We start from the raw sequence: 56673 nt of genomic DNA, 5'->3' as shown, positions 1-56673 counted from the left end.
GCGTCGATGTCCCCGTCGGTGCAGCAGAGCGGCGGGGCATAGCCGAGGACGCCGTTCGCGAAGGCCCGGATCACCAAGCCGTTGTCCCACGCCCGGTCGAAGATCCGGTGCGACGGATCGGCGGCGGCGGGCAGAGGGGTCTTGCGCTCCTTGTCCACCACCAGTTCGATGGCCGCCAGCATGCCGCGCCCACGCACGTCGCCGACCAGCGGATGGTCGCGCAACGCCCGCAGCCCGGCCATCAGCCGCGCCCCGGCCTTCACGCCGTTGGCAAGCAGTCCATTCTCGTACAGGCGGAGTGCCTCCAATCCCACCGCGGCACTGACGGGGTGGGCGGAATAGGTGTAGCCATGACCGACGGCGGACGTGCCGGCGGCGTCGGCGATGGTGGCATAAACCGCGTCGGACAGGAAGACCGCACCCATCGGCACATAGCCGGAGGTCAGGCCCTTGGCCGTGGTCATCAGGTCGGGGACCACGCCATCCTCGGTGCAGGCGAACAGCGGCCCGGTACGGCCGAAGCCGGTGATCACCTCGTCGGCGACGAACAGGATGCCAAGGCCGCGGCAGCGGTCGGCCATCGCCCTCATCCAGCCGTCCGGCGGCACCAGGACGCCGCCCGAGCCCTGGATCGGCTCGGCATAGAAGGCGGCGACCCGCTCCGGCCCGCCGATCTCGGCGATTTTGGCGTCGAGGGCCGCCAGTGAGGCGGCGATGATCGCGTCGGGATCGTCGCCCACCGGGTTGCGGTAGGCATGGTGTGACGGAATCTTGTGCTGCCAGTCATAAGGGATGCCGAAGCCGGCATGGAAGGCGGGCAGGGCGGTCAATCCGGCCCCAACGGTCGAGGAGCCGTGATAGCCCTGCTCCACCGAGATGAACTGGTCGCGCTGCGGCTGGCCCTTGGCTTGCCAGTAGTAGCGGATGAAGCGGATGGTGCTGTCCACCGCGTCCGATCCGCCCAGCGTGAAATAGACATGGTTGAGGTCGCCGGGGGCGCGTTCCGCCAGGGCGGCGGCCAGCCGGATCGCCGGTTCGCTGCCCAGCCCGAAATAGCCGGTGGCGTAGGGCAACTGCTGCAACTGACGGGTGGCGGCGTCGACGAGGCTCTGCTGCCCGTAGCCGGCATTGACGCACCACAGGCCGGCGAAGCCATCCACCAATTGGCGTCCGGTGGCGTCGGTGACCGTCGCCCCGGATCCGGAGGCGATCACCCGGACGCCGGCCTTCTCGTGCCCGCGGTAGGAGGCGACGGGATGGACCAGATGGGCGCGGTCGAGTTCGATCAGGGAATTGCTGAGCATGGTCCTCTCCGGATCAGCCGAGTGCCTGGCTGGCGAGCGCATAGGTGGAAACGGCGGTCGCCGCCGTGGCGGACGCCGTCGGGGCGGGACGGCGCATGGCGATGCCGCCGCCGACATGGCGCAGGCCGCAATCGGCCAGCCAGGGCCCCAGCCCGGTGTCGGCGGTGGTGTCCACCCGCAGGAATTCGCCGGGATGCGCGGCGATGACCCGGCCGATCAGCGCCTTGGCGCCGTCGGGATCGGGGGCCACCACCGGGCCGATGACCTGCCCGCGCCCGAAGTCGCGCAGGGCGGCGAACCCGGCGGGCGCGCCGTTCCGCCGCAGCAGGGTGACGCTTCCGACCTCGGCCAGCCGCTCCAGCAGCAGCCCGCGCCCGGCGCCGAAGGCCTGATGGTCGAGCGCTGCGATGGCGGCGCGGTCGTCCGGGTCGGCGGCGGCGATGTCCTCGGTAGCCGCCAGCGGCATCGGGGCGGCTTCGCCCTGGTGCTGGAGCACGGTGCCCGCCTCGCGGAAGCCCAGCTTCTCGTAGAGCGGCAATCCTTCGCGGGTGGCGACGAGGCGCAGCGGGCGGCTTCCGGCCAGGGCCATCGCTTCGTCCATCAGGAGGCGGCCGAGACCCTGCCCGCGGCAGCTTTCATCGACGATGACCATGTTGATGGTGGCCGCGTCGTCGCCATAGGGGGTCATCAGCACGGTGCCGACCACACGCGGCCCGTCCGCTCCATCCTCCATGGCGACCAGCCCCTGGCTGAGCGAGAGGGTCAGCGCCCAGTCCTCCAGCCGGTGCGGCCATTGCGCCTGCCGCGACAGAGCGACCGCGTCCTTGAGATGCTCGGGCTCGAAAGCCAGACACTGAAGCTTGTTCTTGTTCATCGGCAGTCCTTTCACCCTCTGTCTCCAAGAGTGGGCGCAGCGCCCCCGGACGTTCCTCTGAAGGCGGCGTTCGCCGCGACATCTTTCACCTTTGCTTCGGCGGCCCGCCGCATCTTATGCCGTGACGCCGGCCGCCATCCCCGCGCGAGGGGGGCTTTCCGCCCGTTCGCGTTGGTCCGGCGCGGTTTCCGTCCCAAGCAAATGCTGAGTGCCGAGACGGAAACGGAACTTTGTGCTTTCGCGCCGGGCAATTCGGTCAGGCCGGGCCGCGCGGCGGGGCTAGGATCGTGGGGCGGGCGCCGATCGGCCCCCCTTCCACAGCGCTCCCCCCTCTTCAGGCTCCCCCATCTCAAAGGACCCAGCAATGAGCCAGTTCCGGCCGAAATACGTCACCTTCGATTGCCACGGCACGCTGATCAACTTTCAGATGGCCGAAGCCGCGCGCGATCTGTACGGGTCGATCCTCGACGCCGCGCGGATGACGGAGTTCATCAGGAATTTCGCCGCCTACCGGTTGGACGAGATCATGGGCGACTGGAAGCCCTATGCCGAGGTCGTGCACAATTCGCTGGAGCGCACCTGCAAGCGCAACAACGTCGCCTTCCGCGAGGAGGACGCACGCATGGTCTACGAGCGGGTGCCGACCTGGGGGCCGCATGCCGACGTGCCGGCCGGGCTGGCCAAGGTCGCCAAGGAAATCCCGCTGGTCATCCTGTCCAACGCCATGAACGACCAGATCCCGTCGAACGTTGCCAAGCTGGGCGCGCCCTTCCACGCCGTCTACACCGCCGAGCAGGCCCAGGCCTACAAGCCGCGCTTCAAGGCGTTCGAATACATGTTCGACATGCTCGGCTGCGGGCCGGAGGATATCCTGCACTGCTCCTCCTCCTTCCGCTACGACCTGATGTCGGCCCATGACCTCGGCATCCGCAACAAGGTGTGGGTCAACCGTGGCCACGAGCCGGCCAACCCCTATTACGGCTATGTCGAGATCGCCGACATTTCCGGCCTGCCGGGCGTGGTGGGTCTGTAAGGGATTTCTTCGGTTCAGGCTGCGATTGGGAAGGACCCAGGTCATGAAATTCGTCTCCTACTGGCACGATACGGCCCCCGCCTTCACCGGGGGGGCCGAGGGGCCTGTCGAGGGCCATTACGATGTCGCCATCGTCGGAGGGGGCTTCACCGGCCTGGGGGCCGCCCGCCAGCTCGCCAAGGGCGGCGCGCGGGTGATCGTGCTGGAGGCGGGACGCATCGGCGGCGGGGCGTCCGGGCGCAACGGCGGGCATCTCAACAACGGCCTCGCCCACAGCTTCCTCGCCGCCAAGACCGAACTGGGCACGGAGCGCGCGATCGCCCTCTACCGGGCCTTCGACCAGTCGATCGACACGCTGGAGGCGCTGATCGCCGAGGAGGGGATCGATTGCGCCTTCCGCCGGGCCGGGAAATTGAAGCTGGCGTCCAAGCCTGCGCATTTCGACAGCATAACCCGCAATTTCGAGGCGGTGCACCGGGAGGTTGATTCCGATACGGCTCTGCTGAGCGCCGCGGAGTTGACGGGGGAGGTCGGCTCTCCCTTCCATGGCGCCATGCTGTCGCGCAAGAGCGCCATGATGCATATGGGCCGCTTCGCCACCGGTCTGGCGGACGCGGCCAAACGGCATGGCGCGCTGCTGGTGGAGAACGCGTCGGTCGGCGCCATCGTCAAATCCGGTGACCGGCATACGCTGACCACCGCGCGCGGCACGATCACCGCCAAGGAGGTGCTGATCGCCACCGGTGCCTACACCACGCCGAATTTCGGCTATTTCCGCCGCCGCATCATCTCGGTCGGCAGCTTCATCATCGCCACCCGTCCCTTGAGCGACGGGGAGATCGCGTCGGTGGCGCCCGGCAACCGCACCTATGTGACGTCGATGAACATCGGCAACTACTTCCGCCTGGCGCCGGACCGGCGGCTGATCTTCGGCGGCCGGGCGCGCTTCTCGGCCACCTCCGACCAGCGGTCCGACGCCAAGAGCGGGGCGATCCTGCGGGCGAGCCTCGCGAAGATCTTTCCGCAGCTCGCCAGCATCGACATCGAGTATTGCTGGGGCGGGCTGGTCGACATGACCAGCGACCGCTATCCGCGCGCCGGCCGTCAGGACGGGCTGTGGTACGCCATGGGCTATTCCGGCCATGGGGCGCAACTGTCGACCCATCTCGGCATGACCATGGCCGACGCGATCCTGGGGTGTGAGGATCGCAATCCGCTGAAGGGCCTGTCCTGGCCCGCCGTGCCCGGTCATTTCGGCAAGCCCTGGTTCCTGCCGCTGGTCGGGTTGTATTACAAGGCGCTCGACCGGATTCAGTGACAGTCTGGAACAGCAAAGCCCGGCGGGAGTGCTTCGCTCCCGCCGGGCTTTTTTCGTTCCCGTGTCTCAGCCCAACCCGCCGATGTGGAAGGTCTTCATTTCCAGATACTCCTCGATGCCAACCTGGGCCCCTTCGCGGCCCAGGCCGGACTGCTTGACGCCGCCGAACGGGGCGACCTCGGTGGAGATCAGGCCGGTGTTCAGACCGACCATGCCGGCCTCCAGCGCTTCGCCGACCCGCCAGGAGCGCGCCAGGTTCCGCGTGTAGAAATAGGCGGCAAGACCGAAGGGCGTGGCGTTGGCCAGTGCGATCGCCTCCTCCTCCGTCTCGAAGCGGAACAGCGGCGCCACCGGGCCGAAGGTTTCCTCGTGGGCGAGCAGCATGTCGGTGGTGGCGCCGGTCAGCACCACCGGGGCGACGAATTGCGGACCCGGCGCGGCGTCGGCGGCGGACGCGACGCTCGCACCCTTGGCGACCGCGTCGGCGACATGGCGCTTGATCTTGGTGATGGCGGCCTCGTTGATCATCGGGCCGATGGCGACGCCCGGTTCCAGCCCGGAGCCGACCCGCATGGCGTTGACGCGGGCGACCAGACGGTCGCGGAACGCCTCGTAGACGCTCGCCTGCACCAGGATGCGGTTGGCGCAGACGCAGGTCTGGCCGCCGTTGCGGAACTTGGACAGGATGACGCCCTCCACCGCCTGATCAAGATCGGCGTCGTCGAAGACGATGAAGGGGGCGTTGCCGCCAAGCTCCAGGCTCAGCCGCTTGATGCCGGCGGCGGCGCCGCGCATCAGCAGCGATCCGACGCGGGTGGAGCCGGTGAAGGAGATCTTGCGGACAACATCGTTCGCCAGAAGCTCCTCGCCGATGGCCTCGGGCCGGCCGGTCAGGATGTTGATCACGCCGGCCGGAATGCCGGCCCGTTCGGCCAGCACGCCGAGCGCCAGCGCCGAATAGGGGGTGAAGTCCGACGGCTTGATTACCACGGTGCAGCCGGCGGCCAGCGCCGGGGCCACCTTGCGGGTGATCATGGCGTTGGGGAAGTTCCACGGCGTGATGATGCCGCAGACGCCGACCGGCTCCTTCAGCACGATGATGCGGCGGTCGGGGGTGGGGGAGGGGATGGTCGTGCCGCCGATGCGCCGCGCTTCCTCGGCGAACCATTTGACGAAGGAGGCGCCATAGCGGATCTCGCCGCGCGCCTCGTCCAGCGGCTTGCCCTGCTCCAGCGTCAGCAGCCGGGCCAGATCCTCCAGATGCTCGATCATCAGCGCGTGCCAGCGCTCCAGCAGCGCGGCGCGGTCGGCATGGGTGCGCCGCTTCCAGGCGGGGAAGGCGGCGGCGGCGGCGGCGATGGCGCGGCGCGCATCCTCGCCATCCATGTCGGGAACGCTTCCGAGGGCGTGGCCGGTCGCCGGATTCAGGACGTCGATGGTCCGCCCGGCGGCGCCGTCGCACCAGCGTCCGTCTATCAGCCCCTGGACGCGGAACAGGGTGGAATCCGTCAGGTGATGGGTCATGATGGTGTCTTTTTCCGCTGCGTAGGGATTCGGGGCCGGGAACATCAGGAGAGCGCCGACAGCACGGCGGCGGTGATCGCGTCCGTCCGGTCCTTGCCGGGGACGGTGCCGATGCCGCGCGCGGTGGTGTCGCCCAGCGCCGCCATGAGGCGGTCGGCGGCGGCCTTCTCCCCCAGATGTTCCAGCATCATGGCGCCGGACCAGATGGCGGCGATCGGATTGGCGATGCCGAGATGGGCGATGTCGGGGGCCGAGCCGTGCACCGGCTCGAACATCGACGGCGCCTTGCGCTCGGGATTGAGGTTTGCCGAGGCGGCGAAGCCCAGCCCGCCCTGGATCGCGGCGCCCAGATCGGTCAGGATGTCGCCGAACAGGTTGGAGGCGACGACGACGTCCAGGCTTTCCGGCGCCGTCACCATGCGCGCGGCCATGGCGTCGACATGATAGCTGGTCACCTCGACATCCGGATGCTCGGCGGCGAGCTGGCGGGTGATCTCGTCCCAGAACACCATCGAATGCTTCTGCGCGTTCGATTTGGTGACGGAGGCCAGCTTGCCGCGCCGGGCGCGGGCCTGGGCGAAGGCGAAGCGCAGGATGCGCTCCACCCCCATGCGGGTGAAGATTCCGGTCTCCACCGCCACCTCATGCGGCGTTCCCTGATGGATGCGCCCGCCGGCCCCGGCATATTCGCCCTCGGTGTTCTCACGGATGCACAGGATGTCGAAGCCGCCGCGGCGCAGCGGCCCCTCCACCCCCGGCAACAGCCGGTGCGGCCGGACGTTGGCATACTGGTCGAAGGCCTTGCGGATCGGCAGCAGCAGCCCATGCAGCGACACCGCGTCCGGCACCTGCGCCGGCCAGCCGACGGCGCCCAGCAGGATGGCGTCGAAGCGGCGCAGCGTGTCGATGCCGTCGGCCGGCATCATCGTGCCGGTTTCCTGGTAATGGGCGCAGGACCAGGGCAGCTCGGTGCCCTCCAGCGCGAAGCCGGATTGCTTCGCCACCGCCCGCAGAACCTCCCAGGCGGCGTCGATCACGGGATGCCCGATGCCGTCGCCCTTGATGATCGCGATTGAGTGGATCTTCATCGAACGTCCCCTAAAGGCCGATCAGCACGCTCTTGCTGCGGCGGTTGGCGAGATAGGCCTCGCGGCCCAGATCCTTGCCGATGCCGGAACGCTTGTAGCCGCCGGTCGGCAGGATATGGTCGCGCGAGCGGCCATAGCGGTTGACCCACACCGTCCCGGCCTGGAGCCGCCGGGTCAGGCGCAGGGCGCGCGACAGGTCGCGGGTGTAGAGGCCGGCGGCCAGCCCGTAGGTGGGATGGTCGGCCAGCGCCATCGCCTCTTCCTCGCCGTCGAAGCTCTGCACGGTCAGCACCGGGCCGAAGATCTCCTCCATCACGGCGGGGGAGATCTGGTCGACCCCGGCGATCAGGGTCGGCGCGTAGAAATAGCCCTCGCCCTCCATCGGCGCGCCGCCGGTCAGGCATTCCGCCGCCCCGGTGAGCGAGGCCGACACGATGGAATGGATGCGGGCGCGCTGCCGTTCGGAGATGATCGGGGAATAGCGCGTCTCCTCCTTCCAGGTCGGGCCGGGGCGGACGGCGCGCATGTGGTTCAGAATCCGCTCGACCAGCGGTTCGGCCACCGCTCTTTCGACCAGCAGGCGCGATCCGGCGACGCAGGCCTGGCCGGCGTTGGAGAGCACGCTGGTGGCGATGGCCGCCGCCGCCTTGTCGAGGTCGGCGTCGGCGAAGACGATCTGCGGGCTCTTGCCGCCCAGTTCCAGCGTCATTGGCTTGACGCCGCTGCGGGCGATGTCGGCCATGATCGCCGAGCCGGCCGCCGTCGATCCGGTGAAGCTGACCTTGGCGATGCCGGGATGGCGGGTGATGGCCGTGCCGGTGGTCGGGCCGTCGCCCAGCACGATGTTGATCAGCCCGGCGGGCAGCCCGGCCTTAACCGCCAGTTGGGCCAGCAGGACGGTGGAGAAGGGCGTCATCTCCGACGGCTTCAGCACCACCGCGTTGCCGGCGGCCAGCGCCGGGCCGAGCTTCCAGCCCGCCATCGACAGCGGGAAGTTCCAGGGCGTGATGGCGCCGACGACGCCATAGGGCTCGGTCATCACCATGCCGAGGCTGCCGTCGTCGGTGGGGGCGAGGTCGCCGCCCTCCTTGTCGGCGAATTCGGCGAAGAAGCGGATCTGCTCGGCCGTCACCGCGACGTCACCGGCGACGAGCTGGCCGACCGGGCGCGTCGAGGACAGCGCCTCGACCTTCGCCAGGGTTTCCGCCTCCTCCTCGATCAGCGTCGCCCAGCGTTGCAGCAGGATGGTGCGCTCGCGCGGGCGCAGGTTGCCCCAGTTGCTGGTCTTCAGGGCGACCTGGGCGGTGGCGACCGCCTGGTCAACCAGATCGGCCGAGGCGACCGGGCAGTCGGCATAGGCCCGGCCGTCGGACGGGCGATGCATGGGCAGCCCGCCCTCCGTCGCGGTGGCCGCCGGGATCAGGTGGTCGCCGATGAAGTGGCCGATCGGCAGTGGCAGGCGGTCCGGATCGAAGGACAGGCTCATGGCTAGGGCCTCAGGTGATGGTGACGTAGATCTTGCGGACCGTCTCGATGGTCTTCCACACCCCGAGGAAGCCAGGCTTCATGACGAAGCTGTCGCCGGCGCGGTAGACCACCGGCTCGCCGCCGTCCGGGGTGATTTCAACGACGCCTGACAGGATGTGACAGAACTCGAAGGTGTCGCCCTTGATCGACCGGGTCTCGCCCGGCGTGGCTTCCCATACGCCGGTCAGCACGCTGTCGCCCTTCGCGGCGTCCTGGGCCCAGGTCTTGAAGGCGGGCGATCCGGCGATCAGCCGGTCCGGCAGCGGGGTGGATTCACGGGGGGCGAAGCTCGGGTTCGGGTCGATGGTCTTCAGCAGCGACATGTATGGACCTTTTCGGTGAGGGGAGCGGCGACGCCGCGGGATTGAATGCCGGCTGGTCGCGTCAGTAGCCGCGCCGCCGGTCCACCAGACCGACCGGATCCAGCCCGGCGCGGTGGCGGCGCAGGTTGGCGATCACCGCCTGGGCGGCGCTGTCCGGCTGGGTGACGCTGGCGATGTGCGGGGTCAGCAGAATCTTCGGATGCGACCAGAAGCGATGGTCGGGCGGCAGCGGCTCCGGCTCGGTCACATCGACCATGGCGCCCGACAGATGGCCGGCGTCGAGCGCGTCCAACAGCGCTTCATGGTCCAACTGCGGCCCGCGCCCGGTATGGATCAGCCCGGCCCCCCTGGGCAGCTTCGCCAGCAGGCCGGCATGCAGGAAGCCGCGGGTGTCGGGCGTCAGCGGCAAGAGGACGATCAGGATGTCGGTCCCGGCCAGCATGGTGTCGAGCCCGTCGGCGCCATGGTGGCAGGCCACGCCGCCCAGGTCACGCGGCGAGCGGCTCCAGCCCGACAGGGGAAAGCCGAAGGGCTTCAGCCGCTCCAGAACCGCCTGCCCCAGCACGCCGAGCCCGAGAACGCCGACCCGGCGCCGCGCCGCCTGCGGCTGCGGCAGCGCACGCCAGACATGCTCCGCCTGCTGGGCGCGGTAGGCCGGCATCTGGCGGTGCAGGGACAGCACGGCCAGCGTGACATATTCCTGCATCATGCGGACGATGCCGTCCTCCACCATGCGGACCACCTTCACGGGCTCGGGCAGGGCGGCCATGGTGAACTGGTCCACCCCGGCGCCGATGGAGAAGACGATCTCCAGATTGCGGTAGCGGGCGAGATTGTCGGGGATGGTCCAGGTCAGCAGATAGCGCACCGTGTCGGGGTCGACGCCGGCCGGATCCATCGAGAAGGGCAGGTCGGGCAACTCGCGGGCGAAGGCTTCGGCGAAGATGGCGCCGCGCGCGGCGTCCGAATTGAACAGGAAGGTCATGGCGGGTCTCTTTGGCGATGCGCGGCGGTCAGGCGAGGGGGGCGGATGTCAGAGGCGGCAGCGTTCGCCCAGCGCCTCGATCATCGACTGGCAGGCCCGCAACTCCCCGACGAGGATGTGTTCGTCGGGGCGGTGCGCCCGCGCGATGTCGCCGGGGCCGCAGATGATCGCGTCGATCCCGGCGGTCTGGTACAGCCCGGCCTCGGTGCCATAGCTGACGGCGGCCAGCGGCTCCTGTCCGGTCAGTTCCTCCAGCAGGCGGGCCAGGGGCGAGCGGGCGGGCAGGGACAGGGCGGGATAGGCGCCGGTCTGCGCCCAATCCACCGCGAAGCCCCTCTCCTCCAGCCGCTCCGCCGCCAGGCGCACCGGCTCCAGCAGGGTCACGGGGTCGATGCCGGCGATGGCGCGGGCCTCGAACTCGGCGGTGCAGGCGTCGGGGATGATGTTCACCGCCCGCCCGCCGTCGATGGTGCCGACCTGGAGCGAGGAATAGGGCGGCTCGAACACCGCATCCAGCGGCCCCTGGGTCAGGCGGCCGGCCTGGGTGACGGCGGCGGTCAGCGCGTCGGCCATGGCGTGGATGGCGTTCAGCCCCTGGTCGGGGCGGGAGGAATGGCCGGAGCGTCCGCGGATGGTCAGCCGGGCCGCCGCCTTGCCCTTGTGGGCGCGGATGGCGCGCAGGCCGCTCGGCTCGCCGACGATGACGCCCAGCGGCGGCGCGCACAGGCTGGGCAGATGCGGCATAAGATGCGGCGCGCCCTGGCAGCCGGCCTCCTCGTCATAGGTGAAGGCGAGATGGATCGGACGGGCGAGCGGGGCGGAGGTCAGGGCGGGCAGCGCCGCCAGCACCGCCGCGATGAAGCCCTTCATGTCCGAGGTACCGCGCCCGAAGAGCCGGTCGCCGTCGGCGCGCAGGTGGAACGGGTCGCTGGTCCATTCGGGTTCGGTGGCGGGAACCACGTCCATGTGGCCGGACAGGACATAGCCCGGAACCATCGCCGGGCCGATGGTGGCGAACAGGTTGAAGCGGTCGCCCTCCGGTCCCGGCAGGACCCGGACGCGCACCCCGGCGGCCTCCAGCACGCCGCGGATCGCATCGACGATGGCGGTGTTGGGGGTTCCGACCACGGAGGGAACGGCGATCAGATCCTTCAGGATGTCGATCACGGTCATGACGGCCTCACCTTGTCCTTCTGTGGCGTTCTTTTGTGGCGCACGGGGTTCTTGTGCGGCGCACGGGGTGCGTGGAGGATCGCTTCGGTTTTGCTGGCGCGTGGCGGAGGGCCGTGGCCCTGGCGGCGGCCACCCTCACGATGTTAGCCGGCGTCCGCCTGATTCCATGCTGAATGCATGGGCGATTTGGATGATTGTTGTGCCGACCCGTCGCTTTGCGGTGCTTTGTGCGGCCGGGGCGCCGGTAGTCTCGCAGGGCGGTCGATGCCTCGGGCCTGTCGGAGAATTGCCCGCACGGTGGAAACGCCGAGGAGGAGGGAGCGGTGAGCGACGGTGGACTGGAGGATCGGGCTGAGGACAGTGCGTTGCCGTCGTCCCTGACGGTCGACGCCTTCGACACGCGGGTCGCCGACATCGCCGACATCGATCTGGAGCGCCTGCATGCGTTGTCGATTTCTGTCGGCTGGCCCCATCGTGCCGAGGATTGGCAGTTCGTCCGCGAGGTGGGGCACGGCGTCGTCGCCCTCGACGAGATCGACCGCGTCCTGGGCTCGGCGATGTGGTTTCCCCATGGCGACGATTTCGCGACCATCGGCATGGTCATCACCTCGCCCCGGTTGCAGGCGCTCGGGGTCGGCGAATGGTTGATGAAGCGGGTGCTGTCGGCGTCGGCGGGACGGGGCTATCGGCTGAACGCCACCCGCGCCGCGCTGGCGCTCTACCGTTCGTTGGGCTTCGTCGGCCACCGGACCGTGTTCCAGTGCCAGGGCGAGGCGCGTCGCGGCGACGAACCGCCGACGGCGGAGCCGGTGCGCCGCCTGACGGCCGGGGACCTGGAGGCGGTGACGGCGCTGGACGCCCGTGCCTTCGGAACCTCGCGGGCCGGATTGATCGCGCGGCTGTTCGAGCAGTCGGTCGGTTATGGCCTGGAGCGTGACGGCGCGCTGGTGGCCTTCGCCCTGTGCCGGCCCTTCGGCCGCGGCCATGTCGTCGGCCCCCTGGTCGCCGGGCTGGACGAGGACGCGGTGGCCGTGCTGCGGCCGCATGTGGACGAGCATGACGGCCGTTTCCTGCGTCTCGACACCCATCTGGACGAGGGGATCTTCCCCCTGTTCCTCGCCCGGTCGGGCCTGCGGGTTCGCGACACGGTCCTGACCATGTCGCTGGGCGCCCCCCCGATCGATCCGGCGACGCGGGCGCCCGACCGCCCCGTCACCTATGCGCTCGCCACCCAGGCCCTGGGTTGAGCCGCCAGCGGCCCCACGGATAAGGATGTGCCGATCATGCCGGGACAGATGCCGGAAACCTGCGCCGGCCCCCAGCGCAAGGTGTCTTGCAAAGTGTCTTCCAAGCCGTCTTCCGGAGTTTCCTCCACTCCGGTCCAGTCCCGAAGCCGCAGCGGCGTGATGCTTCGGGTGATCTCCGCCGGGCTGTTCGTGGTGATGTCGCTGTTCGTCCGGCTGGCCTCCGCCGAGGCGCCGGTCGGCCAGATCGTCTTCTACCGCAGCGCCTTCGCGCTGCCGCCGATCATCGCCTATCTGATGTGGCGCCGGCAGTTCCCGTCCGCCTTGAGGACTCGCCAGCCGGTCGGGCATCTGAAGCGCAATCTGTATGGCGGTGCCGCGATGGTGCTGTCCTTCATTTCACTGGCCTATCTGCCGTTGGCGCTGGCGACCGCTCTGGGGTTCCTGGCCCCGCTGCTCGCGGTGCCGGCCGCCATGCTGTTCCTGCGGGAGCGGCCGGGCGCCGTGGCCATCGGTGCCGCGCTGACCGGCTTCGCCGGGGTGGTCCTGATGCTCGCCCCCGCCTTCGAAGGGCCGGCCCTGGATCACGACACCATCATCGGGGTGGCGGCCGGGCTGGCCATGGCCGTCGCGACCGCGGCGGGGCGGGTCGAGATCAAGGCGCTGACCGCGACCGAGGCGCCGGGAACCATCGCCTTCTACTTCGCCCTCCTGTGCGCGCTCGGCGGTCTGGCGAGCGCGCCGTTCGGTTGGGTCACGCCGGGCGGGTTGTCGCTGGTCTGGCTCGTCGGGGCCGGCATGACCGGCGGGCTGGCGCACATCACCATGACCGAGGCGATGGCCCGCGCGTCGGTCTCCACCCAGGCGCCCTTCGACTACACCGCCATGCTGTGGGCGCTGATCCTCGACGCGGCGATCTTCGGGCTGCTGCCCTCCCCGCTCAGCCTGGCGGGAGCCTGCGTGATCGCCGCCTCGGCCCTGGTGGTTCCGCTGGCCGACCGCTTCACCGGCCGGTTGGAGGCTTTGCGGGCCACGCGCTGACGGTTGGGGCGGGGGGGCGCGCGGGGCGCGCATGGTCAGGCCCCGCCGGCGGCCGGGAAGCGGTCGATGCGGAAATCCTGCAACGGCGTGTCGGTGCGGCCGGTGGCGATCAGTTCCGCCATCACATCACCGACGCCGGGGCCGAGCTGGAAGCCGTGGCCGCTGAAGCCGAAGGCGTGGTACAGGCCCGGCACCGCCGCCGACGCTCCCATCACCGGCAGCTTGTCGGCGACATAGCCTTCGCAGCCAGACCAGGTGCGGATCACCGTGACGTCGGCGAGCGCCGGCAGCAGGCGGAGCAGGGCCCGCAGCTGTCCGGGCAGCCGCGCCGGGTCGGCCTTGGCGTGGCCGGGATCGAGCGCCACCGGCACCCGTTCCGCCGCACCGCCGAAGACGATGTTGCCACGCTCCACCTGACGCAGATAGCCGTCGCCGCCCGCCCGCGACCACATGCCGACGACCGGAGAAATCCGGTGGGGCAGGGGTTCGGTGACGCCCATCTGCGGACCGTATGCGGTCATCGGAACGGTTTCCCCGAAGCCGGCGGCGACGCGGGCGCCCCAGGCGCCGGCCGCGTTCAGCAGGCAATCCGCCGTGAAACGGCCGTGTCGGGTGACGGCCTCGAATCCAAAGACGGTCGCCGCCACCGCCACCGCCCCGCACTCCTCGATGATGTCGGCGCCCAGCCGGCGGGCGGCGTCGGCGAAGGCCGGCGCGATCAGGCGCGGGTTGCCGCTGCCATCCTGGGGCGAGAAGGAGGCGGCGATGGCGCCCGGTCCCAGACCGGGGAAACGGCGACGGATCTCAGCCGGCGTCAGTTCGTCGAGCTCCAAGCCCCAGGGCCGCGCGTCGCCGATGTAACGGCGCATGTCGGTCAGACCATCCTCGTCGAACACCAGCCGCAGATGGCCGGCGGCGCGGAATTCCACATCCCGGCCCAGCATCCGCTCCGCCTCGCCCCACAGCGCGCGGGAGCGATGGGCGAGCGGCAGTTGCGGCAGATAGCGTCCGGTGCGGCGGATGTTGCCGAAGGAGGCGACCGTGGCGCCGGAACCGACGCGGTTGCGCTCCAGCAGCGTGACGCCCAAGCCGCGCCGGGCCAGGAAGAAGGCGGCGGCCGATCCCATCAACCCGCCGCCCAGCACGATAATCCTCATCGACCTCTCCCACATCCGGGCCCATCCGGGCGGATGCGGCTCCGCCCTGCCGCCAAGGCTGCCGATGCCGTGCCGGCCGGTCAAAGACGGGTTGCGCGGAAGCCCATAAGGCCGGGCTATGGGGCGGATGCATAAGTCCGGCTTATGTGTTCGCTTCCATTGGGTCTTAGACCCCCGGCCCGCCGCCTGTCAGCCTTCCGTCCGGATCAGACGCAAGCCGATTTGCGGAAGGGAGCGGAGATGGACGGGGGTATTGATCGCGGCGCGGCGGTTCCAGGAGCCGATTGGAAGATCGGCGTCGATATCGGTGGAACCTTCATCGATTTCTGCGCGCTGGAAACCCGGTCGGGCCGGGTGGCGTCGCTGAAGGTGCTGACCACGCCGGAGGATCCCGGCGCCGAACTGATGACCGGTCTGACCCTGCTGGCCGAGCGCGAGGGGCTGGACCCGCGCGCCGTCAGCCGTTTCGTGCATGGTACCACGGTCGGCATGAACACGGTTATCCAGCGCAAGGGCGCGCCGCTGGCGCTGCTGACCAACGCCGGGTTCGAGGATGTGATCGAACTCGCCCGGCTGCGCATGCCCGACACTTATTCGCTGTTCTGCTCGCGTCCCGACCAGCTGGTCGCCCGCGACATGGTCTTCGGCATTCCCGCCCGCCTGCGGGCCGACGGCGCGGAGCGGCAGGCCCCCGACATGGCCGCCGTCGCCGAGGCGGTGGCCGTTCTCAGGGCCAAGGGCGCTTTGGGCGTGGTGGTTTCCTTCCTGCATTCCTGGCGCGACGACGCCCACGAGACCGCGGTGAAGGAGGAGGTGGCGCGGCTGGCGCCCGAGCTGTTCGTCTTCACCTCCGCCGAGGTCTGGCCGGTGATCCGCGAGTATGAGCGGACGACGACCGCGATCCTCAACGCCTATGTCCATCCGCGGATTTCCGGCTATCTGTCGGCGCTGGAGGAGAGGCTGGCCGGGCGCGGCGTGCCCGCCCGCCCGCTGCTGACCAAGTCCAACGGCGGCGTGATGAACGCGGCGGAGGGCAAGCGGGCCTGTGTCCACATGCTGCTGTCGGGTGCGGCGTCGGGTGTGAACGGGGCGGCGTGGCTGGCCCGGCAGGCGGGGGAGCCGCGCATCCTGACGCTCGACATCGGCGGGACCTCGGCCGATTTCGCCCTGATCATCGACGGACGGGCCCGGTTCGGCGTCGGCGAGATGATCGGCGAGTTTCCGCTGCACATCCCGTCGGTGTCGGTCAGTTCCATCGGCATCGGCGGCGGGTCGATCGCCAGCGTCGATGGGCGGGGGGTGCTCCGCGTCGGCCCCGAATCCGCCGGATCGACGCCGGGTCCGGCCTGCTACGGCCGTGGCGGCGAACGGGCGACGGTGACCGACGCGATGGTGGTGTGCGGCTGGCTCGGCCATAGCCAGATGGCCTATGGCCAGTTGCGGATGGATGTCGGGCTGGCGCGCGCCGCGGTGGGGCGGCTGGCCGAGCGGCTGGGCCGTTCGCCGGAGGCCACCGCCCAGGCCATTCTCGACGTCGCGGTCTCGGAGATGTTCGCCGAGGTCGAGAAGATGGCGGCGCGGGCCGGCGTCGATGTCCGCGACTTCGCGCTGATGCCCTTCGGCGGCGGCGGGCCGATGCTGGGCGTGTTCCTGGCGCGCGAGCTGGGGATGCCGCACGTGGTGGCGCCGCGCTGGCCGGGTGTCGTCTCGGCGCTGGGCGGGCTGGTCGCCGACCTGCGCGGCGATTTCGTCCGCACCCTGTTCGCCGAGCTGTCCGCCGAACTGATGCCGGTTCTGCGCGAGGCGTTCGCCGCGATGGGTGGGGAAGGGCGGGACTGGCTCGCCGCTCAGGGGCATGCCGGCGCGGTCGAGCTGAGAATCGTCGCCGACATGCGCTATGCCGGGCAAAGCTACGAGATCGAGACGCCGTTGGCCTCCTCCTGGCTGGAAGGTGACGATCCTGGCGCCATCGCCGCCGCCTTCCATGCGGCGCATGCGCGACTTTACCATTTCGACGACCCCGATGGTCGGATCGAGATCGTCAACCTGCGCCTGTCGGCCATCGGCACCGGCCCGGTGCTGCGTTTCCCCGTGGTGGAGGATATGCCGCGCGCCGCGTTGGCGGAGCGGAGCGTACCGGTCTTCACCGGCGGCGCCGTGACCCAGGTCGGGCTGTACCGTCGCGCCGACCTGGCCGCCGGCGACCGTTTTCAGGGTCCGGCCATCGTCGCCCAGGAGGACACCACCTTCGCCATTCCGGCCGGAACCGATGCGCGTGTCGATGCGCACCTCAACCTCCACCTGACCTTCGCGGAGTGATCGCCATGTCCGATAGCCCAGTGTTCGACCGGATGAAGTTCGACCGTATGAAGCTTCAGGTCCTGGCGAACCACGCGCGCTCGGCGGCCGAGAACATGGCCCACACGCTTCAGCGCACCGCCCATTCCGCCTTCGTCAAGGAGACGGAGGATTTCACCGTCATGCTGCTGAACCGCCGGGGCGAGACCTTCGGCGTGCCGATGGAGCTGGGGGCGACCTGGTATCCAGGCCTGACCTATGGCCGGGCCATCGCCATGATCGAGGATTACCGGCCCGGCGACGTCGCCTTCACCAACGATCCCTATTCCGGCTTCGTCGCCACCCACGCCCCCGACACCCATCTGTGGAAGCCGGTCTTCTTCGAAGGCGAGATCATCGCCTGGACCGGCGGGCACATCCACAACACCGACATGGGGGGGGCGGTCCCGGCCTCGCTGTCGCGGGCGCTGACCGAAATCCATCAGGAGGGCATCCGCTTCCCGCCGATGAAGCTGGTCCGCGAGGGGGTGTTCGACGAGCAGATCCTGCGGATCATGACCGCCAACGTCCGCAAGCCCGACCTGAACATCGGCGACATCAAGGCGCTGGTCGGCGCGCTGAACACCGGCGAGCGCAAGATCCTCGCCATGGTCGGGAAGTTCGGCAAGACCACCTTCCTTGACGGCGTCGAGGCGCTGCTCGACCATGCCGAGGCGCAGGCGCGCGACATCCTGCGGGCGATGCCCGACGGGCGCTGGGAGTTCGCCGACTACGCCGACGAGGATTCGGTCACCGCCAACCCCTGCCGCCTGAAGCTGACCCTGACGATCCGGGGCGACGAGGCGATCCTCGACTTCACCGGGTCGGACCCACAACTCGCCTCCTCGCTCAACGTGCCGTCGGGCGGCGATCCCCGCCATACCATCCTTCTGGTCGGGGTCTATTACGTCCTCTACACCCTCAACCCGAAGATCCTGCTCAACACCGGCCTGACCCGGCCCTTCACCTGTATCACGCCCGAGGGGACCGTGCTGAATCCGGTGTTTCCGGCGGCGGTGGGGATGCGGTCGCTGACCTGCGCGCGGTTGCGTTCGGTGATCTTCGGCGCCTTTTCCCAGGCGGTGCCGGAGCGGCTTCCGGCGGCCCCGGCCGGCAACAACTGCATCGTCAACGTGATGACCACCGACGAACGGACGGGCGGCCGGATCATCGCCGCCGTCAACCCGGTGGTCGGCGGCGGTGGCGGCATGCCCCACCGCGACGGCACCAACGGATCGGGAGCCGACGCCGCCTACCTCCGGAACACGCCGATCGAGATCACCGAGATGGAAACCCCGGTGGAGTTCGTCCGCTATGGTCTGGCGCGGGACAGCGGCGGGGCCGGGCGCTGGCGCGGCGGGCTCGCCACCCACATGGCCTTCCGCGTCTTCGCCCCCGACACCCGCATCACGGCGCGCAACCGCGACCGCGGCTTCTTCCGCCCCTGGGGCGTGCTGGGCGGCCGGGCGGCGGGGCTGTCCGACATGGTGGTCAATCCCGGCACGCCGGGCGAAAAGCGGCTGGGCAACATCGACACCGCGGTGCTGCAACCGGGTGACGTGCTGGACATCCGTTCGGCCGGCGGCGGCGGACGGGGCGATCCGTTTACGCGCGAGGCGTGGCGCGTGGCCCAGGACGTGGCGCGCGGCTATGTCTCCGCCGAGGCGGCGGAGCGGGAGTATGGCGTCGTCATCCGCGACGGCGCGCTGGACATGGCGGCGACGGACCGGCTCCGCGCCACCCGGCCGGCACCAACCGGACATTTCCATTACGGTCCCGAGCGCGAGGGCTATGAGCGGCAATGGACGCCGGACGCCTATGAGGCGTTGACGCGGATCCTCGCCGGCCTGCCGATCCATTGGCGCTTCTTCGCCAAGACGGAGATCTTCAGCCGCATGGCCGGCCGCGCCGGGGCCGAGGGGGTGAAGGCGGCGCTGGCCGAGGTCCATGCCCGCTTCCCCGAGATGCCACGCCCGCCGGCCGCTGTTCGGGAGGCGGCGGAATGAGCGGTGACTCATCGGCCGGCGGCCGGCTGGTCCGGCTGGCCGAGACGGGACGGCCCCCGGTCCGTTTCCTGCTGGATGGGGTGGAGCGTGTGGCGCTGTCGGGCGATACGGTGCTGACGGCGATCCTGACCAATGGTCCGGCGCTGCGTCAGGCGGAATTCGGGCCGGAGCGGCGCGCCGGCTTCTGCCTGATGGGAGCCTGTCAGGATTGCTGGGTATGGCAGGAACAGGGCGCCCGCATCCGCGCCTGCACCACCCCGGTGGCCGAAGGCATGCGGCTGCTGACCGGCGATCGGGAGGATTGGCCATGACCGAGGTTGGCGGGGCGCGCGTCGTGATCGTCGGGGCCGGTCCGGCCGGCATCCGCGCGGCGGAGACGCTGGTGGCGGCCGGGCGGCGCCCGACGGTGATCGACGAGGGCGCGCGGGCCGGCGGGCAGATCTACCGCCGCCCGCCCGACGGCTTCACCCGGCCGCCGGGGCTGCTCTACGGGTCGCAGGCGGGCAAGGCGGTGGCGCTGCACGGGTTGTTCGACGGGCTGGTCGCGGCAGGCCGCGTCACCCATCTGCCGCGCCATTCGGTCGTCGCCCTGGCCGATGGCGTGCTGCATGCGCTTGGCGATGCCGGGTCCCGGCGGATCGCCTATGACCGGCTGATCCTGGCGACCGGGGCGACCGACCGTCTGGCCCCGGTGCCGGGCTGGCAGGCACCCGGCGTCTACGGCCTGGGCGCGATGCAGATCGCGCTCAAGGCCCAGGGGGGCGCGATGGGACGGCGGATCGCGCTTGCCGGATCGGGACCGCTGCTGACCTTGCTGGCGACCCAACTGCTCAAGGCGGGAGCGGGGGTCGCGGCGGTTCTCGACACCGCCGGACTTGGTGGGCAGATCGCCGCCTTCCCCGACCTCGCCGTCCGGCCGGGCTTCGCCCTGCAAGGGCTGGCGATGCGGGCGCGGCTGGGGCGGCTCTACCATGCCGGGGTCAAGCTGGAGAGGATCGAGGCGTCGGACACCGGGGTGACCGCGCTCCGCTGGACGGATGCCGGTGGACGGGCGCGGCGGACCCCGTGCGATGTGGTCGGGCTGGGCTGGCATCTGCGGGCGGAAACCCAGCTTGCCGATCTCGCCGGCTGCCGCTTCGCCTATGACCCGACCTGGGCGCAGTGGTTGCCCTGCGCCGACCGCATGGGCCGGGCCGGAAACGGCGTCTATCTGGCCGGCGACGGCCTGCGCCTGCTGGGGGCCGATGGGGCGGAGGTCGCCGGACGGCTCGCCGCCGCGGCCTGCCTGTCCGATCTGGGGTTGCCGGCGCCGGACAGCGCGCCCGATCTGAAACGGCTCGATCGGCTGGAGCGCTTCGCGCGCGGCATCGCGCGGGCCTTTCCCTGGCCTACGCAGCAGGTGCGGGCCCTGCCCGACGACACCATCCTGTGCCGCTGCGAGGGGATCACCGCCGGGGCGGTGCGCGAAACGGCGGTCTATGGCGGGGCGGAGGCCAATCGGGTGAAGTCGCTGGGGCGCGCCGGGATGGGGCGTTGCCAGGGCCGCTATTGCCAGCTTGCGGCGGCCGACCTCGCCGCCGCCGCCGGCGGGCTGGCGGACGCCGGTGCGGCCGGGCGTCTGCGGGCGCAGGCGCCGGTTCGGCCGGTGCCGGTCGGCGCGTTGGCCGGGGAGGACTGACGCGCCGACCGGCCAAGCGGCGTCGTTCGGCTCTGGGTTCCGCTCAAGGGCCGGCTTTGATCATCCCCGATCCTCGGCAGGTCGCTGGCGATGACGCGGACCGGCTCACGCGATGGCGCCGCCGCCATCCACGCGGACGGTCGATCCGGTCGCGAAGGGCGTGGTGGCCAGGAACAGCACGGCGTTGGCGATATCCTCGGGCTGGCCGACCCGGCGGGCGGGCAGGCGTTGGGCCGCTCCGGCGAACATGGCCTCGCGCTTGTCCTCGGGAAGGCCGGACCAGAGCGGTGTCTCGATCAGGCCGGGCGACACCGCGTTGACCCGGATGGGAGCGAGTTCGAGGGCCAGGCCGCGCGCCAGCGCCTCCAGCGCCGCGTTGATCGCCCCTTGCAGCACCGAGGTGGCGGAGGGCCGGACGCTGAGGAAGCCCGACACGAGGGTCAGCGAACCCGTCTGGTTGATCTTGGCGGAGCGGGCGACGTGATAGGCGCCCCAGAACTTGCTTTCCATCGCGATCCGGGCGTCGGCGATGGACAGGCCCCGGACCGGGCCGCCCGGCGTCTGCGCCGCCGAGATGACGACATGGTCCCAGGCCGGCTCTTCGGCGAAGACGCGTTCGACCATATCCGGGTCGCGGGTGTCGAGCGGGATGGCACGGGCATCACCGCCGATCCGGCCCAGCGCCGCATCCAGCTTGTCCCGTGACCGTGACGCGATGGTGACGGAGGCGCCGGCCCCGGCGGCGGCCATCGCGGTCGCCAGACCGATGCCGGAACTGCCGCCGATCACGAGCATGCGCTTGGTCTTCAAGGCTTCGGACATGATGACTTTCCTTTGTCGAGGGATCGGGAGGGCGGGCCTGTCGGTGCCGCCATCCTTAACGGAGACAACCCTATTCCTTTCATAAATCGCGCAGTATCCTTGGTATGATCGATAGACTCTCCACCAAATGGAAAGAATGTGGCCGGTATGCTGGATGACATCGACGAGCTTCGCACCTTTGTGCGCATCGTCGCCGCAGGCAGCCTGTCCGCGGCCGGGCGGGAGATGAATCTGGCGCTCAGTGTCGTCAGCAAGCGGCTTGCATCGCTCGAGCGGCGGACCGATACCCGGCTGGTCGCCCGCAGCACCCGCCGTCTCGCCTTGACGGAAGAGGGACGGCGGCTCCATGCGCATGCCCAACGCATCCTTGCCGAGATCGCCGAAGCCGAGGAGGCGCTGAGCCATGGACGTGTCGAACCTCGGGGCGTGTTGCGGGTCGGGGCGCCGGCGGCCCTGGGACGGATCCATGTCGGGCCCGTCTGCCGCGCGCTTGTCGAGGCTTATCCCGGTATCTCGGTCGATCTGTGCCTGACCGACCGCATGGTCGACCTGATCGACGAGGGGATGGACGTGGTCGTCCGGATCGGCGTGCCACGGGATTCGACGCTGGTGATGCGGCGGTTGGCCGACAATCACCGTGTCGTGGTCGGCGCCCCCGCCTATCTCGAGCGCCGCGGGCACCCCGTCGCGCCGCGGGATCTGGAACGTCACGACTGCATCCAGTATCGCGGGGCCGGCGGTCGCTGGCGCCTGCTTGGCCCTGGTGGCATGGTCGAGGTCGACACCGCCTCCAGGCTGCGGAGCGACAATGGCGATGTTGCCCAGGACTGGGCATTGGCCGGTTGCGGCCTGATCTTGAAGTCGTGGATCGACGTGCAGGACGATCTTGCCGCCGGTCGCCTGATGCGGGTGTTGCCGGACTGGCATGGCGATCCGGCGCCGGTCTGCGCGCTCTTCCCCTCCCAACGCCAGTTGCCGACGCGGGTGCGGCTGTTTCTGGACGCCATGGCGCAGCGGCTGAACCGGACGGGCGTTCCGGGTGACGCGCCCATCCGCAAGGCGATCGCTTCCCTGGCGATCTGTCCTCTGGCGACCGATACCTGAGTATGGGTTTCGGCCTGTCCCGGCCTTCGGCACTGTCGCCGTCAGGATTGGCTTGAGCAGGAGATCGGGTTATGGACTGGGCGGCTTCGGAGGTATCGCCTCCTCTCCCGGTGCCGCCGTTCCCGGCCTTCGTCGGGCGGGGGCCGGAGGGGGGCGACCGGCTTGAGGCGGCGGCCGACTGGCTGCTGCGGGTGGCGAGCGACATGCTGGCGCCGGACCGGCGGTCGGTGGAGGATTGCCTGTCGCTGGCCCTGGCCCGGCTGCAACGGGCCGATGGCGACCGGAGTGGGGTCGATCAGGCATCCGACGAGGGCGGCGGCAAGGTCACGCCGGCAAGGATCGGGCTTGCCGCGTGGCAGGTGAAGCGGGTGTCGGCCTATGTCGACGCCCATCTCGCCGGTTCCATCCGGAACCAGGATCTGGCGGCGGTGGCGAAGCTCAGCCGCGGCTATTTCTGTCAGGCATTCAAGGACAGCTTCGGATGCCCGCCGCACGCCTACATCGTACGCAGGCGGGTGGAACGGGCGAAGGAATTGCTGGAAACGACGAACACGCCGCTGTCGCAGATCGCGCTGGATTGCGGTTTCTCCGACCAGTCGCACTTCTCACGCATCTTCCGCCGCATCGCCGGGGAGGCGCCCCGTCTGTGGCGGCACAGGAACCGGATCGACGGGCATGACGGTGACGTCATCGCGTCACCAACCGGCTGATCCCGACGGTTGCGGCCATGGGCAGTGACGGACGGAAAAGCGGCGGCGGTGCTATGGCCCGCCGCCGCCGCCGGTTCAGCCATGCGCGGCGTAGGCGTCCATCACGCGGGTGGAATAGACCAGGGCCGCACCGGCGTTCAATGCGATGGCGACGCCCAGCGCCTCGGCGATCTCATCCTGGGTGGCGCCGCTCTTGATCGCCGCCTCGGTATGGACGGCGATGCAGCCGTCGCAGCGGATGGAGACGGCGACCGCCAGCGCGATCAGTTCGCGGGTCTTGGCGCCCAGCAGATCCTTCTTCTGGCCGGCGGCGCTGAGCCCGGCATAGCCACGCACGGTGTCGGGGCTGAGCTTGGCGATCTCGCCGACGCCTGTGAGCACCTGCTGACGATATTCGTTCCAATTGAGCATCATGGTCGGTTTCTCCTTCGGGTGCCGGCCGTGCGACTGTCAGGGCCGGCTGGATGACCACACGCTACGGTTTGGCGGGCGGGCGATATAGAAGGATGCGCGCGTCTTTTGGACGCCGTTCCGGGGGAGTCGGCACCCCGCCTTCACACCCCTCCGATGGCGATGGCCGTCGCCCCGCCGGAATCGCCCCGCCGGAATCGCCCTTGGCGCGGCCGCTCTCGGGAGCGGGGGTTATATTACGATCACCATCATTGCGCATTCAATGATGATCGTCATATAATTTGGCGTCCGGGAGCCAGAGGCGATCAGAGCGATCCCGGCCCGGATCGGTTACGGAAGGTGCATCATGCGGGTGAGCAAGGAGCAGGCGGCGGAGAACCGACGCCGGGTCGTCGAGGTGGCGAGCGCCCTGTTCCGTGAACGCGGTTTCAACGGCATCGGCGTCGCCGACCTGATGAAGGAGGCCGGACTGACCCATGGCGGCTTCTACGGCCAGTTCGCCTCCAAGGAGGATCTGGCCGCCGAGGCCTGTGCCCATGCCATGGAAACGATGTCGGCGCGCTGGAGCCAAGCGGCGGAAACGGCCGGCGAGGATGCGCTGCCGGCGATGCTTGACAGCTATCTGTCGCCGCGCCACCGCGACCACAGCGCCGCCGGCTGTCCCGTCGCGGCGCTGGGAACCGATGTGGCCAGACAGGGCGGTGCCGCGCGCGGCGCCTTCACCCGCGGGCTGCGTCCTTTCCTCGACAGTCTGAGCCGGCTGGTGCCGGGCCGGTCGGCCGAGGCGAAGCGCAAGGCCGCGCTCGCCACATTCTCGGGCATGGTCGGCGCGCTCATCCTTGCGCGTGCCGTCGATGACCCCGCCCTGTCGGAGGAGATCCTGGCGGCGGCACGCGCGAGCTTGGGCAAGCCTGACAGCGGTGGGGCCTTGACAGCGGTGGGGCCTGATAGCGGCGGGAATTGACCGCCGTGGCGTCGCAGTGCCGGTCAGGCGATGCGGCGCAGCAGGTCGATCCGCAGCGGTTCGCCCAGCAGCGTGTCGAACTGCGCGGCGAGGCCGGTGAAGGACGCTCCCTTGGCATGGGCATCGAGGGCGGCCTGATCCTGCCAGACCTCGTACATCACGATGGTGCCGGGATGTTCACGGCTGACATGGGCGGAATAGGCGAGGCAGCCCGGTTCCGTCAGCACTGCCGGGACGATGCCGGTGATCGCGTCGGTCAGGGCCTGTTCCTGGCCGGGCTTGGCGACGAGATAGGCGACGAGTTGGACCTGATCGCTGGGGGGAATGGTCATGGCGGCGTCTCTCCGTGACTGGGGGCGGACCGGGAACGGTCTCGATCCTTGCTCCGCAGAGTGAACTCCCGGCCGGGTGTGTGGCAACACGGCACTTCGGCCAGGAGTATGGCGTGGAAGGAGTTCGGCATGGACCTGGGCCAACGCTTTTCCGGCCATCCATGCGGGTGAAAACGGATATTCCGTGCCGGGGCTTTGGCCGGAATCGTGGTGTCTTTGACATTCATGACAACGGAGCCGCCGCCTAATCTGAGGGCTGTGGCTCGGCGTCCCGCAAGCCGGAGTTTGGGGCAGGGCGGGGCAGAGGATACGGAGAGGGGCATGCTCACCATCGGGTTCGTGGTGTTCGACGACTTCCAGGTGATGGGGATGGCCGCGCTCTCGGCCTTCGAGATGGCGAATCTCGTGCTTGGCCGGCAGGCCTACCGGGTCGAGATCCTGTCGGAACAGGGCGGCCCGGTGCGCAATTCGCTGGGCTTCTCCGTCGAGACCCGGCCGTTCGCCGACAGCGTCTTCGACACGACCATCACCATCGGATCCTTGCGGGTCAAGCCGTCCAGCCCTGGAATGCTCGCCTATCTGCGCGACGCCGCCGGGGTCTCGCGCCGGATCGCCGGCATCTGCACCGGCGCCTATGTGCTGGCGGAGGCCGGGCTGCTCGACGGACGCCGCGCCACCACCCATTGGAACCACGCCCGGACCTTGCAGCGCCTCTATCCCAAGGTGAAGGTGGAGGAGGACCGCATCTTCAGCGTCGACGGCAATGTCTGGACCTCGGCCGGGATGACGGCGGGCCTCGACCTCGCCATGGCGCTGGTCGAGGATGATTTTGGCGCGCGGGTCGCCAAGGAGGTCGCGCGCAAGCTGGTGGTCTATCTGCGCCGTCCCGGCGGCCAGTCGCAATTCTCCGCCCTGCTGGATCTGGAGCCGCGCTCCGACCGCGTGCGGCGGGCGCTGGTCCATGCCAAGGAAAATCTGACAAACGAGCTTTCGGTCGAGGAGCTGGCGGACGCCGCCAACCTCAGCCCGCGCCAGTTCAGCCGTCTGTTCCGCCAGGAGACCGGGCAGACCCCCGCCAAGGCGGTGGAGCATCTGCGGCTGGAGGCGGCGCGGGTGATGATGGAGGAGGGCCGCCATTCGATGGACGTCATCGCCCGTGAAACCGGCTTCGCCGACCGCGAGCGCATGCGCCGCGCCTTCCTGCGCGCCTATGGCCAGCCGCCCCAGGTGATCCGCAGGTCGATGGAAAGCGACCGCGTTCCGGCGCTGGACTGAAAGACAAGCCTGTCCCTGTTACTTTTGCAGGTTGCGGCCAACACCACGGTTAATACCTAGATATGGCTCCCATGATACTTCGGATGCGGTAGCCTTTTCCATCATCGCAAGCAGGAATACCACGGGGGAACGGTTCGAGTCCCTGGACGCTCCCGCTTGCCCGGTTTTCACCAGAACGGACATCCAAGCCATGCAACTCACCGGCAACACCATCTTCATCACGGGGGCCACCTCGGGCATCGGCCGCGGGTTGGCCGAAGCGTTCCACAAGCTGGGCAATCAGGTCATCATCGCCGGCCGGCGCAAGGCCTTGCTGGACGAGGTGACCGCCGCCAACCCCGGCATGCGGGCCATCGAGCTGGACATCGCCGACCCGGCCAGCATCCAGGCCGCCGCCGACCGGCTGGTCGCCGGGAACCCGGCGTTGAACGTCCTGATCAACAACGCCGGCATCATGCCGTTCGACGACGCGTCCGGTGTCATCGACGACGCGCAGGCCCAGTCGATCATCACCACCAACCTGCTCGGCCCCATCCGCATGACCTCGGCGCTGATCGAGCATCTGAAGGCGCAGCCGCGCTCGGTGATCATCAACAACACCTCGGTGCTCGCCTATACGCCGCTGGCCAACACCGCGGTCTATTCGGCCAGCAAGGCGGCCCTGCACAGCTACACGCTGTCCCAGCGCTTCATGCTGCGCAACAGCAGCGTCACCGTGCAGGAGATCGCGCCGCCCTGGGTCAACACCGACCTGATCAAGAAGGGCGACGATCCCCGCGCCATGCCGCTGGACGCCTTCATCGAGCAGACGATGGCGGCGCTCGCCACCGACGCGGAGGAGGCCATCGTCGAAAGCGCCCGCCCGATGCGCGACAATGCCGGCCCGAACGAGCATGCCCTGGTGATGGGCTTCAACAGCTACATCGCCGAGAACCCGATTCCGGTCTGACCGGAGCGGTCCGACGGGACGCGAGGAAAGGGCCGCCGGACGAAAATCCGGCGGCCCTTTCCTTATGGCTTTTTGTGGCGATGCCTCATTCCGCCGGGGCGCTGGCCAACCGCCGTTCGCGGGCCGGGGCGAATTCCAGAACGCAGGCCAGGGTCACGCACAGCGCGCCGATCCAGCCCAGCTCCCGCACGCTGGCGAGGCTCAGCACCAGCGAGCCCAGCGCCGCCCCCACCGAGAAACCGAAATAATGAAAGGAGGCGTTGACCGACAGGATGATCGGCGCGTGCTGCGGCCCGGTGATGCCGATCAGGCGGGCCTGCTGGCCGGGATAGAAGGCCCAGGCGCCGAATCCCCAGGCGATGATGCCGGCGAAGGCGGGAGCCAGCGCCAGGGCGGGCGGCAGCAGCTCCGCCGTCAGCGACAGGCTGGCCAGCGCCAGCACGATCAGCGGCAGGGTCAGCGCCACGATGCGGGCACCGCCCAGCCGGTCGGTCAGCCGTCCGCCCACCGCCAGTCCGATGAAGGCCGACAGCCCCCAGGCGAACAGGGCGAAGCCGACCGCCGCCCCTTCCAGCCCGGCCACCCGCTGGAGATAGGGGGCGAGATAGGGATAGACGGTGAAGGGACCCATCGCCCACAGCGTGGTGACGGCCAGCGGCCGGCGCACCGCCGGGTTCCGCAAGGCCGCCAGCCGCGCCCCCAGCCCGACCACCGGAACATTGGAGCCGATGGCCCGCGGCAGACCGACCAGCAGGCCGGCAACCGCGACCACCGAGAGAAGGGCGACGCCGACGAAGGTCATGCGCCAGCCCAGCGTGTCGCCGACGATGGCGCCCAGCGGCACGCCGAAGACGATGGCGAGGCTGAGGCCGCTGGTGACGATCGACAGGGCGCGTCCGCGTTCCGACGGCGGCACCAGCACCCCGGCCAGCGCGTTGGCGTTGGGAACGAACAGCCCGGCCGCCATGGCGAGCAGCACGCGGGCGGCCATCAGCCCGCCATAGCTGCCGGCGACGGCGGCCACGATGTTGGCGGCGACGAAGGCCAGCATGGTGACGATCAGCAGCAGGCGGCGGCTGACGGCACCGGTCAGGGCGGTCAGCACCGGCGAGCTGGCGGCATAGGTCAGGGCGAAGACCGACACCAGCTGGCCCGCCGCCTGTTCGCTGACCGAGAGGTCGGCGGCGATGTCCGGCAGGATCGCCGCGATCATGAAGCTCTCGGTCCCGACGGCGAAGGACCCGAGCGCCAGCCAATAGAGTGGCGCTTTTGAATGAGCATGGGGGAAAGCCATGGGGAGTTTCCTGTGCGGAGCCATTCCGGGCGGCGCAAGGCGTGGCGGCCTTTGCGCCCTGTCGGCGGACAGGCGGCGGAAAATGGCGGATGCCCGAAGTTTAGGACGAGGGGCCGGCGGCGTGAATGTCACGGAAACCACTTTTCCAGACATTCATGCCGCGCGGCATGCCGGATCGGGGGGAGACCGGATCGGGAGGATGTCCCCTCAGACCCCGATCCTGCTCTTTGCCAGCGGCAGGCTGCGGATGCGCTGCCCGGTCAGTGCGGCGACCGCGTTCACCACCGCCGGCGGGACGCCGGGCAGGCCGGGTTCGCCGACGCCGCCCATCGGGGCGCCGCTCTCGATGATCTCCACATGCACGGCGGGCATGGAGCGGCGGGACAGGATCGGGTAGTCGTCGAAATTATGCGACTGACGGACGCCGTCCTTATAGACCAGCTCCTCGAACAGGGTGGCCGACAGGCCGAGCGCCACGGCGGATTCCACCTGGGACTTCACGATGGCCGGATTGACGATGCTGCCGGGATCGAAGGCGACCCAGACGGTATGAACCCTGGTCTCGCCGCCCTCGACCGACACTTCGGCGATGGTCGCGGTTTCCGATCCGAAGGGGGAGGCCATCGAGACGCCGCGGGCGCGGCGCGCACCGTCCACCTCGTAGGGGCCGCGCTTCCAGCCGCCGGACATCGCCGCCACCGTCTCCAGAAGCTTGCGGTGGCGCGGCTTGTCCTTCAGCAGCTCCATCCGCAGGGCGAAGGGATCCTGGCCGCCGGCGAGCGCGATCTCGTCCAGGAAGCCCTCATAGAAGAAATCATTCATCGAATGGCCGACCGAGCGCCAGAAGGCGATGGTCACGGGATGGGGGAACTTCACATACTCCATTCGGCGGTTGGGGATGGCGTAGGGCTTTTCCGTCACGCCCTCCACCGCCGAGCTGTCGACCGGATCCTTGAACACCGCGCCGAACCAGCGGCCGAGCGGTCCCTCGCCCACGGTGCGCGCCTGGATGGCGGTGGGGCGGCCGTCGGCGCCGATGGCGGCGCGGAAGCGGGTGAAGCTGAGCGGGCGGACGGCGTCCATGCGGAACTCCTCCTCCCGCGACCACAGCACCTTCACCGGGCGGCCGGTGCCCTTCGCCAGTTGGATCGCCTGAAGGAAGGGGTTGGCGCTGCCATAGAGGAAATGCCGGCCGAAGAAGCCGCCCAGCATCGGCGAATGCAGGATGACCTTGTCCGGCGGCAGCCCGGCGGCCTGGGCCGCCACCGACTGGAACAGCTCCGGCATCTGGTTGGGCGCCCACAGCTCCAGGGTGCCGTCCGGGTTGAAGCGCGCCATCGAGGACGGCGGCTCCAACTGTCCATGGATCAGATAGGGGGCGTCATACTCCGCCTCGATCACCTTGGCGGCCTTGGCGAAGGCGGCGGCGGCATCGCCCGCCGTCTCCGCCGGAAGACCGGCTTCGGTCGAGGATTTCAGCGCCGCCAGCAGCCCGTCGGAGCCATAGTCGGCGGCCACGCTGTCCAGTCCGGACGAGGCGGGCGCCGTCCAGCTCACCGACAGCGCCTCAACCGCCCTGCGGGCGCGCCACCAGCTGTCGGCGGCCACCGCCACCGCGCCCGGCAGCGTGTGGACGGAATGGACGCCGGGCATCGCCGCCACCGCCGCCCGGTTGGCGATGGCCTGGACGGTCGTGCCCTGGTTGGGCGCATGCCGCACGGCGGCGTAGAGCATGCCCTCCAGCTTCTGGTCGATGGCGTAGACGGCCTTGCCGGTCGATTTGGCCCGCACATCCAGCCGCGCCACCGGCTGGCGGATGTAGCGGAAGCTGGACGGGTCGCGCAGGGCCACGTCGTCGCGTGGCGGCAGTGCCAGGGCGACGGGGGCAAGCTCGCCATAGGACAGGCGGCGGCCGCTGGCGGCATGGATGACGAAGCCGTCCTCGGTGGACAGGCTCCGCGGCTTGACCTTCAGTCTCGTGGCCGCCGCGCGGATCATCATGTCGCGGGCGGTGGCGCCGAGCCGACGCATCAGCGGATAGCTGGACCGGGTGGAAAAGCTGCCGCCGGTCATCCGCAGCCCGTTGATCACACCGTAATCGGCACCCGGCGGGGCGCATTCGACGGTGAAGCGGCCGGGATCGACGTCCAACTCCTCGCCGACGATCTGGGCGAGGCCGGTGCTGATGCCCTGTCCGCCCTCGACGAAGGGACTGAGCAGGGTGACGGCGTTGTCCTTGCCGATGACCAGGAAGGCCGGGACGCGGGTGCCCGGTTTGATGGCCGCCGCCGCGGTTGCGGTGGTCTGTGCCCGGACCGGCATGGAGGGCAGCAGGGCGCCCAGCACCAGCGCGCTGGTGCCGAAGCCGAGGAAGGCGCGGCGCGACAGGTTGGAGACGCCGTCCGGCTTCATCAGCGGAACAGCCGACTGTGCCGCGATCTGGAGTTCGAGCGGAATCCGGTAGCCGTTCGGAGACTGGGTGCGTGCCGGTGACGGGGCGGTGAGCAGGCGGTTCATGGGTCTCGCTCCTCTCAGCCGGCGGCCTGGCGGATGGCGGCGGCGACGCGGTTGTAGGTTCCGCAGCGGCACAGGTTGGTCATCGCGTCGGCGATGTCGCCGTCGGTCGGGTGCGGCGTCTGCTTCAAGAGGGCGGTCGCCGCCATCACCTGTCCGGACTGGCAATAGCCGCATTGCGGCACCTGCGTCGCCACCCAGGCCTCGACCACCTTGCGGCCGACGGGATCCTCCTCGATGGCGTCGATGGTGCGGATGTCGGCGCCGCCGACGCTGTCCACCGGCACCTGGCACGAGCGGGTGGCGGTGCCGTCGATCATCACGGTGCAGGCGCCGCATTGCGCGATGCCGCAACCATATTTGGTCCCGGTCAGCCCCAGCGTGTCGCGCAGGACCCAAAGCAGCGGCGTGTCGTCCTCGACCGCCACCTGATGGGTGCGGCCGTTGATGTGGAGAATGGTCATGACGGTCTCCCTCGGGAGTGCATGGTGGGGGAATTCTGCTGGCGTTGATTGTCGCCCGCCGACCGTCGGACTCGTATCCATCCCTAGGTATTAAGGATGCGAACCCTATGAGTGTTTATTGACTGGAAATGGCGCAAGTCCAGGAATCCGGACAAGGTTGCCGTCTTTCCAAGAATTTCCTATAGATGATCCAGGACAAGAGACCGCGATGATCCGGTGGCCTGAAGGGCGATGGGGAAGGATTTCGATCGATGGATCTTCGGCATGCCGACCTGTTCGAGATCTCTCCCATCTCGATCCTGTGCGAAGACTGGTCGGGTGTGAAACGGGCGATCGACGAGGTGATCGCCGGCGGGGTGGCGGATTTCGACCGTTTCCTCGACGACAACCCGCAATTCTTCTTCGATGTGCGGCGCTTCCACCATATTCTCGACGCCAACCGCTCGACGCTCGACCTGATGGGCTTCGCCGACAAGGAGAGCTTCCTGCGGGAGTCGCGTCTGCGGCTACCGGCCAGTCCCGCCAGCAATGCGCAGGTGTTCAGGGCGATGGTTCGTGGCGACACGGTCTGTCAGGGCGAACGCGTGCTGCACACCAAGGATGGCCGCGTCGTGCCCATCCTGTGGCGGGCGAGCCTGCCGCCGGGCCCTGCCGATCCGGAGGCCTACAGCCGCCTCTATTTCTTCGCCGTCGACGTGACGGAACTGAAGCGGGTGCAGGAGGCGCTGATGTCGGCGCAGGCCAATCTCAGCCATGCCGGGCGCCTGTCGCTGGTGGGGGAGTTGGCGGCGTCGCTGACGCACGAGGTGTCGCAGCCGCTGGTCTCCATCGCCAGCCATGCGGCGGCGGCGGCGCGCTGGCTTTCCCGCGAGCCGCCGGATTTGGCGGAGGTGGCGACCAGCCTGAACCGCATCACCGCCAGTTCCCGCCACGCCGTGCGGGTCGTCGGCAAGATGCGTTCCTTCGCGCGCCGTGGCGAACTGGTGACCGAGCCGATGAAACCGCATGACTGCATCGCCGATGCGGTGACGCTGGTGGAACATGAGGCCTATCGCCAGAAAACCCGGATCTCCGTCGACATCCCACCCAACCTGCCGGTCATCGTCGGCGACCGCACCCAGATCCAGCAGGTGATCGTCAACATCGCCTACAACGCCATCCAGGCGATGCAGGCGGCCGGGTCGCTGGACCGCCGCATTTCCATCACCGCCGCCGTCGCTGCCGCGGCGGACGGATCGGCGACGGTGACCTTTGCCGTCGCCGACACCGGTCCCGGCATTCCCGACGCGCTGCTGCCGCGGATCTTCGAGCCCTTCTTCTCGACCAAGGACGAGGGGATGGGGCTGGGCCTGTCGATCTGCAAAACCATCGTGGAGGAGCATGGCGGCCGGCTGTGGGCCGACAACCATGCCGAGGCTGGCATGCAGGGCGCCACCTTGTCCTTTTCGTTGCCGGTGGCGCCGGCGCCGGTTACGGCGACCGTCGGTGCGGCTCAGCCCGCCGTGCCGTAGCGTGTGACGGTGCGTTCGCGCACGCCCAGGATTTCCGCCATCCGCACGAGGTCGGCCAGCGACTGGGCCCGCATCTTGCGCATCAGGTTGCCGCGGTGGATCTTCACCGTTACCTCGCTGAGGTCCAGCTTGGCCGCAACCTGCTTGTTCATCAGTCCGGCGGTGACCAGCGCCATCACGTCGCGTTCGCGCGGGGTCAGTTTGGCGAACAGCGCGCGCACCGCGTCGTCCTCCCCGCGTTCGGAGCGGCGCCGTTCGTCCAGCGCCACCGCTTCGCCGACCGCTTGCAGCAGCTCGTCGTCCGCGAAGGGCTTGGTCAGGAAATCCGCGGCGCCCGCCTTCATGGCCCGCACGCTCATCGGAATGTCGCCCTGGCCGGTCATCAGCACCACCGGCACGGTGATGGAACGCTGCCGCAACGTCTGCTGCACCTCCAACCCGTCAGCGCCGTCCAGATAGACGTCCAGCATCAGGCAGGCGGCATCTGCGGCTTCGCCGCTGGCGAGGAACTCCTCGGGCGACGCGAAGGCCAGCACCCGGTAATCGGCGGAACGCAGCAGGCTTTCCACCGCGCCGCGCACCTCCGCATCATCGTCGATGATGCAGACCAGGGCGGAGCCGCCCCCCGTCATGCTGTCTTCCGGCATGGATCTCTCCACCGCGTCCCGTCGATGCGGTCCGACCACCGGGCCACGGTAGCCACGGTAGCCCGCCGGCCTGCCGGCGGCAAAGCCGGCGAGGTCGTATCCCGTGACGGGAAGGCGGCTTTGCTGAGCTTGACTGGTCATGGTTCGCGGTCCCCCTGGCGGTTTCCGACGGCATCCTCGATGAGGAGGAGCAGATTTTCCGGATCGAGCGGCTTGGTCACGAAGGCGAAGGCCCCCTGGGCCAGCGAGCGGTTGCGGGCGGCCGGCGTCGCGAAGGCGGTCATCACGATCACCGGGTGCCGGCGTCCCAGTTGCAACAGCACCATCTGCAGGCTGAAGCCATCCATCCCCTTGAGGTTCAGGTCGGTGACGAGGCAGGCGGTCTCCCCCTCATAGGCGATGAACTCTTCGGCCGAGGAGAAGGTGCGGACCCGCATGCCGACGGAGCGCAGGAAATTGTCGAGGCTTTCCCGGATGGCTTCGTCGTCGTCGACGACACAGATGGTGGGAACACTCTGCACGACATCACACTCCAGCCACGGCCCGTCTCGTCAACCACCTCTGTCGCGACGGTCCATTTCACCAACCGGAGCCGGATGCGCCATTATACCTGCGTATAGGTTGACCCCCGCGGCGGCAAATGCCGCCTTGCGGGGGGAACCGGACCGGCGTCAGGCCTTGAAGAAGGCCAGCAGGTCGGCGTTGATGGTCTCGGCCTGGGTGGTCGCCATGCCGTGCGGGAAGCCCTTGTAGATCTTCAGGCTGCCCTTCGGCAGCAGCTTGGACGACAGCAGGGCGGAATCGGCGATCGGCACGATCTGGTCGTCGTCGCCATGCATCACCAGCACCGGAATGTCGATCTTCTTCAGGTCCTCGGTGAAGTCGGTCTCGGAGAAGGCCTTGATGCAATCGTAATGTGCCTTGGCGCCGCCCATCATGCCCTGCCGCCACCAATTGTCGATGGCGCCCTGCGAAACCTTGGCGCCCTCGCGGTTGAAGCCGTAGAAGGGGCCGGAGGGGATGTCGCGGAAGAACTGGGCGCGGTTGGCGGCAAGCGCCGCGCGGAAACCGTCGAACACCTCCAGCGGCAGGCCGCCAGGGTTGGCGGCCGTCTTCAGCATGATCGGCGGCACGGCGCCCAGCAGCGCCGCCTTGCCGGCCCGCGAGGTGCCGTGGCGGCCGAGATAGCGGGCCACCTCGCCGCCGCCGGTCGAATGCCCGACATGGAAGACGTTCTTCAATTCCAGCTTGGCGACGACGGCCAGCACGTCGTCGGCGTAGGTGTTCATCTCGTTCCCGCTCGCCGTCTGGGTCGAGCGGCCATGACCGCGCCGGTCGTGGGCGACGACACGGTAGCCGTGGTTGAGGAAGAACAGCATCTGGGCGTCCCAATCATCGGCGCTCAGCGGCCAGCCATGGTGGAACATGACGGTCTGGGCTTCGCGCGGCCCCCAATCCTTGTAATAGATCGAGGCGCCGTCCTTGGCGGTGACGAACCCGTCTTCGGTCTTGCCGTTGGTCATTGTCCGTTTCCCTTCGCTTTTGTGGGCCCCAGTGTCGCCGGCCTGGCGGCGTTCGGCAGCATCGGCATCGGTGGTGACGATGACGGCGGCGGCGGCGCCTGCGGCGGCCGCGCCGACGATCAGGCTCCGGCGGGTGGTCCCTGGAGCCCCGGAATCCTGGTGGTTCTCTCCGGATGTCATCGTGATGGTCCCTGTCAGTGCGTTGACGGTCGGGTCGAGCGGGGATGATCGATTGGCGCCGTGGAGCGCCGAGGGCTCAATGGCTACCGGATTTGGGAAATATTCAAAGCTATCCCTAGGTATTAAGAGTCGCTATAAGGAAATATCCGAACGAGATCCGGGGATTCAAGGGATTGTTTATGTCTTTATTTGCGCCATACTGGAAAAACGGACATGTTCCTCTCGGCTTTCCGTCCCCGGATTCCGTGTCTGTTTGTTTAAAAAATCTAATGAACCTGATCCTTATCGGCGTCGCGGAGCCTTTTGGCGGATGGAAGGAGCATGCTCATGGCATCGTCGATCAGCGCGGGTGAGCCGCCCCCATCCTCTGCCGGCATTCTCGCGTTGTCGATCGGCAATGCGGTGGAGCTGTATGATTTCACCATCTACAGCTTCTTCTCGCTGACCATTGGCAAGCTGTTCTTCCCGGTCCAGACGGCCTATGGGCCGCTGCTGCTGGCGCTGCTGACCTTCGGGGTTGGATTCGTCGTCCGGCCGCTTGGGGGAATCATCATCGGCGCCTATGCCGACCGGGCCGGACGCAAACCGGCGCTGGTGCTGACCATCTCGCTGATGGCGCTGGGAACACTGCTGATCGGCTTGTGTCCGACCTATGCCCAGATCGGCGTGGCGGCGCCCGTCGCCATCGTCATTGGCCGCGTCCTGCAAGGCTTTTCGGCGGGCGGCGAGATCGGCGTGGCGACCACCGTGCTGATGGAGATGGGATCCCCGGCCCGGCGCGGCCTGCGCGTCAGTTGGCAGATGGTGAGCCAGGGGGCGGCGGCGCTGCTGGGCGCGCTCAGCGGTTACCTGCTGTCGACCCATCTGCCGGCCGAGGCCTTGGAAGCCTGGGGCTGGCGCCTTCCCTTCCTGGCTGGGTTGCTGATCCTGCCGGTCGGTCTGTATCTGCGCCGCCTGCTGCCGGAAACGGCGCGGCCCGACCGCAGCGGCCGGGCCGTCCTGGCCGAGCTTCTGTCCGACCATCGCTCCAGGTTGGCGGCCGGCGTGCTGATGATCGCCGGCGGCACCGCCTCCACCTATGTCAACATCTACTACATGCCGACCTATCTGATCCGGATCGTCGGACTGCCGTCGCGAACGGCCTTTCTGACCGGCTGCGTCGCCGGGGTGACGATGGTGCTGGTGGCGCCGCTGGCCGGACTGCTGTCGGATCGGATCGACCGCCGCCGTCCCTTCGTCGCCTGGAGCGCGCTGATCAGCATGTGCCTGACCTATCCCGCCTTCCGGGTGCTGTCGCACGGTCCCGGCGTTCCGGCGGCGCTGGCCGTGGCCGGGCTGCTGATCGCCTTCAACGCGATCGGGGCGGGGTCGTGCCTGCTTCTGCTGATGGAGAATTTTCCAGCCCGCGTCCGCGCCTCCGGCCTGTCCATCGTCTACAGTGCCGGCGTGGCGATCTTCGGTGGCTTCGCCCAGTTCATCGTCACCTGGCTGATCAGCATCACCGGCGATCCGATTTCCCCCGCCTGGTATGTCTCGGCCTGCGCGCTCGCCACCCTTCTGGCCTGTACCCGCATGCGCGAGGTCCGGTCCTTGCCGAGGCTGGATGCGACGGCCGGGCCGGAACTGTCCATCGGGTGTGGCGGTGACCCCGCGCGGTTGTGACCTTGATGCGGTTGTGACGGACCGCCTCAGATCTCGCGCTTGCCCATCTGGCCGGCGATGTAATCGGCCTGCCGGATCGCCAGCGCGACGATGGTCAGGGTCGGGTTCTCCGACGCCCCGCTGGTGAACTGGCTGCCGTCCGAAACGAACAGGTTCTTGATGTCGTGCGCCTGGCCCCATTTGTTGACGACGCCGTCGCGGGCGTTGGCGCTCATGCGGTTGGTGCCGAGATTGTGGGTGGAGGGGTAGGGCGGGGTGTGGATGGTCCGCACCGCCCCCACCGCATCATAGACCGCCGACCCGCGGCCATAGGCGTGGGTACGCATGGCGATGTCGTTGGGGTGGTCGTCGAAATTGACGTTGGGGATGGGCAGGCCGAACTTGTCCTTCTCGGTCGCATGCAGGGTGACGCGGTTAGTCTCGCGCGGCATGTCCTCCCCCACCAGCCACATGCCGGCCATATGGTCGTAGGCGTCCAGTGCCGAACTGAACTCGCGGCCCCAGGCGCCGGGGTCGAGGAAGGCCGCCATGAAGGGCACACCGAGCGACAGCGTCTCCATCTCGTAGCCGCCGACGAAGCCGCGCCGCGGGTCGAAGCGGGATTCATCGCGGATGATCCCGGCCATGGTGGTGCCGCGGTACATATGCACCGGCCGGTCGAACATCGCATAGACCGAGCCGGTCATGTGCCGCATGTAGTTGCGCCCGACCTGACCCGACGAGTTCGCCAGCCCGTCCGGAAACATCGTCGAGGCCGAGTTCAGCAGCAGGCGCGGACTTTCGATCGAGTTGCCGGCGACCGCGACGATGCGGGCCTTCTGCCGGTGCATGGCGCCGGTGGCGTCGGCATAGAGCACGGCGTTGACCTTGCCCTTCGCGTCATGCTCGATCTTCAGCACCTGGGCGTTCGGCCGGACCTCCAGATTGCCGGTGGCCTCGCCCTTGGGGATCTCGGTGTAGAGGGTCGACCATTTCGCCCCGGATTTGCAGCCCTGGAAACAGAAGCCGATCTGCTGGCAGGCGCCGCGGCCGTCGCGCGGCTTGCTGTTGATCGACATGTTGCCGGTGTGGAACTCGTTGTATCCCAGCTTCTTGGCGCCGGCGGCCAGCACCTTGTAATTGTTGTTGCCGGGCAGGCGCGGGATGCCGTTGGTGCCGGTCGTCCCCATCTTGAACTCGGCCTTGTCGTAATAGGGCTCCATCTCCGCCAGCGTCACCGGCCAGTCGAGCAGGTTGGCGCCCTCCACCGCGCCATAGGTGGTGCGCGCCTTGAACTCGTGCTCCTGGAAGCGGAGCGAGGCGCCGGCCCAATGGACGGTGGAACCGCCGACCGCCTTGACGATCCAGGCCGGAAGGTTGGGAAAATCCTTCGCCACCCGCCAGCTTCCCGAGGTGGTACGCTTGTCGAGCCAGGAGATCTGCGAAAAGCTCTTCCACTCGTCATTCACGAAATCCTGGATCTCGTGACGCCCGCCGGCCTCCAGGCAGACCACCTTGATGCCCTTCTGGGCCAGTTCGTTCGACAGGGTGCCGCCGCCGGCCCCCGATCCGATCACCACCACGACGCTGTCGTCATCCATCGCGAATTTCGCAACCATGTCTCGATCCTCCCCATTTTTTCGGGCATTCGGTGGGCGTTCGGTACGGCCATGCCGTCAGGCGTCCTTGATCCAGTCCAGATCGTCGAAGCCGCGATGGATGTAGCCGCCATATTCGGCCGACGCCCCTTCGTAGCCGAGCTTCGCCCACACCTCCGGCTGGTTGTAGAGGGCGACCACCATGTCGCCGCGGACCTTGCGGAAGAAGGGCGTGGTCTCGATGGATTTCAGCACCGTGACGCGATCCGCCTCCGCCTTGATGGCGGCATAGGGCGCGTTGCCCAGCTTGCGCGCGGCCGCGTCAAGGGCGGCGGCCCCGTCATTGAGCTGGCCCGCCAGGGTGGCGTCCTTGGCCGCCGCCTGGTCCATCGAGGCCAGCGCCGCCTCGTAATAGGCGTCGCCCAGCCGGTCATGCGGATAGAGGTCGCGCACCATCACCAGCAGGGTCCTGGCCGCGTCGGGCTTGATGGCGGCCAGCCCCTCGGCCCAGGCCGGGGTCGCTCCGATCGACACCATGCCGCCGGAAACCGCACCGGCCGCCGCCACCGACGCGGCGGAGGTCTTCAGAAAATTCCGCCTGTTGAGCCGTGTCCGTTTGTCGAGAACGCGCATGATCGACGTCTCCTTCCCATGGTGAAGTGTTGTTGCCGTCGGGACTCAGCGGTAGCGGCCGTGGCGTTGCAGGACCTCGGTCTTGTAGCCGTCCGGATCAGTGACGAAGAAGAAGCGGGCCAGCAGGGTGCCGTCGGGGGCGAACTCCTTCACCGGGGTCACCGGGAAGCCCAGGGCCGACAGCCGGGCATGTTCGCCGTCCAGGTCGTCCACCGCCACCGCCATGTGACCGTAGCCGTCGCCATGGCTGTAGGGGGCCGCGCGGTCATGGTTGACGGTGAGTTCCAGTTCCATGTCATTTTCGGCGTTGCGCAGGTAGATCAACGTGAAGCCGTCGAATCCCAGCCGCTCGGCCGGTTCGAGCCCGAATGCCTTGGCGTAGAAGTCCAGCGACCGCTGTTCGTCGAGGACGCGCACCATCATGTGAATGATCTTGGCCATGATGTTTCCCGCGATGTCGATGAGGACCGGTGTTACCGTTTGGCGTTGGTCTCCAGGAACTGGACGATGTTCTTGCGCACACTGTCGTCGTCCTGCCGATAGTTCATGTAGCTGCCGGGAACGAACTGGTTGGAGTTGGACAGCCAATGTTCGAGATGCCCGGCGTCCCAGGTGAAGCCTGCGCCGCGTAGCGCATCCGAATAATCGAAGCCCTCAGCGGTTCCGACCTTGCGGCCGATGACGCCATAGAGCGGCGGCCCGGCGCGTGGCCCGTCGTCCTTCTTTAGCGAGTGGCAGGTTCCGCATTGCTGGCGGAACAGCGTCTCGCCATCCGCCGCCGCGGATTTTCGCGTGAAGGGCGAAAAGGGAATGGACAGAAGGAGCAGCAACATCACCCAGCGGTGCGGCGACATCCTCGCGTGCATCGCATGCCTCATTGTTTGAAAATCCTCCCGAAATCTTGGCCGAAGCCTTTGGGCGTCGGCACATCGGACCAGCCGATGCGGCGCCGTCGTTGGGACCAGAGCAAGGCCCATGCCATGCTGCGGATAGCTGGTCTGGACAAGAACAAAGGCGGGTTTTGTGCGATGTCGCATGACGACGCCGTCCCACCTGTCTCATTTTGGGACACTCCGGCGCGACATATCGTCCCATAATAAGACGATATGTAACACTGATAATCTTTAAAATCTCCCATCCATCAGGTTCCGGCGCTCTGGCACGCCGGTTGCTTTACAGGGTGGGCGTTGCAGCCGCCCCGGTTCGGCGGTCGCACACGGCCTGAGGCTGCGGACCTCCATCGCCGCGCCATCGCGCGGTTTTCGGTCCGGCCGATCCCGCCCTTGAAACCGCCGATGTTCCGTCATCCGGCGAATGCGGCCGACGCGATCCTTCAGGCCCGGATCACCAACATCGAAATCATGGGGAGAGACGACATGCCGGATGGATTGACGCTGAACAAGATCACCAGCCAGAAAGGCATCGGCATCACCGAGGCGGCCCGCCGCGTCGCCGATCTCGGCTGGACGCCGTCCTACGTCAAGGAAGCGATGGCCTTTCCGACCGACTACAAGATCTCCAAGGCGCCGCGCGACCCGATGAAGCAGGTCCTGCGCTCCTACTTCCCGATGCAGGAGGAGAAGGACAACCGCGTCTACGGCGCGCTCGACGCGGCGTTGCGCGGCGACATGTTCCGCAATGTCGAGCCGCGCTGGATCGAGTGGATGAAGCTGTTCCTGGCGATCATCCCCTTCCCGGAAATCTCGGCGGCGCGGTCGATGGCGACGCTGGGCCAGCTGGCGCCGGGCGACGATTTGCGCACCGGCTTCACCATGCAGATGATCGATGAGTTCCGCCACTCGACGATCCAGATGAACCTCAAGAAATGGTACATGGAGAACTACATCGATCCGGCCGGCTTCGACATCACCGAGAAGGCGTTCGGCAAATGCTACGCTACCACCATCGGCCGGCAGTTCGGTGAGGCCTTCCTGACCGGCGATGCCATCACCGCGTCGAACATCTACCTCCAGGTCGTCGCCGAGACCGCCTTCACCAACACGCTGTTCGTCGCCATGCCATCGGAGGCGGCGCGCAACGGTGATTACGCCCTGCCCACCGTCTTCCTGTCGGTGCAGAGTGACGAATCCCGCCACATCGGCAACGGCCATTCCATGCTGATGTCGGTGCTGAAGGAACCGGACAACCATCTGCTGCTGGAACGCGACATCCGCTATTCCTTCTGGCAGAACCATATGATCGTCGATGCCGCCATCGGCACGATCATCGAATATGGCACCAAGCACCGCGACAAGAACAAGGAATCCTACGCCGAGCTGTGGCACCGATGGATCTTCGAGGATTATTACCGCACCTACATGCTGCCGCTGGAGAAATACGGCATCAAGATCCACCATGACGATGTCCACGAAGCCTTCGACAGCATCGTCAAGAAGAACTATGTCCACAAGATCGCCCAGTTCTTTTCGGCCGGCTGGTGGGCCAATTTCTGGCGCATCGAGGCGATGACCGAACGCGACTTCGAATGGTTCGAGAGCAAGTATCCGGGCTGGTATGACGAATTCGGCGTCTGGTGGGAGAATTACGCCAAGCTCAGCAAGCCCGGCAGCGTGCCGATCACCTTCGCCGATACCGGCTATGTCTATCCGCACCGCTGCTGGTCCAGCCTGGTGCCCTGCGTCATCCGCGAGGATTTCCAGATCGACGAGGTGGACGGCGAGCTTTACACCTACGCCTCCGAGGTCGACCGCTGGACCCACAAGGAAGCCTTCGCCGCCGAATATCAGGGCCGTCCGACCCCTGCGATGGGCCGCTTCTCCGGCCGGCGCCAGTGGGAGGAGGTCTATGACGGCTGGGACCTCGCCGACGCCATCCAGGACATGGGCTTCGTCCGGCCCGACGGGAAGACGCTGATTGCCCAACCGCATCTGTCCTTCGAGGAGAAGGACATGTGGACGCTGGACCATGTGCGCGGCCACACCATCCGCAGCCCGCTGCTGGCGCTGCGCGAAATGACGCCGCAACAGCGTCAGGCGCATGTCGAGGACTACCGCAAGGGCTTCAAGATCCGCCGGGTCTGATCCCCCGCCTGTTCATTCGTGCCCGCCCCCCCTTTCCGGATGGAGAGGGGGAACGGGATCCGCCGCGGACATCACAGGCGGACATCGCCTGCGGAGATCGACAGACCATGACCGCACAAGCGCTGCACAACAACCCGGCCGTCCACACGGTGCGGCTGGAACCGGTCGGCATCGAAATGGAGGTCGCGGAAGGGGAAACCATCCTCGACGCGGCCTTCCGCCAGGGCGTCTCGCTGATGCATGGCTGCAAGGAGGGGCAATGCTCCGCCTGCAAATGCCTGCTGATCGACGGCGATGTCGAGATGCTGAAATACTCCACCTTCGCGCTCTCCGATCCGGAACGCGACAGCAACCACATCCTGCTTTGCCGCTCGCTGGCCTACAGCGACGTGGCGGTCGAACTGCTGAATTACGACGAGGATCTGCTGTCCCGCTCCATCCCGGTGAAGGATTTCAACGCGCGGCTGGCGGCGGTGGGGCCGCTGACCCATGACATCGTCGCCATCGCGCTGGACCTCGACCAGCCGATGAAGTTCTGGGCAGGGCAGTATGTCGACATCACGTTGCCCGGCATCGGCCTGACCCGCTCCTTCTCGATGGGCAACCCGCCGGTGGACGGTAACCGGCTGGAGTTCATCATCAAGAAATACCCGGACGGCGCCTTTTCCCGCCAGCTGGACGGCGGCCTGTCGGTCGGCGACCGGGTGAGTGTTCGCGGTCCCTACGGCACCTGCTTCCGCCGCGAGGGGCGGGACGGGCCGATGATCCTGGTCGGCGGCGGGTCGGGCATGGCGCCGCTGCTGTCGATCCTGCGCGATCAGGCCACCAGCGGCGAGACGCGGCCGGTGCGCTTCTTCTACGGCGCCCGCAGCCGCCGGGACCTGTTCCACCTCGACCTGTTCGAGGAATTCGCCCGCAGCCTGCCGGACTTCGCCTTCATCCCCGCCCTGTCGCATGCCGAGGAGGGCGACGGCTGGACCGGCGAGACCGGCTTCATCCACGAGGTGCTGCGCCGGCACCTGTCCACCATGGATGAGGTGGAGGCGGCGGACGTCTTTTCCTGCGGGCCGCCGCCGATGATCGACGCGGTGCTGCCGGTCTTGCAGATGGCCGGTGTCGAGTCCGCGCGCGTCTATTTCGACAAATTCACCCCCGCCACCCGCTGAGCCGGGCTTGCGCAAATACGGGAGGAACGACGATGACCATGCAGGACACCGCGACAGCATCCGCCGCCGCCGGCGCCAAGATCTTTCCGGGCTCCGACAGCCGCCGTTACAATTATTTCGAGCCGAAGGGCCGCAAGGCCACCCATTACGAGGATGTGACCGTCGACGTCCAGCCCGATCCGGAGCGCTACCTGCTCCAGAACTGGATCATCTCCTTCGGCGACGGCACGCCCACCTATTCCAAGGACTGGACCGCGCTGAAATGCGCGGACTGGCATGGCTTCCGCGCGCCCGACCAGGAATGGGAGCGCACCCATTACCAGCGCCAGTCCACCATCGTCGGCATGATTCAGAATGTGGTGGAGAACGCGCGGCGCGCCGGTGCGCCCCAACGCTTCGACAAGGCCTGGGTCGCCGTGCTCCAGAACCATGTCGGCGCCTTCAAGCATGCCGAATATGGGCTTGGCACCGCGCTGATGCGGGCGCAGCGCTATGGCTACACCCAGATGGTCAACAACGCCATCTTGACCAACGCCTCCTACAAGCTGCGTTTCGCCCAGGATCTGACGCTCTATCTGGCCGAGGTCGGCAGCGATATCGGGACTTTCGACCTCGATGCCGGCAAGGCGCATTGGCTGGACGACCCGATCTGGCAACCCTGCCGCGAGGCGGTGGAGCATATCCGCGCCGCCACGGATTTCCTGGAACAGGTTTTCGCCGTCAACCTCGTCTTCGAGCCGCTGGTCGGCGAGCTGTTCCGCAGCGGCTTCGTCATGCAGGTTGCGGCGGCGCAGAACGACTTTTCCACCCCGTCGGTCATCTCGGCGGCCGAGGCCGACTATGAGCGGAACCTCGCCAACGCGGTGGAGCTGTTCGCCCTGCTGCTGCGCGACCCGGCCCATGGCGAGGACAACCGGACCATGCTGCAAAGCTGGTTCGCCCATCACGGTGGGCTGGCGGTGAAGGCGGCGCTTCAGCTTCAGCCACTGTGGTCGCTGCCCAGGGTCAAGGTGGCGAGCTTCGGGGAGGCGTTCGAGCGGGCGCGCGACCGCGTCGCCGCCATCGGGCGCGAGATCGGCATCGACGCCGGTCTGCCGGCCCTGCCGCCGGTCGAGGTCGGGCAGCCGGCCGCCGCGGTCACCGCTCAGGTCAACGGCACCGCGGCCGAGTGAATCTTCCCGCATCTCCGCCAGACGAGGACGAAAACCATGAGCGTCACCACCGTGCAGCAGCTTTTCAAGCCGCTGAAGGACATCACCCAGGACGGCACCATCTCCCATCAATGCGGCGTGACGATGAATGACAGCGTCGAGGCGCGCTGCATCGCCGAGGTGATGGAAAGCAAGCCCGGCATCACCGTCACCTATCTGCCGGCGATGATCCGCATCGATGGCGAGGGCAAGATCGAGTTCAGGATGAGCGAGATCGGCGAAGCGCTGGGTCGCGAGATGACCCCGCACATCTTCGAGATCTCCACCTCCACCCACTACGGCCGCATGGTCATGATCGACGAGGACACGGTCGTCCTCTTCGGCAACATGGACGACGCGCTGGCCTACGAGTGACCTCGGGAAGGCGGAGGCCGCATCAGGTCCAGCGGGCTCCGCCTCTTTTTCAAATCCGCAAAATCAAGAATGGAAGGGAAGGACGCCATGCCGAAGATGATGCTGCACCGTGCCGAGGCGCGGGCCGCGCTTGCCCGTGGGGTGGGCAAGCTGGCGCTGGCGGTGCGCGGCACCCTGGGGCCGAAGGGGACCAACGCGATCATCGACCGTCCCATCGGCACGCCGATGATCTCGCGCGACGGCGTCAGCATCGCGGCGGAGATCGAGCTGCCTTGCCGCTTCGAGAATATGGGCGCCCAGGTGGTGCGCGAGGTGTCGAAACAGACCAACGATGTGGCCGGCGACGGCACCACCACCGCGACCGTGCTGGCCGACGCGCTGATCCAGGATGGCGTCGCCGTGCTGGCGGATGGCGATGGTTCGGGGCACGGGTCGGTCGAGCTGATCGAGGGGATGGAGCGCGCCTGCGGCTTCGTCCTCGACCAACTCCGCCACATGGCCCGGCCGCTGGACAGCCACGCCCGGCTGGAGCAGGTGGCGACCGTCGCCGCGACCGATCCGGCGCTCGGCCGGCTGGTGGCGGATGCCCTGCGCCGGGTCGGGGCGGAGGGGGTGATCGACATCGACTATGGCCAGCCGGGCGCGCCGACGGCGCTGCATGTGCTGGAGGGCATGGTGCTGGACCGCGGCTTTCTCTCCCATCACATGGCGACCGAGCCGACCGGCCAGACGGCGGTGCTGGACCGGCCCTATATCCTGCTGACCGACCATAAGATCGCCGATCCGGCACCGGTCCTCCGTCTGGTCGACCGCATCGCCGCCGGACATCGGCCGCTGCTGATCGTCGCCGACAATGTGGCGCCTGAGGTGGTGGCGGCGCTGATGGCGTTGCGCCGCGACGGACGCGCCACTGTGGTGGCGATCAATCCGCCGGAATTCGGCCATTGGCGTCAGGCGATGATGGAGGACATGGCGATCCTGACCGGCGGGCGGGTGATCGCCCGCGATCTCGGCGGGCGCCTCGACGCCGTGTCGGCGGAGGATCTGGGGAGCGCCGACCGCATCGAGGTGACCGCCGGCCGCACCAGCATCCTGCGCGGGCATGGCGACGCCGACGCGCTGGCGGCCCGCCGCGCCCTGGTGCAGCGCCAGTGGGAGGAGGCGCCGCCCAACATCGAGCGGGACAAGCTGTCCCAGCGGCTGGCCAAGCTGACCCACGGTACCGCCCTGATCGAGGTCGGCGGCGCCACGCCGGTGGAGCAGAAGCGCACCGCCCAACTGCTGGAGGATTCGCTCGCCGCCGCCCGCGCCGCGCTGGCCGAAGGGGTGGTGCCCGGCGGCGGCACCGCGCTGGCCCGCATCGCCCCGCTGCTCGACCACCTGGCGGAGGATGTGGCGGGAGGCGGGGGCGCCGCCCTGGCCGACGGGGTACGGTTGGTGAGGCGGGCGATGCTGCAACCCCTGCTCTGCATCGCGGAGAATGGCGGCCTGGATGGGGCCGGGGTCGCCGCCCGGATCGCGGCGCTTCCCGACGGCTCGGGCTTCGACGCCCGCACCGGCCGCTTCGGCGACCTGTTCGCCGCCGGCATCATCGATCCGGTCAGGGTGACCTCGCTCGCCCTGTTGAACGCGGTGTCGGTGGCCAAGCTGGTGCTGACCACCCATACCCTCATCGCCGACATCCCCGATGACATCGATCCCACCGCCGGCCCGGCGCGCGGCGGCGGAATGGAACGGTATGGGCGAACCTGATCCCGCCTCCCTTCCACCTTCGGCGACAAAAATGGGAAAATGGCCATAGAGTATTCCGCTACTACCCCTCCCGCCCCGGCCCGGCTTATAATTTTCTATACAAACAATCCTTGATACGGATGATTTGGCCAAGAGCCTCCACATCCCTGTCCAAGGACAATCGGCGCATCGGGACGCTCCTGAAAAAGGGAGGCCCGAAAGACGCGGGAAAGCAGGGAGGGGACCATGTTGGCCAACGAACAGGCCGCCGTCGGCCGTCTGGCCGTCGCGTCGTCCGGGCCGGCGTTCCAGGCGCTGGTGGATGGTGAAACGGCGACGATGAAGGCGTGGGAGGATTTCGTTTCCGGGACCAGGCGCGAGAATTTGCCGGTGCGCGACGTGGTCATCCGGTCCTGGACCCGCTGTCAGAGCTTCCTGGTCGATGCGCGGGCGGACGCGGCGCCGGTGGTCGGCAGCGACCATATCGAAGCGCTGCGCCGCGACAACCGTGACCTGCTCCAGGCGGCCGCCTCGACCTTGGCGGAGGCGGCGGACCTGCTGGCCGGAACCCGCACGGTGATGCTGATCACCGATGCCAGCGGCGTGGTGCTGGAGGCGGCAGGAGATCGCGCGACGCTGAGTTCGGCGCGCGACATCAGTCTGGCTTGTGGCGGCCAGTGGGGCGAGACCTGCGCCGGCACCAACGGGATCGGCACCGCTCTGGCCTCCAGGCAGCCGGTGCTGGTCCAGGCGGCGGAGCATTATTGCGCCGGCATCAAGGGATGGAGCTGCGCCGGCGCGCCGATCCATGACCCCGTCGACGGGTCGGTCGTCGGTCTGCTCGACATTTCCGGCCTGAAGCAGAGCTTCAGCGGGCAGGCGCTGGCGCTCGCCGTGGTCGCCGCCCGGCAGGTGGAATGGAACCTCGCCCGCCAGATGGAGGCCGAGCATGTGCGGCTGCTCGAAGCCTGTCTGGAGGACAGCCAGAAATATGCCGGTGAAGGGTTGATCGCGCTGGATGCCCGCGGGCGCCTGCTCTATGCCAGCCGCAAGGCGGAATCCCTGTTGAAGGCCAGCCTGGGATCGGACTTGCCGCGGCTGAGCCGGGGGACGAAGCTGCCCCTTGTCGAGCTGCCCCCCGTCGATCCGTCCATTGTCGGCATGACGGGCGGGCCGGCCGTCGAGAGCGCTTGCCGCCTGCCGGTGCCGGCCGACTGGGTCCGTCCGCTGATGCTGGATGGGGAAAGGCGCGGGACGCTGCTGATCATTCCGGGAACGGTGCCGGCCCGCCGGCCCGGCGGGCGCCGTCCGGTGCCGGACGAGTCCGACCATGCCCGCTCCCGCTTCGCCGATATCGTCGGGGCCAGCGACAGCCTGCGCGCGGTGGTCGGGCAGGGCGAACGCCTGGCGCCGCTGCCGGTGCCCGTCCTGATCGAGGGGGAGACCGGCGTCGGCAAGGAACTGTTCGCGCGCGCCATCCATGGTCACAGCGCGGTGGCGGGTGGTCCCTTCGTACCGTTCAATTGCGGTGCGGTGTCGCGCGAGATGCTGGGTAGCGAACTGTTCGGCTATGTGCGCGGCGCCTTCACCGGTGCGGCGGCGGAGGGGCGGATCGGCCGCTTCGAGCTGGCCGACGGCGGCACGCTGTGTCTCGATGAGATCGGCGAGCTGCCGCTCGACCTCCAACCCTATCTGCTGCGGGTGTTGGAGGAGGGGGTGCTGTACCGCATCGGCGACAATGTCCCGCGCCGGGTGTCGGTGCGGCTGCTCGCCATGACCAACCGCAACCTGCGCCACGAGGTCGCCGCCGGCCGCTTCCGTCGCGACCTGTATCATCGCCTCGCCGTGACGGCCTTGCGGGTGCCGCCGCTGCGCGAGCGGCATGGCGATGTCTCTCGCCTGATCTCCCACTTCAACGGCCTGCTGGCGGAGCGGCACGGCCGCGCGCCCGTCCGCTTTGCCGCGGCGTCGCTGGATTTGCTGCAACGCTACGACTGGCCGGGCAATGTGCGCGAGTTGCGGAATGTGATCGAAAGGGCGGTTCTGCTGTCCACCAGCGGAAGCATCGAGGTCGGCGATCTTCCGGACGAACTGCGCGACGATCGCGGGGGTGTCTGCGACGGCGTCACGGCTGGCGGCTGGTCGCCGTCCTGTCCGGCGCTGTCCGGTCCGGCGCTGCCGATTCCGGCCTCATCCGGCCCGGCGGCGATGTCCCTGACGCGGACCGAGCAGCGGACCATCGAGGATGTGATCGCCGCCACCGGTGGGAACCTGTCGGACGCGGCAGTGGTGCTGGGGATTTCCCGCAGCACCCTGTATCGCAAGCTCAGTCAGCACGGCATTCAGAGAGCCGCCCCGCGCCGGACCCGACCCCATGGCGACGGGATCGGCCGCGACGGCCCCTGACGCCGGGTGCGATGCGGGATCGCGCCCGGCGATCCGCACACCGGGCCTGATCTCCTCCGCCTGTCCCGCGAAGGGCATGACGGATTAGGGAGGGCAGTGCTTACGCCTGTTCCGGGTGAATGCCGAGGATTTCGGCGGCGATCTTCGCGACGTTGCCGTTGACCGGAGGCGGGGCGATGTTCACGCCCTGCTTAAGGGCGGTGGTGACGGTCTCCAGGACCTTGAGGCGGGCGTGCCATTTGGAGTTGGCCGCCACCGCATGCCATGGTGCCTGCGGGGTCGAAGTGCGGTCGAACATCGCTTCCGCCGCCTTGACGTACTCGTCCCATTTGGCGCGGTTGCGCAGATCCTCCTCGGTCAGCTTCCAGCGCTTGTAGGGGTTCTTCATCCGCTCGCGGAAACGCTCAAGCTGTTCTTCCGGCGTGATGTGCAGGAACAGCTTGATGATGCGGACGCCGTCGTCGGTCAGGAGCCGTTCGAATTCGTTGATCTCGGCATAGGCGCGCTTCCACTGGTCCTTGGTCGCGAACTGCTCCACCCGCTCCACCATGACGCGCCCGTACCAGGACCGGTCGAAGATGGCGAAGGTGCCGGCCGCCGGCAGCTTGGTCCAGAAGCGGTAGAGGTAATGCTTGCCCTGCTCCTCCGCCGTCGGGGCGGAGATCGGCCAGACATGGAAGCCGCGGGGGTCGAGCGGCTCGGTCATGCGACGAATGGCCCCGCCCTTGCCGGCCGCGTCCCACCCCTCGAACACCACGATGGCGCGGCGCTTCTCGTGCCAATAGGTCTGCTGGATGTGCAGCAGCTCCTTCTGGAGCTTGCCGAGTCGGCGGTCATACTCCTCCGCGGTTTCGATCCGCAGCTTGTCCTGGTCCAGTTTACCGAGGCGGATTTTGGAGACCTTGCCGGGCTTCTCGGCCATGCGCTGCATCCTGTGCTGGTTGGGGTGGGGCGGGTTCCCGATGTTGGGGGCTCCCGATCGGGCGGGCGGAACCTTCACCGCCCCGGCGGGTTGACCCGCGGGGGCATGGTGTCGGCCGTGGCGTCGGCGCCGATGCGCCCTTGAAGGGAACAGCGCCGCTGCCGCTTGGCCGATCCCACAACGGGGAGCGGCAGGCTGTCAACGGGGAAGCAGGGCCAAGCAAGGGGGTTCCATGAGCATCGTCGGACCGCGCATCTACAACCTGTTTCCGACCCTGGCCGGTCCCGTCCGCGATTGGGCGGGACATCTGCCGCGGATCCAGGGGATGGGTTTCGATTGGATCTTCCTGAACCCGATCCATCAGCCCGGCTTCTCGGGCAGCCTCTATGCCATCAAGGATCCGTACCGGCTGCATGACGCCCTGCGCGGCGGATCCTCCGACGGCGATGACGAGTTGCTGCGCCGATTCATCGCGGAGGCCGCGGCGCATGGCCAGTCGGTGATGATGGATCTCGTCATCAACCACACCGCGCGCGACGCCCTGCTGGTCGAGCATCACCCCGACTGGTACAAGCGCGGTCCCGACGGCGATCTGCACCGCCCCGGCGCCGTCGATCCCAACGACACTGCCCATGTCACGGTGTGGGGCGATCTCGCCTCCCTCGACTATGACCGGGCGGAGTCGCGGGCCGGACTGGTCGGCTACTGGTCCGACTATCTGCGCCATCATATCGGGCTGGGCGTGCGGGGGTTCCGCTGCGATGCCGCCTATCAGGTTCCAATGGAGGTGTGGAGAAGCCTGATCGATGCCGCCCATGCGGTGAATCCGGAGGTGAAATTCTTCGCCGAGACGTTGGGCTGCACGGTGGAGCAGGTGCGCGAGCTATGCGGCGCCGGCTTCGATTTCCTGTTCAACAGCGCCAAATGGTGGGATTTCAAGGCCGACTGGCTGCTGGACCAGTATGAGGCGTTCCGCTGGATCGCACCGTCCGTCGCCTTTCCCGAAAGCCATGACACCGACCGGCTGGCGGCGGAGGTCGGCAGCCAGGACGCCGTGCGGCTGGCCGCCCAGTTGAAGATGCATTACCTGTTCGCCGCCAGCTTCTCCACCGGTGTGATGATGCCGGTGGGGTTCGAATATGGCTTCACCCGCAAGCTGGATGTGGTGCGCAGCAGCCCCGCCGATTGGGAACCGCCGAAGCTGGACCTGACCGGCTTCATCGGTGCCGTCAACGCGATGAAGGCCGCCACCCCGGCGCTGAATGTCGAGGGGCCGCAGCGCCGCGTCACCTCGCCCCACAATCCGGTGCTGGGGCTGATCCGGCAGGTGGATGGCGCCGCCCTCGACCAGCCCGACGCCTGCGCGATCCTGTTGCTGAATCCGGACGAGAACCGCGCGCATGATGTGGATGTCGGTCCGGTGCTGGCAGCCACCGGCGGCACATACGAGGCGTTCGAGGACGTGACGCCGGAGGCCGAACCGTTGGCGATGGAGCCGGGTGCGGCCATGACGCTGCGCCCGATGGAACTGCGCGTTTTCCGCGCCCGCGCCGCCCGCAGCCATGCGGTCGAACTGCATGAAGTGGAGGAGCGGGAGTGGATGGATTCCCTCGCCGCCGGCCGCATGACCATCGAGGCCGTCTATCCGGAGCTGGACGGCGGTCGTTTCGCCATCAAGCGGGCGGTCGGCGACGTGATGGAGGTTTGGGCCGACATCTATACCGACGGCACCTTCGTGCTGGCGGCCTCCGTCCTCTACCGGGCGGATGGCGATGACGACTGGAGCGAGGCGCCGATGCGCCTCCACGAGAATGACCGCTGGGTCGGCCGGGTGCCGCTGACCCGCAACGCCCGCTACACCTACAGCATCGAGGCGTGGCGCGACGTGTGGGAAAGCTGGCGCGCCGATTTCAAGAAAAAGGTCGATGCCGGACTGGTCGTCGATCTGGAACTGGCCGAGGGCCGCCATTTCGTCGAACAGTCGCTGGACCTGAACCTTGGTGACGGGGGCGCGGCTCTCCAGGCGGTGATCGGGCGCATGCGGGAGCTTTCCGGCCGGGAGGCCATCGATTACGCCCTGTCGGACGAGCCGCGCCGTGTCATGGCGCGGTATGGTGAGCGGCAATACAGGTCGCGCTATGTCCGGGATCTGGAGGTCCATGTCGACCGCACCGCCGGCGCCTATTCGGCTTGGTTCGAGATCTTCCCGCGTTCGGCCTCGCCCGATCCGTCACGGCCGGGCAATTTCGACGACGTGGTGAACCTGCTGCCGATGGTGCGCGACATGGGGTTCGATGTGCTGTATTTCCCGCCGATCCACCCCATCGGCCGCGCCTTCCGCAAGGGCAGGAACAACACGCTGAATCCCGGCCCCGACGATCCCGGCGTGCCCTATGCCATCGGTGCCGAGGAGGGCGGACACGACGCCATCGACCCGATGATCGGCGATTTCGACGGCTTCCGCCGGCTGGTGCGCGAGGCCAGGCGGCACGGGATCGAGATCGCGCTGGATTTCGCCGTCCAATGCTCGCCCGACCATCCCTGGGTGAAGGAGCATCCGCACTGGTTTTATTGGCGGCCCGACGGCAGCATCCGCTACGCCGAGAATCCGCCGAAGAAGTATCAGGACATCGTCAATGTCAGCTTCTATCGCCAGTCCTATCCCGGCCTGTGGTACGCGCTGCGCGATGTGGTGCTGATGTGGTGCGGCGAGGGCGTGCGCATCTTCCGCGTCGACAACCCGCACACCAAGCCCTTTCCCTTCTGGGAATGGATGATCCGCGAAGTGCAGGACCGCTACCCCGACGCGCTGTTCCTGGCCGAGGCCTTCACCCGGCCCAAGCTGATGAAGCGGCTGGCCAAGGTCGGCTTCACCCAGTCCTACAGCTATTTCACTTGGCGGAACACCAAGCAGGAGTTGACCGAGTATCTGACGGAGCTGACGCAGGGGGAGTCGAAGGAGTATATGCGGCCCAACTTCTTCGCCAACACGCCGGACATCCTGCCCAGGATTCTGACCGAGGGCGGACGGGCGGCCCACATGATGCGGGCGGTTCTGGCGGCGACGCTGGCCGGCGTCTACGGTCTTTATGGTCCCTATCTGCTGTGCGAGGCCGAGGCCTATCCCGGCAAGGAGGAATACAACCATTCAGAGAAATACGAGATCCGGCATTGGGATTGGAACCAGCCCGGCAACATCCGCGACTATGTGACCGCCATCAACCGCATCCGCCGCGAGAATCCGGCGCTTCAGCAATTCACCAACCTGCGTTTCTACAACGCCTTCGACGACAACATCCTGCTCTACGGCAAGATGACGGCGACGAAGGACAATGTGATCCTGATCGCGGTCAATCTCGATCCCCACAACAGCCATGGCGGGACCATCGAGGTGCCGCTGTGGGAATTGGGCCTGTCCGACGGCGCCCATGTCCAGGTCGAGGATCTGTTCAGTGGCCACCGCTTCACCTGGATCGGCAAGTTCCAGCATGTCTGGCTCGATCCCCAACGCAACCCGGCGGCGATCTGGCGGATCGTGCCGCCGGGGGGGTAGGCCGACGGGGATGCCGGTGGGCAAAGAACGTCCCATAAAAAAAGCGGCCCGGAGGGGCCGCTTCCATTTGGCTGCCGGGTCCCGATCAGCGGCGGCGGATCATCGCCACGCCGCCGACGGTCTTGTCGAGAAAGGCGATCATCGCGTCCGATTTGTTGCCGACGGAGCAGGCGGCGAAGGACATCCACCAGCGTGCCATCGAAGGCGTCCAGCCGTAACGGTCGGCGATGGCCTGGACATCGAGGCTGGCGGTCGGAGTGGTTGTTTGGGCAGCGGTCGCGGCGCCCGCGGCGCGGGCCGCACCGGACGGGGTAATCTGGGATTCGACGCTGTGCATGGTTCCTCCCAACGGGGACATTCGGTTGTCCGCCTGTGCGGCACCTTATCCCTCAACCGCCGGAAGTGGCAGAGTTGCTTTGGTCCTAACGGGTACTATACCTTTGGGTGCAAAACCCGCGGCCACCTGGGCACCGTTCGGGTAGGCGGAGCGGATAACTTCGGATTTCCAAGCTCCTATCTCCGTGGTAGGGAGCGACCAAGCGGCTGGGCCGGGGCGGCCCCGGCCGTCTCCGGGCCTGGACCGGGTCAACATGTCGCAGGGCTGTCCCCGTTCCCCTCACTTGGAGGCGAGCAGGGCCCTTGGAGCGCGGTCGGCGCCGCTGGCCAGCGGCAGCTTCGGGTTTTCGATCCAGGCGACGATGTCGTCGACGACCAGTTTGCCCTTCAGGTCACGCAACAGCATGTGGTAGCCGTCGGGATAGACGGCGACGACATGCCGCCCGCCGGTTTCGAACTCCTTCAGTGCCCGCTCGACCGGCTTGGGTGGCAGCACCTCCTCATGCGCGCCATAGAGGACCAGGGACGGGATTTGCAGATGCTGGCAGGCGTCGAGCGCGCTGCCCATCAGGTCGGTCAACCCCTCCAGCGCATCGACCCGCGATCCCTTGATGACCAGCGGGTCGCGGCCGAGCGCCCGCAGCATCTCGATGTTGTCGGATGGATGGATGTCCAAATCCTGCGGCGGATGGACGACCATGCCGGGGACGAGGGTATAGGTGATCCACAGGGCGGCGCGCGGGAAGAAGCCCATGGCCTGCCGGCCCCAGACGGCGGGGGCGACCAGGATGGTGCCGGCGACCTCGGGCGGATTGGGGCCGGTCATCGCGGTGAGCACCACCGCCCCACCCATGCTTTCGCCCAGAAGATAGACCGGGACGCCGGGATGGCGTCGGCGCACCATTTCGACCGCGGTGCGGGCGTCGCTGACCAGGGTCGGTGTGCCCGGCCATACGCCGCGGTCGCGGGTGGCGCCGAAACCGCGCTGGTCATAGGCGTAGGTGGCGATGCCGGCGGCGGCGAAGTCGCGGCCGGCGCCGTCGAAGGCGTTGGAATAGTCGTTGAAGCCATGCAGGGCGACCACCGCCGCCCGGACCTTGCCGTCCGCCGGCAGCCAGGAACGCATCGGCAGCTCGAATCCGTCGGCGGCGATCAGTCCCCGGTCGTTCAACCGCGGCTCGACGACGGCCGCTCCCATCGGCTGGAAATCCGCGGCGCAGCCGCCAAGCAGAAGCCCCAGCCCGAGAACAGCCGCCAAGCCGACAGCCGCCAACCCGCTACGCCGCATGGATTACCTCTGTGTCGCCGTGCGCACTGCCTGTCAGTTGGAGGAATATATCCTCCAGATCCGATTCCTCGGTCGTGACATCGACGATCCCGATGTTGGCCGCGGCCAGCGCCGACAAGATGGCGCCGGCGCGCTGGCGGCTCGGGTGGTAGCGCACCACCATCCGCCGCGGCTCCGGCACTTCGACGGTGTAGCCCTCCAGCGCCGGCGGGGCGGCGGGCAGATCACGGTCCAGCGTCAGGCACAGCGCCTTGTTGTCCACCCGGCGCAGCAGGGTCGTCTTCGGTTCGCACGCCACCACCTGCCCGTGATTGATGATGGCGATGGTGTCGCACAGCTCCTCCGCCTCCTGTAGATAATGGGTGGTCAGCAGAACTGTGGTGCCCGCCTTGTTCAGCGTGCGGACATACTCCCAAAGCTGGCGGCGCAATTCCACGTCGACACCGGCGGTCGGCTCGTCCAGGATCAGCACCGGCGGGGTGTGCACCAGCGCCTTGGCCACCATCAGCCGGCGCTTCATGCCGCCCGACAGCGAGCGGGCATGGGCGTCCGCCTTGTCGGAGAGCCCGACGGCCTCCAGCAGCTCCTCCGTCCGGCGCTCCCTCTTCGGCACGCCATAGAGGCCGGCCTGAAGCTCCAGCATCTCGCGCGGGGTGAAGAAGGGATCCATGTTCAGCTCCTGCGGCACCACGCCGATGGAGGCGCGGGCGCGGCGCGGATGCTCCGACACCTCGTGGCCCCAGATGCTGGCGGTGCCGCCGGTCTTGTTCACCAGCCCGGCCAGGATGTTGATCATCGTCGATTTGCCGGCGCCGTTGGGGCCGAGCAGCCCGAACAGCGTCCCGCGCGGAATGGCGAGGTCGATGCCCTTCAGGGCATGCTTCGGCCCGGCCTTGCCGGTCGGCTGGTAGATCTTGGTCAGGCCGCGCAGCTCCACCGCGTTGGCCGGGAGCGAGACGGGCGTGGGGGTATCGGTGGGCGCGGCCATTGATCCTGAACCATGATGTTTGCGGTTGACGAAAAAGCCCCGGTGTCCGGTGGTTTCCCCCGTTGATCCGCGGCGCGCGATGGGTATCATCCGGCCCGCGCGCACGGAACCCTGTTCGGGGACCCGGACAGCGGGCATGTCCACGATGGCGTGAACCGGCGCGCCTGTCAAAACAGAGGATGACTGCCATGCAGCCGACCGAGACGATCCTTGTTGAAACCTCGACCGTCGGGTGCGACGGCGGCGGCGGCGCGCTGGGCCATCCGCTGGTCTATCTGACGCTCGATGGCGAGGGGAAGGTCGAATGCCCCTACTGCTCGCGCGTCTTCAAGCTGAAGGAAGGCGCCAAGGTCGCCCACGGCCACTGACCGTCGTTCGGTCCTGCCGGCGGGCCGGTCAGATCCGGCCGGCCGGCAGGACCAGCACGACCAGCGCCGGCAGTCCCTGCCAGAAGGCCAACGCGTCGCGGTCGGTGGAGGCCCCCTCCCCGCCG

General features: G+C 68.2%; 49 protein-coding genes (1 of these 49 running past the window's edge). 23 read left to right on the top strand and 26 right to left on the bottom strand.

What is annotated here, in order from left to right; genetic code table 11:
- Together AZL_RS26225 and AZL_RS26220 are read right to left on the bottom strand one after the other, a co-directional pair.
- Positions 1-1304, bottom strand: the 5' portion of a protein-coding gene (locus tag AZL_RS26225; RefSeq protein WP_012977449.1) for an aspartate aminotransferase family protein. 73 nt of this gene lie to the left of the window's left edge; the window shows 1304 of its 1377 coding nt (coding positions 1-1304); it begins with the start codon at positions 1302-1304; the stop codon falls past the left edge of the window.
- A 13-nt stretch (positions 1305-1317) separates the two neighbouring features.
- Complete coding sequence (locus AZL_RS26220) at positions 1318-2178, bottom strand: GNAT family N-acetyltransferase (RefSeq protein WP_042445682.1); 861 nt, start codon at positions 2176-2178, stop codon at positions 1318-1320.
- A 364-nt stretch (positions 2179-2542) separates the two neighbouring features.
- Between AZL_RS26220 and AZL_RS26215 the strand changes: the two genes are divergently transcribed.
- Both AZL_RS26215 and AZL_RS26210 read left to right on the top strand, forming a co-directional pair.
- Complete coding sequence (locus tag AZL_RS26215; protein ID WP_012977447.1) at positions 2543-3211, top strand: haloacid dehalogenase type II; 669 nt, start codon at positions 2543-2545, stop codon at positions 3209-3211.
- Positions 3212-3254: 43 nt separating this feature from the next.
- Entirely contained in the window at positions 3255-4529 is a 1275-nt protein-coding gene (locus AZL_RS26210) for an NAD(P)/FAD-dependent oxidoreductase (protein WP_012977446.1), read from the top strand.
- A gap of 66 nt (positions 4530-4595) precedes the next feature.
- Here AZL_RS26210 and AZL_RS26205 read toward each other — a convergent pair whose 3' ends face one another.
- The 6 genes from AZL_RS26205 to argE all read right to left on the bottom strand — a co-directional run bounded on the left by AZL_RS26205 (position 4596) and on the right by argE (position 11149).
- Complete coding sequence (locus AZL_RS26205) at positions 4596-6053, bottom strand: NAD-dependent succinate-semialdehyde dehydrogenase (RefSeq protein WP_012977445.1); 1458 nt, start codon at positions 6051-6053, stop codon at positions 4596-4598.
- A gap of 44 nt (positions 6054-6097) precedes the next feature.
- Positions 6098-7141 carry a tartrate dehydrogenase gene (locus AZL_RS26200; protein ID WP_012977444.1) on the bottom strand — a complete coding sequence of 348 codons (1044 nt, stop codon included), beginning with the start codon at positions 7139-7141 and terminating at the stop codon, positions 6098-6100.
- 10 nt (positions 7142-7151) lie between these two features.
- Complete coding sequence (locus AZL_RS26195; RefSeq protein WP_012977443.1) at positions 7152-8627, bottom strand: aldehyde dehydrogenase family protein; 1476 nt, start codon at positions 8625-8627, stop codon at positions 7152-7154.
- 10 nt (positions 8628-8637) lie between these two features.
- Positions 8638-8991, bottom strand: a complete 354-nt coding sequence (locus tag AZL_RS26190) for a cupin domain-containing protein (protein WP_012977442.1) — start codon at positions 8989-8991, stop codon at positions 8638-8640.
- Positions 8992-9052: 61 nt separating this feature from the next.
- Positions 9053-9976 carry a 2-hydroxyacid dehydrogenase gene (locus tag AZL_RS26185; RefSeq protein WP_012977441.1) on the bottom strand — a complete coding sequence of 308 codons (924 nt, stop codon included), beginning with the start codon at positions 9974-9976 and terminating at the stop codon, positions 9053-9055.
- 48 nt (positions 9977-10024) lie between these two features.
- Positions 10025-11149: an acetylornithine deacetylase gene (gene argE, locus AZL_RS26180; protein ID WP_012977440.1), complete on the bottom strand. Its 1125-nt coding sequence runs from the start codon at positions 11147-11149 to the stop codon at positions 10025-10027.
- Between the two features lie 323 nt (positions 11150-11472).
- On the opposite strand from argE, the gene AZL_RS26175 reads away from it, so the two are divergent.
- Together AZL_RS26175 and AZL_RS26170 are read left to right on the top strand one after the other, a co-directional pair.
- Positions 11473-12396, top strand: coding sequence for a GNAT family N-acetyltransferase (locus AZL_RS26175; protein ID WP_012977439.1), 924 nt, complete (start codon positions 11473-11475; stop codon positions 12394-12396).
- Between the two features lie 159 nt (positions 12397-12555).
- The gene (locus AZL_RS26170) at positions 12556-13434 is read left to right on the top strand and encodes a DMT family transporter (protein ID WP_042445674.1); all 879 of its coding nucleotides are present in this window, start codon (positions 12556-12558) and stop codon (positions 13432-13434) included.
- A gap of 35 nt (positions 13435-13469) precedes the next feature.
- Here the strand turns inward: AZL_RS26170 and AZL_RS26165 are convergent, their stop codons facing one another.
- Positions 13470-14591 carry an NAD(P)/FAD-dependent oxidoreductase gene (locus AZL_RS26165; RefSeq protein WP_012977437.1) on the bottom strand — a complete coding sequence of 374 codons (1122 nt, stop codon included), beginning with the start codon at positions 14589-14591 and terminating at the stop codon, positions 13470-13472.
- A 240-nt stretch (positions 14592-14831) separates the two neighbouring features.
- Between AZL_RS26165 and AZL_RS26160 the strand changes: the two genes are divergently transcribed.
- From AZL_RS26160 to AZL_RS26145, 4 genes are read left to right on the top strand one after another with little or no spacing between them, the layout of a single operon-like run.
- A complete protein-coding gene (locus tag AZL_RS26160; RefSeq protein ID WP_012977436.1) occupies positions 14832-16910 on the top strand; it encodes a hydantoinase/oxoprolinase family protein in 2079 nt (692 codons plus the stop codon).
- A gap of 32 nt (positions 16911-16942) precedes the next feature.
- Positions 16943-18934 carry a hydantoinase B/oxoprolinase family protein gene (locus tag AZL_RS26155; RefSeq protein ID WP_012977435.1) on the top strand — a complete coding sequence of 664 codons (1992 nt, stop codon included), beginning with the start codon at positions 16943-16945 and terminating at the stop codon, positions 18932-18934.
- Positions 18931-19245, top strand: coding sequence for a (2Fe-2S)-binding protein (locus tag AZL_RS26150; RefSeq protein WP_012977434.1), 315 nt, complete (start codon positions 18931-18933; stop codon positions 19243-19245). Before AZL_RS26155 ends, AZL_RS26150 begins: the two co-directional genes overlap by 4 nt.
- Positions 19242-20612, top strand: coding sequence for an NAD(P)/FAD-dependent oxidoreductase (locus tag AZL_RS26145; RefSeq protein WP_012977433.1), 1371 nt, complete (start codon positions 19242-19244; stop codon positions 20610-20612). Before AZL_RS26150 ends, AZL_RS26145 begins: the two co-directional genes overlap by 4 nt.
- Positions 20613-20717: 105 nt before the next feature.
- Here the strand turns inward: AZL_RS26145 and AZL_RS26140 are convergent, their stop codons facing one another.
- The gene (locus tag AZL_RS26140; RefSeq protein WP_012977432.1) at positions 20718-21434 is read right to left on the bottom strand and encodes an SDR family oxidoreductase; all 717 of its coding nucleotides are present in this window, start codon (positions 21432-21434) and stop codon (positions 20718-20720) included.
- A 147-nt stretch (positions 21435-21581) separates the two neighbouring features.
- On the opposite strand from AZL_RS26140, the gene AZL_RS26135 reads away from it, so the two are divergent.
- Both AZL_RS26135 and AZL_RS26130 read left to right on the top strand, forming a co-directional pair.
- The gene (locus AZL_RS26135; RefSeq protein WP_012977431.1) at positions 21582-22538 is read left to right on the top strand and encodes a LysR family transcriptional regulator; all 957 of its coding nucleotides are present in this window, start codon (positions 21582-21584) and stop codon (positions 22536-22538) included.
- A 71-nt stretch (positions 22539-22609) separates the two neighbouring features.
- The gene (locus tag AZL_RS26130; RefSeq protein WP_012977430.1) at positions 22610-23248 is read left to right on the top strand and encodes a helix-turn-helix domain-containing protein; all 639 of its coding nucleotides are present in this window, start codon (positions 22610-22612) and stop codon (positions 23246-23248) included.
- A gap of 75 nt (positions 23249-23323) precedes the next feature.
- On the opposite strand, the gene AZL_RS26125 is transcribed toward AZL_RS26130, so the two are convergent.
- The gene (locus AZL_RS26125) at positions 23324-23659 is read right to left on the bottom strand and encodes a carboxymuconolactone decarboxylase family protein (RefSeq protein WP_042445873.1); all 336 of its coding nucleotides are present in this window, start codon (positions 23657-23659) and stop codon (positions 23324-23326) included.
- A gap of 346 nt (positions 23660-24005) precedes the next feature.
- Between AZL_RS26125 and AZL_RS26120 the strand changes: the two genes are divergently transcribed.
- A complete protein-coding gene (locus AZL_RS26120) occupies positions 24006-24623 on the top strand; it encodes a TetR/AcrR family transcriptional regulator (protein WP_012977428.1) in 618 nt (205 codons plus the stop codon).
- Between the two features lie 23 nt (positions 24624-24646).
- Here AZL_RS26120 and AZL_RS26115 read toward each other — a convergent pair whose 3' ends face one another.
- Positions 24647-24955: a putative quinol monooxygenase gene (locus AZL_RS26115; RefSeq protein WP_012977427.1), complete on the bottom strand. Its 309-nt coding sequence runs from the start codon at positions 24953-24955 to the stop codon at positions 24647-24649.
- A gap of 321 nt (positions 24956-25276) precedes the next feature.
- Between AZL_RS26115 and AZL_RS26110 the strand changes: the two genes are divergently transcribed.
- Together AZL_RS26110 and AZL_RS26105 are read left to right on the top strand one after the other, a co-directional pair.
- Positions 25277-26230: a GlxA family transcriptional regulator gene (locus AZL_RS26110; RefSeq protein ID WP_012977426.1), complete on the top strand. Its 954-nt coding sequence runs from the start codon at positions 25277-25279 to the stop codon at positions 26228-26230.
- A 190-nt stretch (positions 26231-26420) separates the two neighbouring features.
- A complete protein-coding gene (locus AZL_RS26105) occupies positions 26421-27179 on the top strand; it encodes an SDR family oxidoreductase (protein WP_012977425.1) in 759 nt (252 codons plus the stop codon).
- Between the two features lie 85 nt (positions 27180-27264).
- On the opposite strand, the gene AZL_RS26100 is transcribed toward AZL_RS26105, so the two are convergent.
- From AZL_RS26100 to AZL_RS26090, 3 genes are all read right to left on the bottom strand, one after another.
- A complete protein-coding gene (locus AZL_RS26100; RefSeq protein ID WP_012977424.1) occupies positions 27265-28473 on the bottom strand; it encodes an MFS transporter in 1209 nt (402 codons plus the stop codon).
- A gap of 207 nt (positions 28474-28680) precedes the next feature.
- Positions 28681-30885, bottom strand: coding sequence for a xanthine dehydrogenase family protein molybdopterin-binding subunit (locus tag AZL_RS26095; protein ID WP_042445870.1), 2205 nt, complete (start codon positions 30883-30885; stop codon positions 28681-28683).
- A 119-nt stretch (positions 30886-31004) separates the two neighbouring features.
- Positions 31005-31451: a (2Fe-2S)-binding protein gene (locus tag AZL_RS26090; protein WP_012977422.1), complete on the bottom strand. Its 447-nt coding sequence runs from the start codon at positions 31449-31451 to the stop codon at positions 31005-31007.
- A 251-nt stretch (positions 31452-31702) separates the two neighbouring features.
- On the opposite strand from AZL_RS26090, the gene AZL_RS26085 reads away from it, so the two are divergent.
- Positions 31703-32962, top strand: coding sequence for a sensor histidine kinase (locus AZL_RS26085; RefSeq protein ID WP_012977421.1), 1260 nt, complete (start codon positions 31703-31705; stop codon positions 32960-32962).
- On the opposite strand, the gene AZL_RS26080 is transcribed toward AZL_RS26085, so the two are convergent.
- From AZL_RS26080 to AZL_RS26070, 3 genes are all read right to left on the bottom strand, one after another.
- Positions 32944-33609, bottom strand: coding sequence for a response regulator transcription factor (locus tag AZL_RS26080; protein WP_012977420.1), 666 nt, complete (start codon positions 33607-33609; stop codon positions 32944-32946). The two genes, AZL_RS26085 and AZL_RS26080, sit on opposite strands and share 19 nt — an antisense overlap.
- A gap of 137 nt (positions 33610-33746) precedes the next feature.
- Positions 33747-34130: a response regulator transcription factor gene (locus AZL_RS26075; RefSeq protein ID WP_012977419.1), complete on the bottom strand. Its 384-nt coding sequence runs from the start codon at positions 34128-34130 to the stop codon at positions 33747-33749.
- Positions 34131-34280: 150 nt separating this feature from the next.
- A complete protein-coding gene (locus AZL_RS26070; RefSeq protein WP_042445864.1) occupies positions 34281-35132 on the bottom strand; it encodes an alpha/beta fold hydrolase in 852 nt (283 codons plus the stop codon).
- 507 nt (positions 35133-35639) lie between these two features.
- Here AZL_RS26070 and AZL_RS26065 point away from each other — a divergent pair.
- A complete protein-coding gene (locus AZL_RS26065) occupies positions 35640-36974 on the top strand; it encodes an MFS transporter (RefSeq protein WP_247894466.1) in 1335 nt (444 codons plus the stop codon).
- Positions 36975-37000: 26 nt separating this feature from the next.
- Here the strand turns inward: AZL_RS26065 and AZL_RS26060 are convergent, their stop codons facing one another.
- From AZL_RS26060 to AZL_RS34780, 4 genes are read right to left on the bottom strand one after another with little or no spacing between them, the layout of a single operon-like run.
- Entirely contained in the window at positions 37001-38572 is a 1572-nt protein-coding gene (locus AZL_RS26060) for a GMC family oxidoreductase (RefSeq protein WP_012977416.1), read from the bottom strand.
- 57 nt (positions 38573-38629) lie between these two features.
- Positions 38630-39184 carry a twin-arginine translocation signal domain-containing protein gene (locus tag AZL_RS26055; RefSeq protein ID WP_012977415.1) on the bottom strand — a complete coding sequence of 185 codons (555 nt, stop codon included), beginning with the start codon at positions 39182-39184 and terminating at the stop codon, positions 38630-38632.
- A gap of 45 nt (positions 39185-39229) precedes the next feature.
- On the bottom strand, positions 39230-39625 hold the full coding sequence (locus AZL_RS26050) for a VOC family protein (protein WP_012977414.1): 396 nt from the start codon (positions 39623-39625) through the stop codon (positions 39230-39232).
- A gap of 32 nt (positions 39626-39657) precedes the next feature.
- Positions 39658-40050 (bottom strand): c-type cytochrome, encoded by a 393-nt coding sequence (locus AZL_RS34780; RefSeq protein ID WP_148219647.1) that lies wholly within the window; start codon positions 40048-40050, stop codon positions 39658-39660.
- 510 nt (positions 40051-40560) lie between these two features.
- On the opposite strand from AZL_RS34780, the gene AZL_RS26040 reads away from it, so the two are divergent.
- From AZL_RS26040 to AZL_RS26015, 6 genes are all read left to right on the top strand, one after another.
- The gene (locus AZL_RS26040; RefSeq protein ID WP_012977412.1) at positions 40561-42225 is read left to right on the top strand and encodes an aromatic/alkene/methane monooxygenase hydroxylase/oxygenase subunit alpha; all 1665 of its coding nucleotides are present in this window, start codon (positions 40561-40563) and stop codon (positions 42223-42225) included.
- 107 nt (positions 42226-42332) lie between these two features.
- Positions 42333-43391 (top strand): NADH:ubiquinone reductase (Na(+)-transporting) subunit F, encoded by a 1059-nt coding sequence (locus AZL_RS26035; protein ID WP_012977411.1) that lies wholly within the window; start codon positions 42333-42335, stop codon positions 43389-43391.
- A 32-nt stretch (positions 43392-43423) separates the two neighbouring features.
- On the top strand, positions 43424-44563 hold the full coding sequence (locus tag AZL_RS26030; RefSeq protein ID WP_012977410.1) for an aromatic/alkene monooxygenase hydroxylase subunit beta: 1140 nt from the start codon (positions 43424-43426) through the stop codon (positions 44561-44563).
- 36 nt (positions 44564-44599) lie between these two features.
- On the top strand, positions 44600-44956 hold the full coding sequence (locus tag AZL_RS26025) for an MmoB/DmpM family protein (RefSeq protein WP_012977409.1): 357 nt from the start codon (positions 44600-44602) through the stop codon (positions 44954-44956).
- Between the two features lie 87 nt (positions 44957-45043).
- Positions 45044-46708: a molecular chaperone GroEL gene (locus tag AZL_RS26020; protein ID WP_012977408.1), complete on the top strand. Its 1665-nt coding sequence runs from the start codon at positions 45044-45046 to the stop codon at positions 46706-46708.
- Between the two features lie 225 nt (positions 46709-46933).
- Complete coding sequence (locus AZL_RS26015; RefSeq protein WP_012977407.1) at positions 46934-49093, top strand: sigma-54-dependent Fis family transcriptional regulator; 2160 nt, start codon at positions 46934-46936, stop codon at positions 49091-49093.
- Positions 49094-49193: 100 nt separating this feature from the next.
- On the opposite strand, the gene AZL_RS26010 is transcribed toward AZL_RS26015, so the two are convergent.
- Positions 49194-50015, bottom strand: coding sequence for a polyphosphate kinase 2 family protein (locus AZL_RS26010; RefSeq protein ID WP_052293781.1), 822 nt, complete (start codon positions 50013-50015; stop codon positions 49194-49196).
- A gap of 232 nt (positions 50016-50247) precedes the next feature.
- Here AZL_RS26010 and AZL_RS26005 point away from each other — a divergent pair, with 232 nt between their 5' ends.
- Positions 50248-53568 carry a maltotransferase domain-containing protein gene (locus tag AZL_RS26005; RefSeq protein WP_012977405.1) on the top strand — a complete coding sequence of 1107 codons (3321 nt, stop codon included), beginning with the start codon at positions 50248-50250 and terminating at the stop codon, positions 53566-53568.
- An 85-nt stretch (positions 53569-53653) separates the two neighbouring features.
- On the opposite strand, the gene AZL_RS26000 is transcribed toward AZL_RS26005, so the two are convergent.
- From AZL_RS26000 to AZL_RS25990, 3 genes are all read right to left on the bottom strand, one after another.
- On the bottom strand, positions 53654-53905 hold the full coding sequence (locus AZL_RS26000) for a hypothetical protein (RefSeq protein WP_042445663.1): 252 nt from the start codon (positions 53903-53905) through the stop codon (positions 53654-53656).
- Between the two features lie 279 nt (positions 53906-54184).
- Positions 54185-55162 carry an alpha/beta hydrolase gene (locus AZL_RS25995; RefSeq protein WP_247894465.1) on the bottom strand — a complete coding sequence of 326 codons (978 nt, stop codon included), beginning with the start codon at positions 55160-55162 and terminating at the stop codon, positions 54185-54187.
- A gap of 19 nt (positions 55163-55181) precedes the next feature.
- On the bottom strand, positions 55182-56180 hold the full coding sequence (locus AZL_RS25990) for an ABC transporter ATP-binding protein (RefSeq protein WP_012977402.1): 999 nt from the start codon (positions 56178-56180) through the stop codon (positions 55182-55184).
- A 179-nt stretch (positions 56181-56359) separates the two neighbouring features.
- Between AZL_RS25990 and AZL_RS25985 the strand changes: the two genes are divergently transcribed.
- A complete protein-coding gene (locus AZL_RS25985; RefSeq protein ID WP_012977401.1) occupies positions 56360-56548 on the top strand; it encodes a zinc-finger domain-containing protein in 189 nt (62 codons plus the stop codon).
- Positions 56549-56673 lie beyond the last annotated feature (125 nt).

Origin of the sequence: Azospirillum sp. B510 (assembly GCF_000010725.1) — a bacterium.
Taxonomy (GTDB): Bacteria; Pseudomonadota; Alphaproteobacteria; order Azospirillales; family Azospirillaceae; genus Azospirillum; species Azospirillum lipoferum_B.
This window is presented reverse-complemented; position numbering and strand designations above follow the sequence as displayed.

Bases quoted from the DNA above. Each gene is read 5' to 3' on its own strand.
- AZL_RS26095 (WP_042445870.1), bottom strand. From the start codon at position 30,885: ATGAAGCCGGACGGCGTCTCCAACCTGTCGCGCCGCGCCTTCCTCGGC.
- AZL_RS26170 (WP_042445674.1), top strand. From the start codon at position 12,556: ATGCTTCGGGTGATCTCCGCCGGGCTGTTCGTGGTGATGTCGCTGTTC.
- AZL_RS26120 (WP_012977428.1), top strand. From the start codon at position 24,006: ATGCGGGTGAGCAAGGAGCAGGCGGCGGAGAACCGACGCCGGGTCGTC.
- AZL_RS26105 (WP_012977425.1), top strand. From the start codon at position 26,421: ATGCAACTCACCGGCAACACCATCTTCATCACGGGGGCCACCTCGGGC.
- AZL_RS26100 (WP_012977424.1), bottom strand. From the start codon at position 28,473: ATGGCTTTCCCCCATGCTCATTCAAAAGCGCCACTCTATTGGCTGGCG.
- AZL_RS26155 (WP_012977435.1), top strand. From the start codon at position 16,943: ATGAAGTTCGACCGTATGAAGCTTCAGGTCCTGGCGAACCACGCGCGC.
- AZL_RS26070 (WP_042445864.1), bottom strand. From the start codon at position 35,132: ATGACCAACGGCAAGACCGAAGACGGGTTCGTCACCGCCAAGGACGGC.
- AZL_RS26015 (WP_012977407.1), top strand. From the start codon at position 46,934: ATGTTGGCCAACGAACAGGCCGCCGTCGGCCGTCTGGCCGTCGCGTCG.
- AZL_RS26190 (WP_012977442.1), bottom strand. From the start codon at position 8,991: ATGTCGCTGCTGAAGACCATCGACCCGAACCCGAGCTTCGCCCCCCGT.
- AZL_RS26185 (WP_012977441.1), bottom strand. From the start codon at position 9,976: ATGACCTTCCTGTTCAATTCGGACGCCGCGCGCGGCGCCATCTTCGCC.
- AZL_RS26055 (WP_012977415.1), bottom strand. From the start codon at position 39,184: ATGCGCGTTCTCGACAAACGGACACGGCTCAACAGGCGGAATTTTCTG.
- AZL_RS26145 (WP_012977433.1), top strand. From the start codon at position 19,242: ATGACCGAGGTTGGCGGGGCGCGCGTCGTGATCGTCGGGGCCGGTCCG.
- AZL_RS26215 (WP_012977447.1), top strand. From the start codon at position 2,543: ATGAGCCAGTTCCGGCCGAAATACGTCACCTTCGATTGCCACGGCACG.
- AZL_RS26025 (WP_012977409.1), top strand. From the start codon at position 44,600: ATGAGCGTCACCACCGTGCAGCAGCTTTTCAAGCCGCTGAAGGACATC.
- AZL_RS25985 (WP_012977401.1), top strand. From the start codon at position 56,360: ATGACTGCCATGCAGCCGACCGAGACGATCCTTGTTGAAACCTCGACC.
- AZL_RS26130 (WP_012977430.1), top strand. From the start codon at position 22,610: ATGGACTGGGCGGCTTCGGAGGTATCGCCTCCTCTCCCGGTGCCGCCG.
- AZL_RS26140 (WP_012977432.1), bottom strand. From the start codon at position 21,434: ATGTCCGAAGCCTTGAAGACCAAGCGCATGCTCGTGATCGGCGGCAGT.
- AZL_RS26020 (WP_012977408.1), top strand. From the start codon at position 45,044: ATGCCGAAGATGATGCTGCACCGTGCCGAGGCGCGGGCCGCGCTTGCC.
- AZL_RS26035 (WP_012977411.1), top strand. From the start codon at position 42,333: ATGACCGCACAAGCGCTGCACAACAACCCGGCCGTCCACACGGTGCGG.
- AZL_RS26160 (WP_012977436.1), top strand. From the start codon at position 14,832: ATGGACGGGGGTATTGATCGCGGCGCGGCGGTTCCAGGAGCCGATTGG.
- AZL_RS26110 (WP_012977426.1), top strand. From the start codon at position 25,277: ATGCTCACCATCGGGTTCGTGGTGTTCGACGACTTCCAGGTGATGGGG.
- AZL_RS26115 (WP_012977427.1), bottom strand. From the start codon at position 24,955: ATGACCATTCCCCCCAGCGATCAGGTCCAACTCGTCGCCTATCTCGTC.
- AZL_RS26135 (WP_012977431.1), top strand. From the start codon at position 21,582: ATGCTGGATGACATCGACGAGCTTCGCACCTTTGTGCGCATCGTCGCC.
- AZL_RS26085 (WP_012977421.1), top strand. From the start codon at position 31,703: ATGGATCTTCGGCATGCCGACCTGTTCGAGATCTCTCCCATCTCGATC.
- AZL_RS26200 (WP_012977444.1), bottom strand. From the start codon at position 7,141: ATGAAGATCCACTCAATCGCGATCATCAAGGGCGACGGCATCGGGCAT.
- AZL_RS26040 (WP_012977412.1), top strand. From the start codon at position 40,561: ATGCCGGATGGATTGACGCTGAACAAGATCACCAGCCAGAAAGGCATC.
- AZL_RS26220 (WP_042445682.1), bottom strand. From the start codon at position 2,178: ATGAACAAGAACAAGCTTCAGTGTCTGGCTTTCGAGCCCGAGCATCTC.
- AZL_RS26060 (WP_012977416.1), bottom strand. From the start codon at position 38,572: ATGGTTGCGAAATTCGCGATGGATGACGACAGCGTCGTGGTGGTGATC.
- AZL_RS26150 (WP_012977434.1), top strand. From the start codon at position 18,931: ATGAGCGGTGACTCATCGGCCGGCGGCCGGCTGGTCCGGCTGGCCGAG.
- AZL_RS26210 (WP_012977446.1), top strand. From the start codon at position 3,255: ATGAAATTCGTCTCCTACTGGCACGATACGGCCCCCGCCTTCACCGGG.
- AZL_RS26165 (WP_012977437.1), bottom strand. From the start codon at position 14,591: ATGAGGATTATCGTGCTGGGCGGCGGGTTGATGGGATCGGCCGCCGCC.
- AZL_RS26080 (WP_012977420.1), bottom strand. From the start codon at position 33,609: ATGCCGGAAGACAGCATGACGGGGGGCGGCTCCGCCCTGGTCTGCATC.
- AZL_RS26005 (WP_012977405.1), top strand. From the start codon at position 50,248: ATGAGCATCGTCGGACCGCGCATCTACAACCTGTTTCCGACCCTGGCC.
- AZL_RS26065 (WP_247894466.1), top strand. From the start codon at position 35,640: ATGGCATCGTCGATCAGCGCGGGTGAGCCGCCCCCATCCTCTGCCGGC.
- AZL_RS26000 (WP_042445663.1), bottom strand. From the start codon at position 53,905: ATGCACAGCGTCGAATCCCAGATTACCCCGTCCGGTGCGGCCCGCGCC.
- AZL_RS26090 (WP_012977422.1), bottom strand. From the start codon at position 31,451: ATGACCATTCTCCACATCAACGGCCGCACCCATCAGGTGGCGGTCGAG.
- AZL_RS26050 (WP_012977414.1), bottom strand. From the start codon at position 39,625: ATGGCCAAGATCATTCACATGATGGTGCGCGTCCTCGACGAACAGCGG.
- AZL_RS26195 (WP_012977443.1), bottom strand. From the start codon at position 8,627: ATGAGCCTGTCCTTCGATCCGGACCGCCTGCCACTGCCGATCGGCCAC.
- AZL_RS26030 (WP_012977410.1), top strand. From the start codon at position 43,424: ATGACCATGCAGGACACCGCGACAGCATCCGCCGCCGCCGGCGCCAAG.
- AZL_RS34780 (WP_148219647.1), bottom strand. From the start codon at position 40,050: ATGCACGCGAGGATGTCGCCGCACCGCTGGGTGATGTTGCTGCTCCTT.
- AZL_RS26125 (WP_042445873.1), bottom strand. From the start codon at position 23,659: ATGCTCAATTGGAACGAATATCGTCAGCAGGTGCTCACAGGCGTCGGC.
- argE (WP_012977440.1), bottom strand. From the start codon at position 11,149: ATGACCGTGATCGACATCCTGAAGGATCTGATCGCCGTTCCCTCCGTG.
- AZL_RS26205 (WP_012977445.1), bottom strand. From the start codon at position 6,053: ATGACCCATCACCTGACGGATTCCACCCTGTTCCGCGTCCAGGGGCTG.
- AZL_RS26010 (WP_052293781.1), bottom strand. From the start codon at position 50,015: ATGGCCGAGAAGCCCGGCAAGGTCTCCAAAATCCGCCTCGGTAAACTG.
- AZL_RS25990 (WP_012977402.1), bottom strand. From the start codon at position 56,180: ATGGCCGCGCCCACCGATACCCCCACGCCCGTCTCGCTCCCGGCCAAC.